General features: G+C 37.9%; 64 protein-coding genes and 3 riboswitches (2 of these 67 only partly in view). Of the genes, 22 read left to right on the top strand and 42 right to left on the bottom strand.

Annotated features, from left to right (window positions below; all coding sequences use genetic code 11):
* On the top strand, positions 1-18 hold the 3' portion of the coding sequence (locus POF52_RS24460; protein ID WP_176585706.1) for an NAD(P)-dependent oxidoreductase. Its footprint begins 603 nt before the window's first position; 18 of the gene's 621 nt are visible here — the last part of the coding sequence; its start codon lies beyond the left edge, outside the window; its stop codon occupies positions 16-18.
* A gap of 38 nt (positions 19-56) precedes the next feature.
* Here POF52_RS24460 and POF52_RS24465 read toward each other — a convergent pair whose 3' ends face one another.
* Positions 57-254, bottom strand: a complete 198-nt coding sequence (locus POF52_RS24465; protein WP_016762958.1) for a hypothetical protein — start codon at positions 252-254, stop codon at positions 57-59.
* A gap of 180 nt (positions 255-434) precedes the next feature.
* Here POF52_RS24465 and gpmA point away from each other — a divergent pair, with 180 nt between their 5' ends.
* Entirely contained in the window at positions 435-1,160 is a 726-nt protein-coding gene (gene gpmA / locus POF52_RS24470; RefSeq protein ID WP_013081653.1) for a 2,3-diphosphoglycerate-dependent phosphoglycerate mutase, read from the top strand.
* Between the two features lie 30 nt (positions 1,161-1,190).
* Here the strand turns inward: gpmA and thiD are convergent, their stop codons facing one another.
* The 9 genes from thiD to POF52_RS24515 all read right to left on the bottom strand — a co-directional run bounded on the left by thiD (position 1,191) and on the right by POF52_RS24515 (position 7,183).
* Positions 1,191-2,000 carry a bifunctional hydroxymethylpyrimidine kinase/phosphomethylpyrimidine kinase gene (gene thiD / locus POF52_RS24475; protein WP_176585703.1) on the bottom strand — a complete coding sequence of 270 codons (810 nt, stop codon included), beginning with the start codon at positions 1,998-2,000 and terminating at the stop codon, positions 1,191-1,193.
* Positions 2,001-2,022: 22 nt separating this feature from the next.
* Complete coding sequence (locus POF52_RS24480) at positions 2,023-3,042, bottom strand: thiazole biosynthesis adenylyltransferase ThiF (RefSeq protein WP_013055284.1); 1,020 nt, start codon at positions 3,040-3,042, stop codon at positions 2,023-2,025.
* Entirely contained in the window at positions 3,039-3,806 is a 768-nt protein-coding gene (locus tag POF52_RS24485; protein WP_013055283.1) for a thiazole synthase, read from the bottom strand. The genes POF52_RS24480 and POF52_RS24485 overlap by 4 nt, the downstream gene beginning before the upstream one ends.
* Before the next feature lie 5 nt (positions 3,807-3,811).
* Positions 3,812-4,015 carry a sulfur carrier protein ThiS gene (thiS, locus tag POF52_RS24490; RefSeq protein ID WP_013055282.1) on the bottom strand — a complete coding sequence of 68 codons (204 nt, stop codon included), beginning with the start codon at positions 4,013-4,015 and terminating at the stop codon, positions 3,812-3,814.
* Positions 4,012-5,139: a glycine oxidase ThiO gene (gene thiO / locus POF52_RS24495; RefSeq protein WP_176585701.1), complete on the bottom strand. Its 1,128-nt coding sequence runs from the start codon at positions 5,137-5,139 to the stop codon at positions 4,012-4,014. The genes thiS and thiO overlap by 4 nt, the downstream gene beginning before the upstream one ends.
* Positions 5,123-5,746, bottom strand: coding sequence for a thiamine phosphate synthase (locus POF52_RS24500; RefSeq protein WP_176585700.1), 624 nt, complete (start codon positions 5,744-5,746; stop codon positions 5,123-5,125). Before POF52_RS24500 ends, thiO begins: the two co-directional genes overlap by 17 nt.
* A gap of 121 nt (positions 5,747-5,867) precedes the next feature.
* Positions 5,868-5,969: riboswitch (TPP riboswitch) on the bottom strand.
* A gap of 162 nt (positions 5,970-6,131) precedes the next feature.
* On the bottom strand, positions 6,132-6,347 hold the full coding sequence (locus tag POF52_RS24505) for a hypothetical protein (RefSeq protein WP_013055279.1): 216 nt from the start codon (positions 6,345-6,347) through the stop codon (positions 6,132-6,134).
* Positions 6,348-6,394: 47 nt separating this feature from the next.
* On the bottom strand, positions 6,395-6,784 hold the full coding sequence (gene crcB, locus POF52_RS24510; RefSeq protein WP_271995709.1) for a fluoride efflux transporter CrcB: 390 nt from the start codon (positions 6,782-6,784) through the stop codon (positions 6,395-6,397).
* Positions 6,785-7,183 (bottom strand): fluoride efflux transporter FluC, encoded by a 399-nt coding sequence (locus tag POF52_RS24515; RefSeq protein WP_043981698.1) that lies wholly within the window; start codon positions 7,181-7,183, stop codon positions 6,785-6,787.
* 341 nt (positions 7,184-7,524) lie between these two features.
* Between POF52_RS24515 and POF52_RS24520 the strand changes: the two genes are divergently transcribed.
* The 3 genes from POF52_RS24520 to POF52_RS24530 are packed head-to-tail and all read left to right on the top strand — an operon-like array spanning position 7,525 to position 9,799.
* The gene (locus POF52_RS24520) at positions 7,525-8,346 is read left to right on the top strand and encodes an amino acid ABC transporter substrate-binding protein (protein ID WP_013081647.1); all 822 of its coding nucleotides are present in this window, start codon (positions 7,525-7,527) and stop codon (positions 8,344-8,346) included.
* Positions 8,330-9,034 carry an amino acid ABC transporter permease gene (locus tag POF52_RS24525; protein WP_016762949.1) on the top strand — a complete coding sequence of 235 codons (705 nt, stop codon included), beginning with the start codon at positions 8,330-8,332 and terminating at the stop codon, positions 9,032-9,034. The genes POF52_RS24520 and POF52_RS24525 overlap by 17 nt, the downstream gene beginning before the upstream one ends.
* A gap of 30 nt (positions 9,035-9,064) precedes the next feature.
* Positions 9,065-9,799, top strand: coding sequence for an amino acid ABC transporter ATP-binding protein (locus POF52_RS24530; protein ID WP_013081645.1), 735 nt, complete (start codon positions 9,065-9,067; stop codon positions 9,797-9,799).
* Between the two features lie 34 nt (positions 9,800-9,833).
* On the opposite strand, the gene POF52_RS24535 is transcribed toward POF52_RS24530, so the two are convergent.
* Positions 9,834-10,778 carry a nucleoside hydrolase gene (locus POF52_RS24535; protein WP_271995715.1) on the bottom strand — a complete coding sequence of 315 codons (945 nt, stop codon included), beginning with the start codon at positions 10,776-10,778 and terminating at the stop codon, positions 9,834-9,836.
* A gap of 179 nt (positions 10,779-10,957) precedes the next feature.
* On the opposite strand from POF52_RS24535, the gene POF52_RS24540 reads away from it, so the two are divergent.
* Positions 10,958-11,953: an NADPH:quinone oxidoreductase family protein gene (locus POF52_RS24540; protein ID WP_271995717.1), complete on the top strand. Its 996-nt coding sequence runs from the start codon at positions 10,958-10,960 to the stop codon at positions 11,951-11,953.
* Positions 11,954-12,005: 52 nt separating this feature from the next.
* On the opposite strand, the gene POF52_RS24545 is transcribed toward POF52_RS24540, so the two are convergent.
* The 3 genes from POF52_RS24545 to POF52_RS24555 all read right to left on the bottom strand — a co-directional run bounded on the left by POF52_RS24545 (position 12,006) and on the right by POF52_RS24555 (position 14,365).
* Positions 12,006-12,437: an Rrf2 family transcriptional regulator gene (locus POF52_RS24545; RefSeq protein WP_013081642.1), complete on the bottom strand. Its 432-nt coding sequence runs from the start codon at positions 12,435-12,437 to the stop codon at positions 12,006-12,008.
* Between the two features lie 66 nt (positions 12,438-12,503).
* A complete protein-coding gene (locus POF52_RS24550; protein WP_176585695.1) occupies positions 12,504-12,833 on the bottom strand; it encodes an antibiotic biosynthesis monooxygenase family protein in 330 nt (109 codons plus the stop codon).
* 122 nt (positions 12,834-12,955) lie between these two features.
* Positions 12,956-14,365 (bottom strand): SpoVR family protein, encoded by a 1,410-nt coding sequence (locus POF52_RS24555; protein WP_013081640.1) that lies wholly within the window; start codon positions 14,363-14,365, stop codon positions 12,956-12,958.
* 321 nt (positions 14,366-14,686) lie between these two features.
* Here POF52_RS24555 and POF52_RS24560 point away from each other — a divergent pair, with 321 nt between their 5' ends.
* Positions 14,687-14,938: a YhdB family protein gene (locus tag POF52_RS24560; RefSeq protein ID WP_013055267.1), complete on the top strand. Its 252-nt coding sequence runs from the start codon at positions 14,687-14,689 to the stop codon at positions 14,936-14,938.
* Between the two features lie 210 nt (positions 14,939-15,148).
* Positions 15,149-15,757, top strand: a complete 609-nt coding sequence (locus POF52_RS24565; protein ID WP_013055266.1) for a biotin transporter BioY — start codon at positions 15,149-15,151, stop codon at positions 15,755-15,757.
* Positions 15,758-15,791: 34 nt separating this feature from the next.
* Here POF52_RS24565 and POF52_RS24570 read toward each other — a convergent pair whose 3' ends face one another.
* The 10 genes from POF52_RS24570 to POF52_RS24615 all read right to left on the bottom strand — a co-directional run bounded on the left by POF52_RS24570 (position 15,792) and on the right by POF52_RS24615 (position 27,290).
* Complete coding sequence (locus tag POF52_RS24570; RefSeq protein ID WP_271995726.1) at positions 15,792-17,546, bottom strand: phospho-sugar mutase; 1,755 nt, start codon at positions 17,544-17,546, stop codon at positions 15,792-15,794.
* A 164-nt stretch (positions 17,547-17,710) separates the two neighbouring features.
* The gene (locus POF52_RS24575) at positions 17,711-19,390 is read right to left on the bottom strand and encodes a glycerol-3-phosphate dehydrogenase/oxidase (protein ID WP_271995729.1); all 1,680 of its coding nucleotides are present in this window, start codon (positions 19,388-19,390) and stop codon (positions 17,711-17,713) included.
* A gap of 187 nt (positions 19,391-19,577) precedes the next feature.
* Positions 19,578-21,068, bottom strand: a complete 1,491-nt coding sequence (gene glpK, locus POF52_RS24580) for a glycerol kinase GlpK (RefSeq protein ID WP_074682923.1) — start codon at positions 21,066-21,068, stop codon at positions 19,578-19,580.
* A gap of 67 nt (positions 21,069-21,135) precedes the next feature.
* Positions 21,136-21,963, bottom strand: a complete 828-nt coding sequence (locus POF52_RS24585; RefSeq protein ID WP_271995735.1) for an MIP/aquaporin family protein — start codon at positions 21,961-21,963, stop codon at positions 21,136-21,138.
* A gap of 178 nt (positions 21,964-22,141) precedes the next feature.
* Positions 22,142-22,696: a glycerol-3-phosphate responsive antiterminator gene (locus POF52_RS24590; protein WP_025752996.1), complete on the bottom strand. Its 555-nt coding sequence runs from the start codon at positions 22,694-22,696 to the stop codon at positions 22,142-22,144.
* A 112-nt stretch (positions 22,697-22,808) separates the two neighbouring features.
* Positions 22,809-24,347, bottom strand: coding sequence for a carbon-nitrogen hydrolase family protein (locus tag POF52_RS24595; protein WP_013055260.1), 1,539 nt, complete (start codon positions 24,345-24,347; stop codon positions 22,809-22,811).
* A gap of 79 nt (positions 24,348-24,426) precedes the next feature.
* Positions 24,427-24,609, bottom strand: coding sequence for a hypothetical protein (locus POF52_RS24600; protein ID WP_271995740.1), 183 nt, complete (start codon positions 24,607-24,609; stop codon positions 24,427-24,429).
* Positions 24,610-24,740: 131 nt separating this feature from the next.
* A complete protein-coding gene (locus tag POF52_RS24605) occupies positions 24,741-25,511 on the bottom strand; it encodes a L,D-transpeptidase (protein ID WP_176585693.1) in 771 nt (256 codons plus the stop codon).
* A gap of 189 nt (positions 25,512-25,700) precedes the next feature.
* Positions 25,701-26,495, bottom strand: a complete 795-nt coding sequence (locus tag POF52_RS24610; protein WP_034654560.1) for a SurA N-terminal domain-containing protein — start codon at positions 26,493-26,495, stop codon at positions 25,701-25,703.
* Positions 26,496-26,897: 402 nt separating this feature from the next.
* Positions 26,898-27,290 (bottom strand): YhcU family protein, encoded by a 393-nt coding sequence (locus tag POF52_RS24615; RefSeq protein WP_013081630.1) that lies wholly within the window; start codon positions 27,288-27,290, stop codon positions 26,898-26,900.
* Positions 27,291-27,444: 154 nt separating this feature from the next.
* Here POF52_RS24615 and POF52_RS24620 point away from each other — a divergent pair, with 154 nt between their 5' ends.
* A complete protein-coding gene (locus tag POF52_RS24620) occupies positions 27,445-28,356 on the top strand; it encodes an RluA family pseudouridine synthase (RefSeq protein WP_271995745.1) in 912 nt (303 codons plus the stop codon).
* Positions 28,357-28,558: 202 nt separating this feature from the next.
* On the opposite strand, the gene POF52_RS24625 is transcribed toward POF52_RS24620, so the two are convergent.
* Both POF52_RS24625 and POF52_RS24630 read right to left on the bottom strand, forming a co-directional pair.
* Entirely contained in the window at positions 28,559-30,577 is a 2,019-nt protein-coding gene (locus POF52_RS24625) for a methyl-accepting chemotaxis protein (protein WP_271995748.1), read from the bottom strand.
* 140 nt (positions 30,578-30,717) lie between these two features.
* Positions 30,718-31,593, bottom strand: a complete 876-nt coding sequence (locus POF52_RS24630) for a cation diffusion facilitator family transporter (RefSeq protein ID WP_016762935.1) — start codon at positions 31,591-31,593, stop codon at positions 30,718-30,720.
* Positions 31,594-31,925: 332 nt separating this feature from the next.
* On the opposite strand from POF52_RS24630, the gene POF52_RS24635 reads away from it, so the two are divergent.
* Positions 31,926-32,882, top strand: coding sequence for an L-lactate dehydrogenase (locus tag POF52_RS24635; protein WP_013081626.1), 957 nt, complete (start codon positions 31,926-31,928; stop codon positions 32,880-32,882).
* A 62-nt stretch (positions 32,883-32,944) separates the two neighbouring features.
* Positions 32,945-34,522, top strand: a complete 1,578-nt coding sequence (locus POF52_RS24640) for a lactate permease LctP family transporter (RefSeq protein WP_271995753.1) — start codon at positions 32,945-32,947, stop codon at positions 34,520-34,522.
* 99 nt (positions 34,523-34,621) lie between these two features.
* Here the strand turns inward: POF52_RS24640 and POF52_RS24645 are convergent, their stop codons facing one another.
* Positions 34,622-35,614, bottom strand: a complete 993-nt coding sequence (locus POF52_RS24645; protein ID WP_271995837.1) for a zinc-binding dehydrogenase — start codon at positions 35,612-35,614, stop codon at positions 34,622-34,624.
* A 415-nt stretch (positions 35,615-36,029) separates the two neighbouring features.
* On the opposite strand from POF52_RS24645, the gene POF52_RS24650 reads away from it, so the two are divergent.
* On the top strand, positions 36,030-36,560 hold the full coding sequence (locus POF52_RS24650) for an IseA DL-endopeptidase inhibitor family protein (protein WP_013055250.1): 531 nt from the start codon (positions 36,030-36,032) through the stop codon (positions 36,558-36,560).
* Between the two features lie 248 nt (positions 36,561-36,808).
* On the opposite strand, the gene POF52_RS24655 is transcribed toward POF52_RS24650, so the two are convergent.
* Positions 36,809-37,072 (bottom strand): hypothetical protein, encoded by a 264-nt coding sequence (locus POF52_RS24655; RefSeq protein WP_013055249.1) that lies wholly within the window; start codon positions 37,070-37,072, stop codon positions 36,809-36,811.
* Positions 37,073-37,199: 127 nt separating this feature from the next.
* Between POF52_RS24655 and POF52_RS24660 the strand changes: the two genes are divergently transcribed.
* Positions 37,200-38,342, top strand: coding sequence for an AI-2E family transporter (locus tag POF52_RS24660; protein WP_013055248.1), 1,143 nt, complete (start codon positions 37,200-37,202; stop codon positions 38,340-38,342).
* Between the two features lie 35 nt (positions 38,343-38,377).
* On the opposite strand, the gene POF52_RS24665 is transcribed toward POF52_RS24660, so the two are convergent.
* Positions 38,378-38,773 (bottom strand): SET domain-containing protein, encoded by a 396-nt coding sequence (locus tag POF52_RS24665; RefSeq protein WP_016762930.1) that lies wholly within the window; start codon positions 38,771-38,773, stop codon positions 38,378-38,380.
* A gap of 344 nt (positions 38,774-39,117) precedes the next feature.
* On the opposite strand from POF52_RS24665, the gene POF52_RS24670 reads away from it, so the two are divergent.
* Complete coding sequence (locus POF52_RS24670) at positions 39,118-39,888, top strand: TatD family hydrolase (RefSeq protein WP_271995759.1); 771 nt, start codon at positions 39,118-39,120, stop codon at positions 39,886-39,888.
* 32 nt (positions 39,889-39,920) lie between these two features.
* Here the strand turns inward: POF52_RS24670 and POF52_RS24675 are convergent, their stop codons facing one another.
* Positions 39,921-40,058: a lmo0937 family membrane protein gene (locus POF52_RS24675; RefSeq protein WP_013055244.1), complete on the bottom strand. Its 138-nt coding sequence runs from the start codon at positions 40,056-40,058 to the stop codon at positions 39,921-39,923.
* 193 nt (positions 40,059-40,251) lie between these two features.
* Between POF52_RS24675 and POF52_RS24680 the strand changes: the two genes are divergently transcribed.
* Together POF52_RS24680 and POF52_RS24685 are read left to right on the top strand one after the other, a co-directional pair.
* Positions 40,252-40,695 (top strand): YfmQ family protein, encoded by a 444-nt coding sequence (locus tag POF52_RS24680; protein WP_176585685.1) that lies wholly within the window; start codon positions 40,252-40,254, stop codon positions 40,693-40,695.
* Between the two features lie 141 nt (positions 40,696-40,836).
* Positions 40,837-42,138 (top strand): CitMHS family transporter, encoded by a 1,302-nt coding sequence (locus POF52_RS24685; protein WP_176585684.1) that lies wholly within the window; start codon positions 40,837-40,839, stop codon positions 42,136-42,138.
* 312 nt (positions 42,139-42,450) lie between these two features.
* On the opposite strand, the gene POF52_RS24690 is transcribed toward POF52_RS24685, so the two are convergent.
* The 5 genes from POF52_RS24690 to POF52_RS24710 all read right to left on the bottom strand — a co-directional run bounded on the left by POF52_RS24690 (position 42,451) and on the right by POF52_RS24710 (position 47,006).
* Positions 42,451-42,978, bottom strand: a complete 528-nt coding sequence (locus POF52_RS24690; RefSeq protein ID WP_271995764.1) for a GNAT family N-acetyltransferase — start codon at positions 42,976-42,978, stop codon at positions 42,451-42,453.
* Between the two features lie 71 nt (positions 42,979-43,049).
* Positions 43,050-44,591, bottom strand: coding sequence for a nickel ABC transporter substrate-binding protein (nikA, locus tag POF52_RS24695; protein ID WP_271995767.1), 1,542 nt, complete (start codon positions 44,589-44,591; stop codon positions 43,050-43,052).
* Positions 44,592-44,734: 143 nt separating this feature from the next.
* A riboswitch (cobalamin riboswitch) is annotated at positions 44,735-44,925 on the bottom strand.
* 2 nt (positions 44,926-44,927) lie between these two features.
* Positions 44,928-45,932: a cell division protein FtsZ gene (ftsZ, locus tag POF52_RS24700; protein ID WP_271995770.1), complete on the bottom strand. Its 1,005-nt coding sequence runs from the start codon at positions 45,930-45,932 to the stop codon at positions 44,928-44,930.
* 359 nt (positions 45,933-46,291) lie between these two features.
* Complete coding sequence (locus POF52_RS24705; protein WP_013081615.1) at positions 46,292-46,681, bottom strand: tautomerase family protein; 390 nt, start codon at positions 46,679-46,681, stop codon at positions 46,292-46,294.
* A 166-nt stretch (positions 46,682-46,847) separates the two neighbouring features.
* Positions 46,848-47,006 carry a hypothetical protein gene (locus tag POF52_RS24710; RefSeq protein WP_013081614.1) on the bottom strand — a complete coding sequence of 53 codons (159 nt, stop codon included), beginning with the start codon at positions 47,004-47,006 and terminating at the stop codon, positions 46,848-46,850.
* 260 nt (positions 47,007-47,266) lie between these two features.
* Here POF52_RS24710 and POF52_RS24715 point away from each other — a divergent pair, with 260 nt between their 5' ends.
* On the top strand, positions 47,267-48,220 hold the full coding sequence (locus tag POF52_RS24715) for a TRM11 family SAM-dependent methyltransferase (RefSeq protein WP_271995773.1): 954 nt from the start codon (positions 47,267-47,269) through the stop codon (positions 48,218-48,220).
* A gap of 37 nt (positions 48,221-48,257) precedes the next feature.
* Here the strand turns inward: POF52_RS24715 and rluF are convergent, their stop codons facing one another.
* Positions 48,258-48,974, bottom strand: coding sequence for a 23S rRNA pseudouridine(2604) synthase RluF (gene rluF, locus POF52_RS24720; protein ID WP_271995776.1), 717 nt, complete (start codon positions 48,972-48,974; stop codon positions 48,258-48,260).
* A 330-nt stretch (positions 48,975-49,304) separates the two neighbouring features.
* Between rluF and POF52_RS24725 the strand changes: the two genes are divergently transcribed.
* Positions 49,305-49,637, top strand: coding sequence for a hypothetical protein (locus POF52_RS24725; RefSeq protein ID WP_271995779.1), 333 nt, complete (start codon positions 49,305-49,307; stop codon positions 49,635-49,637).
* 56 nt (positions 49,638-49,693) lie between these two features.
* Here the strand turns inward: POF52_RS24725 and POF52_RS24730 are convergent, their stop codons facing one another.
* Entirely contained in the window at positions 49,694-50,041 is a 348-nt protein-coding gene (locus tag POF52_RS24730) for a hypothetical protein (protein ID WP_271995781.1), read from the bottom strand.
* A 64-nt stretch (positions 50,042-50,105) separates the two neighbouring features.
* The gene (locus POF52_RS24735) at positions 50,106-50,555 is read right to left on the bottom strand and encodes a hypothetical protein (protein WP_271995784.1); all 450 of its coding nucleotides are present in this window, start codon (positions 50,553-50,555) and stop codon (positions 50,106-50,108) included.
* A gap of 174 nt (positions 50,556-50,729) precedes the next feature.
* Between POF52_RS24735 and POF52_RS24740 the strand changes: the two genes are divergently transcribed.
* Positions 50,730-50,942 (top strand): hypothetical protein, encoded by a 213-nt coding sequence (locus tag POF52_RS24740; RefSeq protein WP_074897560.1) that lies wholly within the window; start codon positions 50,730-50,732, stop codon positions 50,940-50,942.
* Between the two features lie 48 nt (positions 50,943-50,990).
* Here the strand turns inward: POF52_RS24740 and POF52_RS24745 are convergent, their stop codons facing one another.
* A complete protein-coding gene (locus tag POF52_RS24745; RefSeq protein WP_013081607.1) occupies positions 50,991-51,479 on the bottom strand; it encodes a QueT transporter family protein in 489 nt (162 codons plus the stop codon).
* Positions 51,480-51,488: 9 nt separating this feature from the next.
* Positions 51,489-51,533: riboswitch (PreQ1 riboswitch) on the bottom strand.
* A 196-nt stretch (positions 51,534-51,729) separates the two neighbouring features.
* Here POF52_RS24745 and POF52_RS24750 point away from each other — a divergent pair.
* From POF52_RS24750 to POF52_RS24760, 3 genes are all read left to right on the top strand, one after another.
* Complete coding sequence (locus tag POF52_RS24750; RefSeq protein ID WP_016762919.1) at positions 51,730-52,140, top strand: Lrp/AsnC family transcriptional regulator; 411 nt, start codon at positions 51,730-51,732, stop codon at positions 52,138-52,140.
* Between the two features lie 383 nt (positions 52,141-52,523).
* On the top strand, positions 52,524-53,390 hold the full coding sequence (locus tag POF52_RS24755) for a YitT family protein (protein WP_013081605.1): 867 nt from the start codon (positions 52,524-52,526) through the stop codon (positions 53,388-53,390).
* Between the two features lie 348 nt (positions 53,391-53,738).
* A complete protein-coding gene (locus POF52_RS24760) occupies positions 53,739-53,957 on the top strand; it encodes a hypothetical protein (RefSeq protein WP_271995792.1) in 219 nt (72 codons plus the stop codon).
* Positions 53,958-54,213: 256 nt separating this feature from the next.
* On the opposite strand, the gene POF52_RS24765 is transcribed toward POF52_RS24760, so the two are convergent.
* From POF52_RS24765 to iolE, 3 genes are all read right to left on the bottom strand, one after another.
* Positions 54,214-55,002, bottom strand: coding sequence for a 5-deoxy-glucuronate isomerase (locus POF52_RS24765; RefSeq protein ID WP_016762917.1), 789 nt, complete (start codon positions 55,000-55,002; stop codon positions 54,214-54,216).
* A gap of 134 nt (positions 55,003-55,136) precedes the next feature.
* Positions 55,137-56,162, bottom strand: coding sequence for a LacI family DNA-binding transcriptional regulator (locus POF52_RS24770; protein ID WP_176585678.1), 1,026 nt, complete (start codon positions 56,160-56,162; stop codon positions 55,137-55,139).
* A 60-nt stretch (positions 56,163-56,222) separates the two neighbouring features.
* Positions 56,223-57,013 carry the 3' portion of a myo-inosose-2 dehydratase gene (gene iolE, locus POF52_RS24775; RefSeq protein ID WP_271995797.1) on the bottom strand. It continues 106 nt past the right edge of the window, so the window shows 791 of its 897 coding nt (coding positions 107-897); the start codon falls outside the window, past its right edge; its stop codon occupies positions 56,223-56,225.

A 57,013-nucleotide genomic window follows, 5' to 3' on the forward strand; every position in this document is an offset into this window, starting at 1 on the left:
GTTGGAATTGCTTATTAAAAAATCAGGAGAACTTTTCGTTTTCAAAACGAGAAGTTCTACATCCAGAAAATACCGATTATAGCTAATCCACCTAGAACAAAACCTCCTATTTGACCAACGAGAGCCGGTGTCAAAACAGGCTTTCCTTTTTCTTTCTCTAATGTGCTAATATCAAGCTTCATCTGATACATTTCTTCTTTTAAATCTTCAATTTGGCCGTGCAGCGCTTGAATCTGACGTTCTTGGTCACTCATCCACTATCTTCCCTTCCTTTTTTATTTTTATCATATGCGTAAAAAAGTTAAAGCTTTACTTTTCGGCATCACTTTTTCTAAATGATAAAAACTCCTTTCCCCGGCTTTAGGATAAAAAACTCTTTCCTTCTCATAATAAAAAAGAATAGAGTCCTTAGTCACTGTTGAAAGGAGAACACGATGATAAAACTTGTGTTGATTCGGCACGGACAAAGCGTGTGGAATCTTGAAAATAAATTTACAGGCTGGACGGATGTAGATCTTTCTAAAAATGGATTGCAAGAAGCGCGAGAAGCTGGAAAAGTACTAAAGAAAAACGAATATACTTTTGATATTGCCTATACTTCTGTTTTAAAACGATCCATTCGCACTCTATGGATTGTCTTACATCAAATGGACTTCATGTGGATTCCCGTGTATAAATCTTGGAGGCTGAATGAACGGCACTACGGGGCTCTTCAAGGTTTGAACAAAGAAGAAACCGCAAAAAAATTTGGAGAAGAGCAAGTGCATTTGTGGAGAAGGTCGATGAACGAACGCCCTCCTGCTTTAGAGACAACAGATATTCGCTATGAAGCTTCCAACCCTAAGTATAAGGAATTAGCTAAGGGACAATTTCCTGTAACGGAAAACTTAGCCGATACAGAAAAGCGGGTTCTAGAATACTGGGACGAAACTATTGCTCCTTCTATTAAAGCTGGCAAAAAGGTTATTATTTCCGCTCACGGTAATACGATTAGGGCTCTGATGCAGTACTTGGATAACATTTCGCCTGATGGCATTGCGAACTTGAATATTCCTACAAGCGTGCCGCTTGTTTATGAGCTTGATGATAATTTAAAGCCCCTTAGACATTATTATTTAGGCATCGATGGAGAGATTCCTACCCATATTCCTTCTTCATAAAAAACGTGCCTAGATTGTAGGCACGTTTTTTTATATGTTTGAACGAAAGTATTTTCCATACGCCCAGTGATTAGTAGGACCGTGTCCGGAACCAATTTCAAGCGTGTGCTTAATCGCATAGTGAACAAAATCTGAGGCAGTTTGAACTGCTTCAACCATGCTTTTGCCTTTCGCTAGTTCAGCTGTGACGCAAGCAGCAAACGTGCATCCCGTTCCATGTGTATGCTTTGTATTCATCTTTTCATGTGTGATTTCAACGTACTTATGACCATCATACACTATATCAATCATATCTTGATGAGATTGATCATGTCCGCCTTTAACTACCACGTGCTTTACACCTAGCTCATGAATCTGTTTTGCCGCTTCTTTTCGCTCTTCGATCGTGTGAATTTCTTTACCCGTGATGACTTCCGCCTCCGGTATGTTCGGCGTAATGACTTCACAAAGGGGCAATAATTCTTTTAGAGCCTGTACGGCTTCTCTTTGAAGAAGAGACTGGCCGCCTTTTGCAATCATAACGGGATCAACTACAACATTTTGCAGTCCGTACTGTTTGATTTTACGAGCCACTGCGTAAATAATATCAGCACTGAACAACATACCTGTCTTCACTGCATTAGGAAATAAGTCAGTGGCAATTGAATCTAACTGCGTTTCAACTGCTTCTACTTCTAAAGGATAAACTCCTTGAACGCCAACTGTATTTTGTGCGGTCACAGCTGTAATAACAGACATGCCAAAAACGTCACGCTCTTGAAATGTTTTTAAATCTGCTTGAATACCTGCTCCTCCACCGCTGTCTGATCCAGCAATGGTTAATGCTTTTGGTACTGTCATGCTTGAAACCTCCATCTCTTTCTTACCCAATATACCGATGATAAAGTGACTTTGCTTCTACTATATCGTTTGTTCCATGGACAAAGACGCGCCCATCTTGAAACATAACTAAACGGTAATCATCTACATAAAAAGAAAGCAGATACGGATTCTGTTCAATTTTATATCCTTTTTCTTTTAATCGTTCACCTAAAGACTGCAGCGGCTGCTTGGCTGATTTGCCCGGACGGATTTGTACCGTGTTTCTTCCGCATAGCACAGCTGTTTTCGTTTGATTTTCATATTGTAAAAAGGGATACGTTTGTTCACTGCCGCATGAGCGGCAAGCAGATTTGCGAAACACGTTCACATTGATGCTCGTATACTCATTTTTCCATACGTCAAACGAAACAAGTTCCCTCCTGAGCGCATTCCAGTCTCCGACTAATATTTTTAACACTTCTGTTACTTGATGAGCGACTACCATTTGGACAGCAGGACTAATAATCCCTACTGTATCACATGTTAACCCTCCAAGCGGTACAGATTCAAGCAGACAGGATAAACACGGTGTTTCACTTGGTATGATAGTATAACTAATTCCATAACTTCCTACACATGCTCCGTAAATCCAAGGAATATCATATTTCTGTGATAAATCATTCATTACAAGGCGTGTGTCAAAATTATCGGTTGCATCAATCATAACATCTACCCCCTCAACAAGCTGTTCTAAAACTTGAGGGGTACCGTCTGCTACGTGCGCTTCTACTTTTACATCGTGATTAATATCGTGAAGCCGTTTTTTAGCGGCAATTGCTTTTGGAATTCTTTTATCAGCATCTTTTTCACTATACAATTGCTGCCGCTGAAGGTTGCTCCACTCTACATAGTCCCGGTCAATGAGCGTTATTTTCTTTACCCCCGCTCGCGCAAGGGCCTCCGCGTTCCCTGTTCCAAGAGCACCTGCTCCTACAATCAGAACATGTTTTTCTTGAATTTGCTGCTGTCCGCCTTTTCCAATAGGTTGAAACAATTCTTGGCGGGAATAACGATTAATCAACCGATACTCATCCCTTCTGTTGGACTGCTTGCCGTTGCATATTGTTTCTTTTCAATACGTCCTGCTTCAAATGCTGCTCGCCCTGCCTCAATCGCTAGCTTCATAGCACGAGCCATTTTCACAGGATCTTTTGCTCCTGAAACAGCTGTATTTAATAACACACCATCTGCTCCTAGCTCCATAGCTTGAGCTGCGTCTGAAGCCGTTCCAATACCTGCATCTACAATTACTGGAACAGTTGATTGTTCAATGATAAAACGCATGTTCAACGGATTAATAATACCTTGACCTGAACCGATAGGCGAAGCTCCTGGCATAATGGCATGTACGCCTAACTCCTCTAAACGACGCGCAAGTAAAACATCATCTGATGTGTAAGGTAAAACGGTAAAGCCCTCTTTTAAAAGTTCTTCACTGGCTTTTAATGTTTCAACTGGATCAGGAAGCAGCGTTTTATCACATCCAATTACTTCTACTTTCACCATGTCACAAAGTCCAGAAGCCTTTGCTAATTTAGCAATACGTACGGCCTCTTCTGCATTTTTTGCTCCAGCAGTGTTAGGCAAAAGAGTGAAACGCTTCACATCAAGCGCTTCTAATAAATTAGGTTGATTTTGATCAAAAATATCCATTCGTCTCACAGCAAATGTTAAAATTTCTGTTTCTGACTCTTCTACCGCTTGACGCTGAGTCGTAAAGTCCGGAAATTTCCCTGTCCCTAATAATAAACGTGAATTAAATGTATATTGTCCAATTTTTAACATACTCTTCATCCTCCTCCGACAAATGAAACAACTTCTAATATATCGCCATCTTTTAAGCATGCATCGCTATGTTCTTCTTTTTGCAAAATGTTCTTGTTTAGCTCAACAATTACCACTCGTTCATGCAGGTTCTGAGCCTGCAACAAGTGCTCGACCGTTTCAATTTCATCTCCAAAAGTAACGGTCTTACCATTAATGATTAGATTCAATGAACTCCCTCCATTACTCTTGTTAGCTGAAATGATGTAAAAAATGAATGATTCGGCTTTTTCCCTAACAAAGCATCAGCCATAATTTTTCCAGTTGCAGCACTTAATAAAATACCGTTTCGGTAGTGGCCAAACGCCATGTGTAGATTCGCTATTTCAAGATGCTCTCCTAAATAAGGCCAGCCATCATTTGTTTGCGGACGAAGACCAGCCCATGCTTTTTCAAATGTGGCTTCTTTAATAGCTGGCAGAAGCGCCGAAGCTTTATTCAGCAAAAATTGAATACCTTGTGCAGAAACCGTCTTGGTAAAGTCATGCTGTAACTTAGTTGCCCCGATTACGATTCTTCCACCAGTCTTAGGCACTAAGTAAAAACCTTCATCTAAAAAAATCGTTTTAGAAAGCAGCGGCTTATGACTTCGAAGAGCAATACACTCCCCTTTTACGGGAAACACGTGACCTAAATGTTCAGAAGAAATAAAGCGTTTAGCCCATGAACCTGCTGCGATAACTACTTTTTCTCCATAAAAAGAGCCTTTGGACGTCTGTACACCTTTTACTGTTTCACTTTCCATAATAAGAGAATGAACGTCACAGTATTCGAATACATCTGCTCCGTGATACAAGGCTCCATGAGCAAGAGCTTGCGTTAACTTAGCCGGAGCTAGCTGGCCGTCTCCCGGTATTGTAATAGCTCCGTATATGTCTGGAGAGAGCCCGGGTTCTAACAAACGCGCTTCTTTTACATCGATCCATCTTACATGTTCATCCCACCGGTGGTGCTGAGCGGCTTTTTTCTTTAATACGTGTGCATCTTCTTCTGTTACAGCAACTTTTAATAAGCCTTTTTGAATGAGCTCTACGTCGATGGCCGTTTTTTCTTTTAGTTCCTTCACCAATTCAGGAAACATGCTTCTGCTCTTAATAGCAAGGTCTAAAAGAGGACCTTCTTCATCAATTTCAGCTTGAGCACCTAAAATACCAGCGGCTGCACTTGAAGCTTCACAACCAATTTGATTGCGTTCAAGAATAGCTACTGACGCTCCTTGTTTTGACAAATGATAAGCGATAGAAGAGCTGATTATACCTCCTCCGATTAACAGTACATCATAATGCTGCTTCATTTTCTCCACCTCCAGATGTCCATATATGAGAATATTGTTTAATCGCTTTGAGGGGATCTTGCGCAAGCATGACACCAGACATCACAGCTATACCGTGTGCTCCTGTTTGAAGCACCTCTTTGGCATTTACAGGTGTAATTCCTCCAATGGCAATAACCGGTATCTGCACAGCATCTACTACTTCTTTTAGTGCTGCTACCCCTCGACTTTTTAATCCTTTTTTTGAATGTGTTGAATAAATATGTCCGTATAGAATGTAGTGAGCACCATCTTTTTCAGCTTCTAAAGCCTCTTCTACAGAGTGAACTGATTTTCCGACAATAAGAGAAGGAAATGCGTCTATAACAACCGAAACGTCTAAACTATGATAGGCAAGCTGTACGCCTTTTGCTTTTAAAGCATGTGCTACATCAACTCGGTCATTCACAATAATTTTAGAGCGACAAAATGGAAAGCTTTCTAGTAAACATTGAATCTGCTTTGCCGTTTTCTCTTTTTCTCTAATATGAACGGCGCCCGCAAAAGGCGCGATAGCCGTTAAAACTTTTTGAAGCTCTTCGATTGGCTGCTTATCTGTTGTAATGACATGAAATTTAGGAATATCCACATGATCGAAACCTTTCTATTCAGAATAAAGAGAAATTTCAATCACCTCATCTTGTGTAGAGGGCTTTATTACATACAAAAAACCACTCTACAACGTAGAGTGGTTAGCATGCATCGTTATGTAAACATGATCGCCACTTCCCTACGCTGGTCCAAACCAGATCAGGTTCAAAGGGTCCGAAATACATTCGTCTCAGCTTCAAAAAGCTCCCCTAGTGATTGCTATTTATTGATTTTGTTTTCGCACTTAAAATTATAACACAACTAGATGTAAATACAATATCTCTTTATGCTCTTACGGCTCTCTTCCTTTTATAGATGTATCTTTTAAGCTTCTTTACTAAGTAAGAGGTCCGGCGCACCGCATCATTCTGCTTTTTATATGATTAGTAATCGGTATAGTCGTCAAATTCTTCCTTGTCTTTTTCCTTTTTCCGATCCCATATAAACAGCAGGAGTAACATAATAAAAGTTAGAATATAAAAACCGTAAAAAATAAATGCCGCCACAACATTTATAAATAAAAATAAAAAACCAATGATCTGACCTGCAACAGCTACAATCAACAAAATGTACTTCCAAACTTCTGCTTTTCTATCCATTCTCTACTTCTCCGTCTTTTTGTTTTTCCCTACTAGAAACGTTCTCTTTACTTAAATAAAAACGTTCCTGCCAGTAAACCGACTGTAAATAAACCAACTGTTCCAAATGCTGAAATCCCCACGTACACCAGCATTTTCCGATAAGATTTTTCTCGAATTAACTGTACGTTTTCCACACTGAACGTTGAAAAAGTGGTAAAGGCACCAAAAAACCCAATGCCAATCATTAAAAATATTGAATCATCATAAGCATGACTCGGAACCTTTCCATAATAACTACCGTAAAAAAGACCAAGCCCAAACGCACCGAGCAAGTTTACAAACAGCATTGATACTGGAAAAGGAGGGTTTGAAACTGTTTTTGTAACTTTTAACCCCAAAAGATAACGGCATATTCCTCCAGCTGCCCCGCCAAGTGCCAAGCTCACTATGCTCATTTACTTCACCTCATGTACTTTCACTAAATTTTTCCCTGCCGCTTCACCGCATAGATAGCCTGCTAAAGCAAGAAGGATTCCACCTACTAAAGAGACCATTACATAAATGGCTCCCCAAAATAAATGGTGCTGAGTGAGAGAAATGACGTCTCCTGCAAACGTTGAATACGTTGTAAAACCGCCGCATACGCCAACTCCTAGTCCAAGCTTTATCCATTCTTTTGGCTTTTTCCACACAAAAAATCCTGTTAATAGGCCTAGTATGAAGCTTCCTAATAGGTTTTCAATTACCGTTCCTATTGGATAGCCCGTATATAGTAAGGAAAGATTCAGCAAATAGCGTGCATATGTACCAGCGATAGCACCAAAGGCAATTGAGATTAAGTTTATGGCTTTCATCATATCGCTCCGTTTCATAAATTCTTCTTTAAGTGTACCATAAGGAATTTATTTCTACCTTAACATTTAACTATATGTTTATTGCACCAAAAGTCATGAAAAAATGAAAGAGAAAATCGTCGCATGAAACTTCCTTTTTACTCCTCGAATCTCCCTTAAAAATCCACTTAATCCAAATTTTAAAATCTTTCTGTATCCTTATGACAAACCGTGTATAGAAGGTATATTTCCCTCATTTTAAGTCACATTAATCGTATAAGTTTTTTTTGTTGACTTTTGCTGTGTTCTTGTTTAGTATCACAGAGTATCATTTCCTATCAGAATACTAGGGGGTTTAGAAAATGAAGAAATTTGCTGCACTTTTGTCGCTACTCTTAGCTTTCACAGTTGTGCTTGCCGCATGCGGTTCTAGCTCAAAAAATGAAGCAAACAATGGAGACAATAAATCTTCACAAGAGGATTTATATAATAAAGTGAAAAAAGATGGCGTATTAACAATTGGAACTGAAGGTACATACCCTCCGTTCACTTTTCATGATGACAAACAAAAGCTAACTGGGTTTGATGTAGAATTGGCTCAAGAAGTAGCTAAACGTCTTGGCGTAAAAGCTGAGTTCAAAGAAACACAGTGGGATGGCATGTTTGCCGGATTAGATGCTAAACGCTTTGACATGATTGCTAACGAAGTGGGTATTCGTGAAGATCGTCAAAAGAAATACGATTTCTCTGATCCATACATCCAGTCAGGCGCTGTATTAATTGTTCGTAAAGACGAAAAAGATATCAAATCATTTAAAGATTTAAAAGGAAAAAAATCAGCGCAGTCATTAACAAGTAACTACAAAGACATGGCTCAATCTTATGGTGCAAACATTACGAGTGCTGAAGGTTTTGCTCAAGCAGTAGAACTAATGAGCGCAAACCGTGTTGATGCTACAATCAACGATAAATTATCGTTCCTTGACTATAAGAAAAAGCACCCTAACGCACCTATCAAAATCGCGGATGAAAAATCCGATGGTGCTGCAAGCGGCTTTATGTTTAGAAAAGACAGCGGTAAGTTAGTGGATGAAGTAAACAAAGCATTGAAAGATATGAAAAAAGACGGAACATACGCAAAGATTTCTAAGAAATGGTTTGGCGAAGATGTTTCTCCTAAATAATATTTTTCCTGATGGAGAGCGATTGAATCAATTGATTTCAATCGCTCAATCATCTCTCTTGCCAATGCTAAAGGGAGCTATTCAATATTCTATTCCACTAACATTAATCACGTTTGTACTCGGTATCATTTTAGCTGTCTTAACAGCCTTGGCTCGTTTATCATCTATAAAAGTTTTAAATATAATTGCGCGCATCTATGTATCGATTATTCGAGGTACACCGCTGCTTGTGCAATTATTTATTATTTTCTACGGCTTACCCAATTTAGATATAACAATTGACCCATTTATCTCTGCTGTTATTGGATTTTCATTAAGTGTAGGTGCGTATGCATCTGAAATTATCCGAGCAGCGATTCAATCTATTCCTAAAGGACAGTGGGAAGCTGGTTACTCACTTGGTATGACCTATTCCCAAGCGTTAAGACGGATTATTTTACCGCAAGCAGCACGTGTATCGATTCCGCCATTATCTAACTCTTTTATTAGCCTTATTAAAGATACGTCACTTGCATCGCTTATTCTTGTTTCTGAGATGTTCCGTAAAGCTCAAGAAATTGCTTCGACTAACTATGAATTTTTACTTCTTTATAGTGAAGCAGCGCTCTTGTACTGGATTATGTGTACAATCTTATCCATTATTCAAGGACGCATTGAAATAAGACTAGATCGTTACGTATCTAAATAACCGTTTCGAGTAGCTAAAGGAGTTTTTTATATGATTAATATCAAAAATTTGCATAAATCATTCGGTGATTTGCAAGTATTAAAAGGGATTGATTTAGAAGTTGAACAGGGCAAGGTAATTGTATTAATCGGTCCTTCTGGATCGGGTAAAACTACTTTTTTACGTTGCTTAAACCTTTTAGAAATCCCAACAGACGGCACGATTGAACTTGATAAAAAAAGCATGAATTTCACCAAGCCTGTTCGTAAAAAAGACATTACTTCATTTCGAAGTCTAACAGGTATGGTCTTTCAAAACTATAACTTGTTTCCTCATAAAAGTGCGCTTGAAAATGTTATGGAAGGGCCTGTAATTGTAAAAGGTGTTTCCACTCAAGAAGCAGAAAAAAGAGGGAAAGAATTATTAACACGAGTTGGCTTAGGAGATAAGCTCGACTTTTATCCTTTCCAGCTGTCTGGCGGACAACAACAGCGTGTTGGCATCGCCAGAGCAATGGCGATGGACCCAAAAGTTATGCTGTTTGATGAGCCTACTTCAGCTCTTGATCCTGAGCTTGTAGGAGACGTTCTTCAAGCGATGAAAGACTTGGCAAAAGAAGGAATGACGATGGTGGTGGTAACTCATGAAATGCGCTTTGCCCGTGAAGTAGCAGATGAAGTTATCTTTATGGACCAAGGCGTCATTATGGAAAGAGGTACACCGGATCAAATATTTTCAAATCCTCAACAAGAGCGTACACGTCAATTTTTAAATATGATTCATTAAAAAGGTTGCACATTTTCACGTGCAACCTTTTTCTTTATTTGGCTACTGCTTTTTTCATTAAATCTGTAATGTACGTAAAGAATGATTCAGCTGTGACATCATATACGACATCTACAGGTCGCCCTTCTTCAGAAATTTCTGTTCTTCCTTGGCTTGGTGTTTCTGTATGCACAATACTCGAAACGGTTTTCACCTTCACAAGCGTTGAATTCCCTGTAAATGCTGTTGTGAGCACATCCCACAAATAATATGTTGAATTGGTTTCAACGTGCACAAGCGGCGGACAAGCCGCGTAGCACTGCCCTACAAAGTCTACTCCTTCATATCTTCGAAGTGAAGCCCACATTTGACGAATAGCCGGCGTTAATGGAACTTGATTTGTGCTTTCTAAAGCAACCATCTCAATTTTAATGCTGCTTTCCCATACTTTTGCTACTGCTTCTGGATCCCAAAAAGCATTCCATTCTGCCGTTCCATCATGTTCAGGCTCCTGCACATTTCCTACTTCTTGAAATGTACCTCCCATCCACACTAACTTGTCAATTTTCTCTTCTATTTCCGGCGCTTTTTCAAGCGCTCTTGCTAAATCTGTTAACGGTCCTGTAAATAATAAAGTCGTTTTTCCGGCTGTGTGCTGCAATGTTTCAATTAAATGATCATGAGCAGGCAGCTGACTTATTTTTGTTTGTACTTCCCCTTTTTCATTTAAAATCGGCAGTGCATCTACATAGAACGTATGCATGCGCCATTCTTTTGGAAATGGGTTCATACCGCGTGAAGTAGATTTAGCGACCTCGATATCATAACTTCCAAAACGATCAATAATTTTTTGGCTTGCGCTGATACCTGGCTCTAGATATCCGTCAGCGGGAATGACAGATACTCCCGTTATTTTTACATCATCCATTTGCAGCAGTAAAAAAAGCGATACTAAATCATCGATGCCTGCATCATGGTTAAAATATATGTTTGTGCTCATTTCCCTTCTCCCCTTTTCTATGTATTGCTACCTAATAGCTATACCGCTATTTTATAATGAAATGACCTCTTTCGTAATCAAAGTATTAGGAACTTCTTTTACTATTTTCTATAATGGGTATAGAAATAAGGTAATCTATGTATAGATATATACATCTCAGTATAGAAAGGAGAAATAAAATGGAGCAATCATTTTCAGCATTAGTGGTAGATAAAACAGGTGAAGAACAAGTGGAGGCCTCTGTCCAAGAACTGACACTAAACGATTTGCCAGAAGGCGATGTACTTATTCGCGTTCATTATTCAGGAGTGAATTATAAAGATAGCTTAGCCAGCATCGCAAACGGCAATATTGTGACAAGCTACCCATTTGTCCCAGGAATCGACCTAGCAGGCGTCGTTGTATCTTCTGACAGCCCTGATTTTAAAGAAGGTGATCATGTCATCGCAACAAGCTATGACATTGGCGTATCGCACTTTGGAGGCTACAGTGAGTATGCGCGCGTACGCAGCGAATGGGTTGTTCCTCTTCCTGAAAATTTAACGTTAAAAGAAGCAATGATTATCGGAACAGCTGGCTTTACAGCTGCTTTATCTGTGCATCGCTTAGAGGAAAACCATACTAGTCCAGCTAATGGCTCCGTGCTTGTAACAGGCGCTACGGGAGGTGTAGGAAGCTTTGCGATTGCCATTCTTTCAAAATTAGGCTACACAGTGGAAGCAAGTACGGGGAAAAGCTCGGAAGCAGCTTATTTGAAAAAGCTTGGCGCTTCCTCTATTGTAGCGCGTGAAGACGTTTTTAACGGCAAATTAAAAGCATTAGGCAAGCAAAAATGGGCCGCTGCGGTGGATCCTGTGGGCGGAGAGCCTCTAGCTTCTGTTCTCAGTCAAATTCAGTACGGAGGCTCTGTAGCTGTCAGCGGGCTAACAGCTGGAGGCAAACTGCCAACAACCGTCTTTCCCTTCATTTTAAGAGGGATTAATTTATTAGGTATCGATTCTGTTTACTGTCCAATGCCTACTCGAAAAGAGATTTGGAATAGACTCGCTAATGACTTTAAGCCTGAAAGCTTCGAACCTTTCATTCAGCAGGAAATTTCACTACAACAGCTCCCTAAGGTACTTCCGACTTTATTAAAAGGACAAGCTCGGGGACGAACAATTGTGAAGCTATAAAAAAACGGAGAAACCTAGGTTTCTCCGTTTTTTTACGAACAGAAGCATGTTATTATGCATCTATTTTTGCTATTAAATCCGTCACTAATTCTTTCATGGTCACATCAGCTAAGACTTGTTCCATGGCATCTTGAGAACGTTTTAAAATCAATTCAAGGACACTTTGAATATTGGCTCCTACAGGACACTCCACATTCGGATTTTCATGCATTTGAAACAATTCTCCTTCTTCCACTGCCGCCACCGCTCGATAAACGTCTAACAACGTTATCTCCTCTAGATCTTTCAATAGATAAGCTCCGCCAGCTCCGGCTTTTACACCCACGAGTCCAGCTTTCTTTAACATCCCAATTACTCGTCTTATAACAACAGGATTTGTATTTACACTGCTAGCAATCCACTCTGAAGTACTAGGATGACTGCTATCTACTTTAATTAAAGATAGTATGTGAACGGCCACGGTGAATCGACTGCTAATTTTCATTGCTCTCACTCCTATTTTGTTGTAATCATTATAGTTACAACATTTATGAAAGTCAAGCATGCTTTTTTAGGAAAGAATGTCCTCTTCTACCGCCTCATAAAAGCGCAGCGTTTTCTTGATTTCCATAGCTTCAGCACATGCTTTCGTTTTCTTTTTATTCGCTTCTTTATGTTCGTTCACATGTTCTTCTCTTGAGATCCACGCTTGAAAGAAATGCTTGTCTTCCCACTTGGATACAAAGACATATTCAACTTTATCTGCGGAATCTTTTTTCCAGCATTCGAACGATAAATTTCCTTTGGCTGCCTCAATTTCTATTTTGTTTTTCTTAGCTTTTTGCTTGAGCTGTTCTTCAAATTTCTTTTCTGTTTCAAAAGTTGCGTTTACAACAAACATCTTATCTTCCTTTCTAAATGAAAGTAATTCTCATTCGATTATTGCATAGTAATTTTATTTTTTCAATTTATATGGATAAGTTACAGAAGCCCAAAAAGACCGCTGTTTAAGCGGTCTTCTTTTTACAAATGTTTTCTATGCACTGTTTTTCCATCATACGTAAAGGCGATTGGCTTGCCTTCCATTATCGTTTCTAAATGAACGGGGCGGCCCCAAAGCTGATGAACGTACGGTACCACTTTTTCTAAGTATTTGACATCTAATTCAATTCCTTCATACCAGTGTTTTAAATAGAGCTCTCCATTTTTTAAATAGTCTCCATTGGTTACTGTGATATAAGGAAATCCGCCGTTTACGCGCATATTAACAAGCTGATCTCTAACTTCTGTCCACTCTTTGTCGACGATTTTATAGTCTTTTCCTTGTTTTTGGAATAAGTACATATCCTCCCGCATGACTAAATCTTTTGTTAAGTAATTGCGAATAAAGGAAATATCTGATTCAACCTCACGTACCTCAAACATCTTCTCTCTTCCTGATCCCGGCTCCACGCCCCGGCGAATCATATCTTCTGTTGGATTATTGTAGCGTTCTTCAATGTCTTCAAAGATTTTTAAACCTAAATAATATGGATTGATTCCCGTCTTAGACGGCTGCACAACCCCTGCATTTAGCTTGGCGAATTCTATCGCTTCATCACTCGTTAAGTCCATTTCTCGAATAATGCGCTGATGCCAGAAAGAAGCCCAGCCTTCATTCATAATTTTTGTTTCAAGCTGCGGCCAGAAATAAAGCATTTCTTCTCGCATCATCGTTAAAATATCTCGCTGCCAATCCTCTAAATAAGGGCTGTATTCTTCGATAAATAATAAGATGTCTTTTTCAGGCTGAGGCGGAAATTTTTTAAAAGACTTTGGAGGTTTTGGTTTTTTCTTTTCTTTATAATCCAAATTCCATAAATCATCGTAAGGAGAAATGATTTCTTCTTCCGATGATTCTACATCATCTATGCTCCAAGAAAGCTTGGCACGCATAAGGGACGGATCAATATGTTCCTGAATCGATAGAACAGCATCCAAAAATTTTTCTACTTCACGCTTACCGTGCTTTACTTCGTATTCTTTAATTCGATCAGCGGTCGCTGCCATACTTTCTACCATATCCCGTTTAGTGTTGGCAAAACGGCTGTTATTTTTAAAGAAGTCACAGTGGGCTAACACGTGAGCTACAATTAATTTATTCTGAATAAGCGCATTGGAATCCAATAAAAATGCATAACAAGGATCTGAATTGATAACTAATTCATAAATTTTACTCAATCCAAGATCGTAGTGTAATTTCATTTTGTAAAATTGTTTTCCAAAGCTCCAATGTGAAAAACGAGTTGGCATCCCATATGCACCAAACGTATAAATAATATCTGCCGGGCAAATTTCATAGCGCATCGGATAAAAATCTAAGCCGAAACCGCTAGCTATTTCCGTAATTTCATCAATCGCACGGTATAATTGCTTATAATCTGCTTCTTTCACGACAGCTCCCCCTTTCACTCCTTACTTCAATCTATGTACAAACATGTCAATTCATGTGTTTTCATCAAAAAGAAGCTTTATTTTTTCAAGAAAAGGGGATTTTTATTTAGTTGTCTTAAATAATGGATGTAATATAACTGTTATACTGCTTCATTATTTGCCTTTCTTATCATTTATCCGGTCCTGTACGTTTATTCTTCTTGCATAATGACTACAACCTCTTTTAATTATGCACTGGTCTTTTGCCCAACATTTACAGCGTAAGAATTCCCGCAAATATCATACACTAATTTCAACTCCTCAAAAGGAGGAACGTTATTAATGGATGTAATTGATTATGATCGAGCTTTATATTACACACACCGTTCACAATGGGATAACTTATTAATTTTAATGGTTCGAACAGACGACGATTTTCTTTCAAAAAAGATTGAACATTTTTTGCACGCCTACAATTTTGAACGAAACTACCGCATCATTCAAGAAGAGCTCTATTCTTTACTACGCTACATTGATCATGCAACGGAATATTCGGAGCACAACCCGGAGCTTCTGGAAGAATCATTGTACTAGTATTTTTGATACACACACTTGGACAAAGAAGGGATGAATTCCCTTCTTTATTTTTTTATCTTGCACTAAAAATATGCATACTTTATTTCAAAAAACGTCGAAAAATATATGTAAACATATTTATTTTTATCGTTGACATAAAAGCGGATTCGACGTACAATCTTCAGTACATACGCTAAGATATTTCAGTACATACTGGGAGGAACATATATGAGTACTAAAAGGTTTCGCACATTAGATTTAACATTAGCCGGTATGTTTGCAGCTCTTATGGCTATTGGTGCAAACATTACTTCTTGGGCACCTTTTTTACAAGTAGGCGGCGTGCCTCTTTCACTTCAGCCTTTTTTTGTTATATTAGCAGGACTTTTACTGGGGAGCCGAATGGGTTCTATTTCGATGATTGTATATGTACTAATTGGCATTGCCGGCGCTCCGGTATTTGCTCAATTTAAAGCAGGAATTGGTATTTTATTTGGAAGCACCGGCGGCTTTTTGCTTTCTTATATTGTCGCTGCATTTATCACAGGAAAAATTATGGAAATGCGCGGCAAGCCAACTTTTTCTATCTTTTTAATTTCATCTTTAGTTGGTATTGCCGTTATTTATTTAATTGGTACTACGTATATGTATGTAGCGGTTAATTATTGGCTTGAAGCTCCTGCAATGACATATGCAGCCGCTTGGAAGATTATGTCGTGGTTTGCGGTAAAGGATCTTATTTTTACTGTTCTTGGCGCTATGCTTGCTCCGAGAATTTATAAAGCCCTACGATCTTCTTCGTATTTGTCAAATACGCAATCAAATAAAGTATCATAAAAGAAGCCTGCTCAAGTTTGAGCAGGCTTTACTTTTATACCGTTTTCACTTTGTCTAATACACGTTCTACTTCACCCATTACAGCTGTTTGTACAGCTTCTAAATGGGCAATGCTCGTCGCTTCATCTTCTGACACGACGCCAAAATAGAACTTCACCTTTGGCTCTGTACCAGACGGACGAAGGCAGAACCAAGAACCGTCTTCTAAGATATATTTTAATACATTTGATTTTGGTAATGTAATCTCTTCTACTTTTCCTGCTTTAATATGCTGGCGCTCACTTAATGTATAATCCTCTACAACCGAAACATTTAATCCTGCAATGTCAGTAGGAGGCTCATTTCTAAATGTAGCTAAAATATGCTGAATTTGCTCAGACCCTTCTTTTCCTTTAAGCGTTAAAGATTTCAGACCTTCACGATAGAAACCATATTTAGTAAACACTTGCTGAAGCGCTTCATACATCGTCATGCCCTGCTTTTTATAATAAGCACAAGCTTCTACTGCTAGAATAGCTGCTTGTACAGCGTCTTTGTCACGAGCAAAGTCACCAATTAAATAGCCGTAGCTTTCTTCATAACCAAATTGGAATGTATACTCGCCCGTTTGCTCATATTGCTTAATTTTTTCACCGATAAATTTAAAACCTGTTAGAGTGTCAACAACTTGCAGTCCAAATGAACGAGCAATTTGTGCGCCGATTTCTGACGTTACAATCGTTTTTAACACAACGCCATTAGCAGGCAGTACGCCTTTTTCTTTCTTTTGAGAAAGCAAATAGTGAAGCAATAAAGCACCCGTTTGGTTTCCTGTTAATAACGCATATTCGCCGCTTGGGTCTTTGACAGCAATTCCTAAACGATCTGCATCTGGATCCGTTGCGATTAAGATATCTGCATCAATTTCTTTTCCTTTACGAACAGCATATTCAAATGCAGCCGGCTCTTCAGGATTCGGAGATTTAACCGTCGAGAAATTCGGATCAGGAAGTTCTTGTTCTTCAATAACCGTGACATTTTCGTAACCGATGGATTGAAGCGCGTTGCGCACTGGCTTATTAGCTGTACCATGTAGAGGTGTAAAAACTACCTTTAAGTCTTTACCTGTTTCAGAAGCTAGCTCTGGATTAATTAAAATCGTTTTTAGTTTCTCATTGTATGCTTCGTCAATCGCTGAACCAATCATTTCAATAAGACCTTTTTCTTTTAACTCCGCTTCAGATTGAACAGCTAATGTAAGTTCATTTTCCACAGCATTTACAAAGCCAACTAGTTCATCAGCTTCTTTTGGCGGCAGCTGACCACCGTCTGGACCATATACTTTGTATCCGTTATATTCAGGAGGATTGTGGCTCGCTGTAATAACAATACCTCCAAATGCGTTTAACTCACGTACTGCAAATGAAAGTTCAGGTGTTGGTCTTAGCTCTTCAAATACATACGTTTTAATTCCGTGACTTGCTAATGTTTTTGCTGCTTCCATCGCAAATTCAGGCGATTTGTGGCGAGAATCATACGCAATGACTACGCCTTGCTTGATCGCTTCTTCGCCAGCTTGTTTAATGTACTCAGCAAAGCCTTCGGAAGCTTTTCGGATTGTATACGTATTCATACGGTTTGTACCCGCTCCAATTTCCCCGCGCATTCCGCCTGTTCCGAATTCCAACGTTTTGTAAAAACTATCTTCTAATTGTTTTTCATCACCTTTGATTGCATCCAAATTTTGACGTAATTCAGGATCTAAATTTGGATAATTAATCCAAGATGTATACGTTTCTTCCCAACTCATAAAAAAAAGCCTCCTTATATAAATGTAAATATGTATGAAAAGAGAAAAACGAGTAATCGTCTTTCTCTTTTTTAACAGTCATATTATATTTCTTCGTCAAAATTTGACTTCCTGCTATTATATTATGGCTGCATTGACAAATTTTGAGGTGCTTTTTTATTTTATCATGAAATACCTGTCATACGGTTAACTTTTTCATCTACTGGTACAACTGCATCATGAAGGTGCTGTTCTAATTCATCCGTATAAGCTTTTGTTTGCTCAGGCGTCCACTTTAAATCTTCGGCCATATGAGCAATCACTTGTTTTTTCCAGCTTCTTACCCAGTTGATATCAAAGAATAAAGCGCCCGTACGTCGAATGAAGAAGTCCACTGGTTTTGAAACCATTTCTTCTTCTATGCCATATTGAATTTGCAAAAATACACTAGCTGGAAGGTCGCTGTTTTTTAGCTGATCCGGACGTTCAATCATGTAGCGGTATACTTTATCTACGTTTGAGCCATAGCGTTTCACAAGCTTTTCAGCAGCGTCACGTGATAACCCGAGTTTGATGCCTTCTTTAACTTTTTGCTCTACAAACGTCGGGAACCCGCCTGAACCTCCTACATTACCTCCAGAAATCGGTAAATGTTTAGTTTGACAGCTTTCAAATTCGCGTCCTTCTGCTTTAAAATCTTCGGCTACGCGATTTACAACAATTTCAGCCATTTTACGGTACCCAGTTAATTTCCCTCCAGCGATTGTAATTAAACCTGATTCTGATGTCCAGATTTCATCTTTACGCGAAATTTCAGAAGGATCTTTTCCTTGTTCGTGAATAAGTGGACGAACACCCGCCCAGCTTGATTCTACGTCGTCTACTGTAATATCAACCGTTGGGAACATATAGTTAACCGCATCAATAACATATTGACGGTCTTTTACAGTCATACGCGGATGTCTAGCGTCTTCTTTATAGACCGTGTCTGTTGTGCCTACGTATGTTTTTCCATCACGCGGAATCGCAAATACCATACGTCCATCAGGTGTATCAAAGTAAATAGCTTGTTTTAACGGAAAGCGCTCTTGATCAATAACTAAGTGAATTCCTTTTGTTAATTGAAGCTGCTTGCCTTTTTTTGAATTATCTTTTTCACGCAGCGTGTCCACCCATGGACCTGCAGCGTTGACGATTTTTTTTGCATAGATATTATATTCTTTATTCGTAAGCTGATCACGAACAACAGCCCCTACTACTTTTCCTTTATCGTAGATGAAGTTTTCCACTTTTGTGTAATTGACTAAGTCTGCTCCTCTTGCGGCAGCTTCTTTAGCTACTTCAATCGTTAAACGTGCATCATCTGTTTTATATTCAACGTAGTAACCGCCGCCTTTTAAATCTTTAGATTTCACTAATGGCTCGCGGCTAAGCGTTTCTTCTGCGCTAAACATTTTGCGGCGTTCTGAGCGTTTTACACCAGCTAAGAAATCATAAACGCGCAGTCCAATTGAAGTTGAGAATTTACCGAATGTTCCACCTGTATGGAAAGGTAACAGCATCCACTCGGGAGTCGTTACATGAGGGCCATTTTCATATACGATGGCACGTTCTTTACCAACTTCGGCTACCATTTTAACTTCAAACTGTTTTAAATATCGTAGACCGCCGTGAACAAGCTTCGTTGAACGACTAGATGTTCCTGCTGCGAAATCCTGCATTTCAACTAATGCCGTTTTCATGCCTCGATGAGTCGCATCAAGTGCAATACCTGACCCAGTAATTCCCCCACCAATTACTAGTAAATCATATTGATTTTGTGTCATGTCTATTAATTTATTCGAACGTGTTTGACTTGAAAACATACGTCATTCCCCTTTCAATTTTTAAAGATATCAAAATTTTCCAATATACAAAAAAGAGAGACCACAAATCACATATATAGTATGTCTACATATGGATCTGTGGTCTCTCCGATTCTCCAACCAATTTATTAACTTGATTAAATTATATCATACATACGCTTTTAATTAAAGGGTTTTCATCAAATAATTACTTAAAAGCCATTGTTGCATGTACAGCTTTTTTCCAGCCGCTATATAATTCTTCACGCTTTTCTTCTTCCATATTTGGTTCGAAAGATTTTTCCATATTCCACTGCTTCGCAATTTCATCGCAATCTTTCCAGTAGCCAACCGCCAGACCCGCTAAATATGCTGCCCCAAGAGCTGTTGTTTCATTCACTTGAGGACGCTCAACCGGAACGTCTAACACATCACTTTGGAACTGCATTAAGAAATTATTCTTAACTGCTCCTCCGTCTACACGCAATGTTTTTAATGTAATTCCAGAGTCCGCTTCCATTGCGCTTAATACATCTCTTGTTTGATAAGCTAGTGATTCAAGCGTTGCACGGATAAAGTGTTCTTTTTTTGTACCGCGAGTCAATCCAAACATCGCCCCTCGTACATCGCTATCCCAATAAGGTGTTCCAAGTCCTACAAAAGCTGGCACAATATATACGCCGTCTGTAGACTCTACTCGCGTTGCATAGTTTTCAGTTTCAGCCGCATTTTTAAACATTCTTAAACCGTCGCGAAGCCACTGAATAGCAGATCCTGCTACAAAAATACTGCCTTCAAGCGCATATTCTACTTTGCCGTTAATCCCCCATGCTAATGTAGTTAACAAACCGTGATCGGACTTAACTGCTTTTTCACCCGTATTCATGAGCATGAAGCAACCTGTTCCATACGTGTTCTTCGCCATTCCTTTTTCATAGCACGCCTGTCCAAATAAAGCGGCTTGCTGATCTCCTGCTGCTCCCGCAATTGGAATACTCTGACCGAAGAAGTGATAATCTACTGTATGAGCGTATACTTCAGAAGAAGGCTTTACTTCTGGAAGCATGGATTTCGGTACTCCTAAAATATCTAGCAGTTCATCATCCCATTTTAAATCGTAGATATTGAACATAAGCGTGCGGGATGCGTTTGAGTAATCCGTTACATGCGCCTTTCCGCCTGACAGCTTCCAAATTAACCATGTATCAATTGTTCCGAATAACAATTCACCGTTTTCTGCTTTTTCACGTGCACCTTCTACGTTATCTAAAATCCACTTCACTTTTGTTCCAGAGAAGTATGCATCAATTAATAATCCCGTTTTGTCGCGGAACGTATCATTTAATCCTTTTGCTTTTAATTCTTCACAAATACCAGACGTTTGTCGAGACTGCCATACAATTGCGTTGTACACCGGCTTTCCTGTTGCTTTTTCCCATACTACTGCTGTTTCACGCTGATTGGTAATTCCAATCCCTTCGATTTGATCAGCATGAACACCTGACTCAGATAGACAAGATGCGATAACTGCTAGGATAGAACCCCAAATTTCACTAGCATTATGCTCTACCCAACCTGGTTTTGGGAAGTACTGCGTAAACTCTTTTTGAGCTACATGTACAACTTCACCTTTTTTATTAAATAACATTGCTCGTGAGCTTGTTGTTCCTTGGTCTAAAGATAAAATAAACTTTTCCATATCAATATCCCCTATTCTCTGTATAGTGTCGTTTCTTTATTGTACATAGTTAGATGGTAAAGCGCATTCATTTTTTCGGTACTACTGCTGATTGAATCTGTGCTGCCTTTTGTTTAGAAACAGCGTAGATAACTGCTAAAACCATCAGGGCTAGACTTAAAACAACCCATAAGCTGCTTGACATTTTATTTAAAAATGCCGCTTGGTAAAATACTGCCCCGATTGATCCGCCTACTAAAGGACCCACTACTGGCACCCAAGCATATTTCCAGTTCGAGCTGCCTTTGCCAGGTATCGGCAAGATAGCATGAGCAATACGAGGTCCTAAATCACGAGCCGGGTTGATGGCATAGCCTGTTGTTCCTCCTAATGATAAACCAATACTTACAATTAAAAATCCTACTACTAAAGGATTTAATCCATCTGTAAATTTATTTGCTCCAATTGCTAGGATTCCTACTACTAATACAAACGTTCCAATTGCCTCACTTAAAACGTTTGCAAATGGGTTAGCAATTGCTGGCCCCGTTGCGAATACACCTAATTTTGTACCCGCATCTTTTGTTTCTTTCCAGTGTGGAAGATAGTGTAAATATACAACTGTTGCACCAAGAATGGCTCCAATAAACTGAGCTAAAATGTACATTGGTACTTGTGACCACGGAAAATCCCCTGTAATAGCAAGCGCTACGGTTAACGCTGGATTTAAGTGTGCCCCACTCATATTACCAACCGCATATGCTGCCATTGCTACTGCCATTCCCCATCCCATTGTGATAACGATCCATCCTGAATTAGCAGCAAACGATTTTTTTAAATTGACGCCCGCACATACACCAGCGCCAAGGATAATTAAAATCATTGTTCCAATTATTTCTCCTAAGAATGCTTGCATATAAATAACCTCCCCTTTGTATGAAAACGATTAAAATAACAAGAAAATAAGAAAATCCACAATACATCCCCCTAATAAAATCATTAAAAGGCTATACCGTGGATCTCCTATTCTCCCTCACATCTATTAACTTATCTAGAAGTTTACTAGATGATGAAAGCGTTGTCAAACAGTTTTTTTAAGTTGAAATACTCCACAGTTCTCTATTTGATGTTGTAACAGCAGAAGCCCCGGCTCCTAAAGCATTTCGAACTTCTTTTTCGGTTCGTATTAAACCTCCAGCTAATACTGGAATGCCTGTTTCAGCTTTGACTTCTTGGATTAAAGTGGGCACTATTCCAGGAAGAAGCTCAATATAATCGGGTTTTACTTTCTTCATTAACTCGTAGCTTTTCTTCAAAGCCGTGCTATCTAATAAAAAGACCCGTTGAATGGCATAGATCCCTCTTTGTTTAGCTTTTAAAATGACGTTTGTTCTTGTCGAAATAATCCCCGCAGGCTTAAACTCCTGACACAAAAAATCAACCGCATACTCATCGTGCTTTAACCCATGAATTAAATCTAAATGAATAATTAGCTTCTTTTCATGCTTATGGACCTCTTTCATAATTCCTTTTAGCATGCCCACTTGATTGTCTAAAAGAACTCCGTACTCATAATTACTTGCTAAAAATTTTTCCAATTGCTTCATATCTCGAACAGCGGGTAATACCGATTGTCCATGAAAACTCATTTTTCCCCCTCTTTTCCATGGTTAGTCCACAAAATTCATTGTAATAGTTTTATTATGGCAAAAGTTGAAATAAAAAACACCATGCATTTGCATGATGTTTTTAGAAACTGCTTTATTTTTTATATTTAATATTGTAAACATCGTGGCGTCGGTCTTTTAATTGACGAACCGTTCCTGATTGACGCTGGCGGCGAAGAATTTCTAAATCTACGTCTCCAATAACTACCATTTCAATATTAGGATTACATTCTCCTACAATGCCGTCTCGTGCAAATTCAAAGTCAGAAGGTGCAAAAATAGCAGACTGAGCGTACTGAATGTCCATGTTTTCTGTTTCAGGCAGGTTTCCAACTGTACCTGCGATAACCGTATAAATTTGGTTTTCGATTGCGCGCGCCTGAGAGCAGTATCTTACGCGCAGATAGCCTTGACGGTCTTCCGTACAGAATGGTGTAAAAATAATATTTGCACCTTTATCGGTAGCAATACGGGCAAGCTCCGGAAATTCGATGTCATAGCAAATTTGGATCGCAATTTTACCGCAATCTGTATCAAATACTTCAACTTTGTCTCCTGGGCTAATTCCCCACCATTTTCTTTCATTAGGTGTAATATGCACTTTATACTGCTTTTCAATTGTTCCATCTCGGCGGAATAGATAGGCAATATTAAAAATATCTCCATTATCTTCTTCAACGAAGTGGGATCCTCCAATAATATTTACGTTATATTTAACCGCTAAGTTAGTGAATAGCTCAATGTACTCTTCCGTATATTCTGCTACGCGCTGAACCGCTTTGCTTGGAATCTTTTCATTCAAGAAAGACATTAGCTGAGTTGTGAAAATTTCCGGGAATACGCAGAAGTCGGCTTTTGCATCATAAGCAACATCTGTATAATATTCTACCTGTGTTGCAAACTCTTCAAATGAATTGATCTGTTTCATCATATACTGAACAACACAAATACGCACTGGGAATGACGTTTTAAAATGGCGTTTTGAACGGCGAACGTAATCTACGTTGTTCCATTCCATCAGCGTTGCATACTTATTAGAAGCTAGATCATCAGGAAGATAACCAGGGTTTATACGCATAAGCGTAAATCCGTTCATTAGCTGAAAAGATAGGACTGGATCATAAATTTTATGATGAATAACTTGCTCTACATATTCTCTAGGCGACATTTCAGCTGAATGCTTATGGTAATTAGGAATTCTTCCTCCGATAATGATACTTTTCAGGTTCAATTCACGTGCTAAATCTTTACGCGCTTCATACAAGCGGCGTCCTATTTTCATGCCGCGATACTTTGGATGAACCATTACTTCAATTCCATACAGATTGTAGCCTTCCGGGTTATGATTTGTAATGTATCCTTCGTCTGTAATATCGTCCCACGTATGCTGATCATCGTACTCATCAAAGTTCACAATCAAGCTTGAACAAGATCCGATAATTTCCCCGTCGTACTCTGCACATATTTGTCCTTCTGGAAAAATGGCCAGATGACTTTCAAGCTGTTCTTTTTTCCACGGATCCATTCCGGGGAATGATAGCTTTTGAAGTGCTAAAATTTCATCTATATCGTCCGGTTTGATGTTACGAATAATCATTTTTTTCTCGAATTTTGATAAATCTATTGTAGACATACGTTAAAACAACCCTTTCTCTCTCTTCATTAGGCAATTAGTTTCCCTGTTTTTTATTATAATAAACATTATTAAAAATTCAAAAAATGAGGTTGAGATATAACGAAATAAATCCAGTCGAAAGACGAACAAATGGATGCATTAGCTTGTGACACTGCAGTTGATTTCCGCAGGCGGCCGATGAGCCTCCTCGTCGCGTACGCTCCTGCGGGGTTTCATCCCTTCCGCTTTTCCCGCAGGAGCCTTCGCCTTGCCCTCCCATCAACTGCTAGAAGGAACAAAACAGATGAAACCCGCGTTCACCACAATAAAAAAACGAACCACAAATCAAACATGTTGATCAGCGGTTCGTTTTTCACTTGGGCTAAAATACTTTTGTCCCAGCCTCATTTTCTATTTGCAAATATCTAATTTTATGGATGTTTTTTTATTGGGATAATTTTCAATAAACCCTGGCCCTAAAGAGACTTTAATGCCATTTATTTTATATACATTATAGCGTTCACCGCGATTTAACGTACGAATCTTTACCCATTTTCCTTTTTCTTCTTTTAACAAAACCATCGGTGATTGAATCGTTACAAAACCAATTTGGCCTTTTGAGAGCTTTTTCGTTTTACAAAGATTCTGGGCGACTGGAGCACTGCTTACTTTGTATTTGTTTTTAACAGCGATTGAATCAAAACTTTGAGAATGAAATTGACCAATAACCACTTTTGTACCGGTTTGAACGCGGTCAAACAGCCAGCGTACCTCTTCATCATACATACGAATGCACCCTGAACTTGCGTAAGTCCCGATAGAACTTGGATTATTATTTCCGTGAATAGCATACGTCGTTCCATATGTTCCGCGTGCATTTAACCCTAGCCAGCGATCACCTAGCGGATTCCTAGGATCTCCTCCCCGAATGTTGTCTTTATAATAAGGGCGGTTTTTAATTTTATTCACAATGCTGAAAGTACCCTCTGGTGTATAACCCATCTGCCTCCCTGTCGCAACTTTGAACGTCCTTACTAATTTTCCTCCATCATAAAAAGCAAGGGTGTTAGTAGATTTATTAATAATAATAAGTTGATTGGACGCCGCAGACGCATTGCCTGTCAGACCCATCCCCGCGAGTAAAAAAATAAGCCCAACAAAAAAAACAGCCACCTTTTTCATTTATTGACTCCCCCAATTTCTCTTGTATCTATATAAGAAAAGTATAGGATGAAAGGCAAACCATCAGAACACTTTTTATCTTATAAGTCAAAATACAATAAAATCTTTCACGCACCCCTTTTTACTGACAAAAAGCAATAAATGTACATAACAAAAAAACGGCCCTTTAAAGGGCCGTTTCATTTGTATTTAAAGCTTCACTTCAACTTTTGCATTTTTCTTAAGTTCTTCAACTTTTTTCTCTAATGCTTCTTGTTTCTTTTGTTGTTCAAGCTGCTGCTTAATTTGTGGCTTTACGTCTTCAAGCTTTGGCATTTGAGATTGTTCTTTACCGCCGCTTGCTTGACTTTGGCTTTGTTTTGCAAATTGATCGTAATAATCTTGAATTTCTTTATCCGTTACTTCTGGTGTTTGGATGTCTTTATCTACGTACTGCTGATATTTAATGCTGTCAGCCAGCTCAGACTTTAATTGTGATTGAGTTAGTCCTGCATCTTTTAAAGCCGCTTTAAACTGTTTATCTGTTTTGAACTGCTTTTTCGTTTCTTTTAACTTTTTATTTACTTCTTCATCAGTTGCTTTATAGCCTTTGTTTTCAGCTTCTTGCAGTAGCAGCGTTTGCCCTACTAAATTGTCAATTGTTTGCTGCTTTACTTGTTTAGCTGCTTCTTTAGATGTTGGGTCTTGTCCCATTTGTTGATATTGGGCTTGTGATGAAGATAATGCCGCATTATATTCTTCACCAGAAACTTTTTTACCGTTTACAACCGCTACGGTTTTCTTCTCATCTACTTTTTGTTTATCTAATTTCTTCTGCATTTCTTTTGCTTGCTTTTCCTGCTTTTCCTGAGCCTCTTTTTGCTTCTCAGTTTGTGCAGTTTTCTGATCATCACTTTTTGATTGCTTTGCATCATCGTTTGAACCGCATGCTGTTAAAGCTGCAGCAATTACCCCAATGAGCAATGTATACATCAGTTTTTTCATGATTAATCTCCTTTCATAATCCCAAACGATTATTAGCTATTCGAAAAAATCATCTAGGGGGCATTGTATATGATATAGGCGTAAAAAGAAACCATTTAGGCTAATTTTAAACATATGTAATAAGATTGAAACGTTCTGTAATCTTATGAAAGGTAAATGCTCTTCTTTATACGGCCTGTCTAATCATAACATTATTTAGTATGATTTACATAATTTACAGTACGTTATACATCTGTATTATTTCAATTTATTTGTTATATGAAAAGCAATAGTATTTGATTTCATGTTTCTATAAGAACTTTATACGAATTTAACGATATCACAAGTTCTTTTTTTATCCAATCGAAAGCCAAAATTCATTAAAAAAAGAAAAAAGCATGGGATAATCATGCTTTTTTCTTTTCAATTTATGTATGAATTATAAAACGATTCATACGAATACGTAATCAAATTGTTTTCTTTTGCAAAACACTCAATGGAAACAGGAAATAAGAACCCGTATTTTTTTAAAATTGCAATATTTTTTTCAAATTGCTCGCAGTCGCTTTCTTCAATCGGCCGGTGTTGAATCGCTTCAATCACGGCAATTATTGTCTGAAGGCTACTAATGACTTGCAATGCTTCATCGAGTAAGCCATTATATAAATGGTCTGTACAATAATCTGGGTTCAATAATTCATCAGGATTAAGCTTATCTACAGATACATACCGAGGTAACAAGTCATAGCGAAGCTGTTCAGTCAACTCTTCTATGTAATTCTCCATTTCTGGCGGAGCTGCTTGGGCAATTTTCATGGTTACCCCCCCTTTTTCTCTTAGCTTATGTCTCTTTATTTAGCATAACATAAACATAAAACGAGAACTTCAGGTAGTTATTTCCTCCTAATTATTTACAAGTTCTTTTTAAAGATTAAAGGATATTTACTAGTATGTAAGGAAGGGATTAAATATGAGTATACACGGCCAATGGCTAGAAGATAAAATCGCAAAAGATGATGCAGGGCAAACAATTGAAGATTATTTAAAAACGAAATGGCATATTCCTAAAAAAACGCTGCATCAGTTTCGGATGAATAAAAATGTGCTTCTAAACGGTGAGCCTTTACCATGGAGGAACACCCTTAAGGAAGATGATAGAGTGTCACTCCCTTTTTTTGAAGCAGAGCCTAATGAAGTAACACCTTACAATGTTAATATAGAGATTTTGTTTGAAGATGAGCACGTACTAATCGTAAACAAACCAATAAACCTAGATACTCATCCTTCATCAGAACAGGACCAAAAAACTCTTTTAAATGCTGTAGCTGCTTATTTTCAAAAAATAGGCCTCAAAACAAAGCCTAGACACGTTCACCGTTTGGACAGCGATACATCAGGTGCTATCTTATTCACGAAGCATTTTGTAGCAAGCTCTGTGTTTGATCAGCTGCTGGCTGAACGTAAAATTAATCGGACTTATATTGCCATCGTCCAAGGAATCATAAAAAAAGAGTACGGAATCATCAATGAACCCATTGGACGCGATCGTCATCACGCTACAAGAAGAAGAGTATCTAGAACGGGACAAGCTGCCAAAACACGTTATCGGGTGTTAAAACGCAATACGGCGAAAAACGAAACGCTTATTGAACTTTCGCTAGAGACCGGACGCACTCACCAAATTCGTGTTCATATGAGTCACATTGGCCATCCATTAGTTGGCGATACGCTTTATGGAGGAAAGAGATTAAAAGAGCAGCAGCAAGCTTTACATGCCATTAAGCTTTCTTTTATACATCCGTTTACACATCAGCGCGTGTCAGCTGTTGCACCTCTAACTCAGCAAGTCTTTTTGCCTTACAGCAAGTTGTTTTCCTATTAAACATAAAAGAGAGGTTAAGACACAACCAGCTAAGGGCAAACAAATAGAAGAAGTGCGCTGAACCGCTTGAGATACCTACATGAAACCTGCGTTCACCATATCAATAAAAAAATCCGAACGAGTTGAATTCTTTATCAAGAATCTCAATTCATCGTTCGGATTTTCCTTTAACTAAAATACTTTTGTCCTAGCCTCTTTTTTTCTATTGAATTTTAAATTGACGAATCAAGTTCGCCAATTCTTCACTAATCTCTTGCAGATGTTCCGCTGATTGAGAAACAGTAGAAATAGCTCTAATTTGTTCTTCTGTGGAAGCGGTAATCTCTTCAGTTCCTGCTGCTGATTGCTGTGCAATGGCTGCTATGCTTTGAATTGCCGCTACCACGTCTTCCTTATGCTCATCGATACTGTCCATGCTGCTTGTCACATGTTCGACAGCCGCCGCCACTTGTTCAATCGTGGTTGTAATTTCATGAAAAGCTTGTTCTGTATCTCCTACCACAAAGTCTTGAGACTTTGAAAGCTCTTCTGTACGGTTGCATTCTTCACGCGCAGCTGCGACTTCCCCTTGGATCGCTGCAATCGTGTGGCGAACTTGTTCAGTGGCCTGCGAGGACTGTTCAGCAAGTTTTCGCACCTCTTCAGCTACTACCGCAAATCCTTTGCCATGTTCTCCTGCACGAGCTGCTTCAATACTAGCATTTAGTGCAAGTAAATTTGTCTGATCTGAAATACTATTAATCGTGAAAATAATAGACTCAATTTCTTTCATCTTACTTGTTAACTCTTCCATTACAGTTTGAACAGCGTGAATCGTTTGAGACGATTCAGTGGTTTGGTTGCGAAGCAGCTGCATTTGTTTTAAACCTTTTTCATTGATGGTTACAGCTTCAATCGTCATTTTATTAATCTGGGCGTTTTGTTCAATGACTTCTTCAATTTGCGAAGATAAACTCATCGTTTTGTGATTAGTGGAGTCCGCATCAGAAGCCTGCTGCGTGGCGCCGCTGGCAATCTCATGGATAGCCCGGCCAATTTCTTCACTGGATGCAGTTGCTTCTTCAGATACAGCACCCAAGTCTTCAACAGACGTTTTTACTGTCTCAACAGACGTCTGAACCGTGCCAATCAATGTTTTCATTTTAGCTACCATATCGTTAAATAAATGAGTAAGCTCACCAATTTCATCTTTTGACTTCGTCTTAACCTGAACTGTTAAATCGCCATCTGTTACTTTGGCTACTTCGTTTTTCAAGCGGCGAATTGGATTAGTAATGATTCTTGAGAAAAAGATGGTTAACACCACTGATAATAAGATGCCAATTAACGCAATCCAGACAATAACAGTCAGTAAATGATGAGCGCTTGAGAGCATTTCATTATAAATAAAGGCATTTCCTATCTTCCAATTCGTCCCTTCGAGAGTATCATATGCCATCACTCTCTCTTCACCTTGAAAGGTATACTTCATGAAATCTCTATTCCGGTCTGCTTCGTACATTTTTTTCATAAATGGCTGATTCATCAAATTTTTCCCAGCTTCTGTTGGATGAACGAGCGCTGTGCCATTTTGATCAAATAAAAATGCATACCCACCGTGATTTACTTCTGCTTTACCTACAATGTTTTTTAATGCATCTAAGTCTAAATCAGTAGCTATAACACCCAGCACCTTTTTAGTATCTGGATCTAAAATAGCCTTTGCAATCGTCACAACCGTCTTTTTTGTTGCTGCATCTTCATATGGATCCGTATAAACAACCTCATCAGGTGATTCTACTGCTTGTTTGTACCACACTCTGGAAGTCGGATCGTAGTTTGAACCAAACTCTTGTTTAGGAACAGAATACATTCCCTTATTTTTGGTGCCTATGTATTCAAGTGCCAGGTTCGGATATTTTTCTTTAAACTGCGTAAACTCTTTTTGAACCGTATTCCATGTAAAATAAGGATTTTTCTCTTGATTTGTTCCATTTCCTTCTTGCTTAACAAAATTAACAATTACATCGTTTTCACTATACGTTAGCAAAGAACGACTATACATGTCTAAGTACGTATGAATGGTTTCTTTTAACTCTTTCACTTGACTTTGAGACTGAATTTCTACATCTTTTTCTATTTGCGTTTTGGTAAATTGATAAACAGCCCCTGAAACAACTAATAATAAAATAGCTATAAAAATACTAAAAAATACTACGAGCTTTGCACTTAACCTCTTCATTCCCTCACCCTTCTACAAAAATCTTTATATTACTAATAACGGCTTTTCATTTTCATTTTTGAAGAAGTTTTTGTGATTTATTTCAAATTCCCGCAAAATAAAACCAGCGCATCCTTTCATAACGAAAGAACGTGCTGGTTTTATTTTTGTTTTTCGTATGCATCAGGTTCAATATGAACAAGCGTATCTTTAATTTGATGCTCATCGTTCATCATATGTTCAATTTGATCAGCAATTTCATGGCTTTTGATAACATTTAAATGGGGATCTACTTTAACAGTTACATCAATCACGACTTGATTACCAAGCTTGCGCGCTTTCACATCTTCTACTTCTTTTACACCTTCTACAAGCTCGATGCTTTCTTTGTAGTGCCCTAACTTTTCTTCATCAAATCCGTCCGTTAAGGAATGAGCCGCTTCTTTAAAAATCTCAATGGCTGTTTTACAAATAATAATTCCCACAGCAAAAGCAGCTACCACGTCCAGCCAGGGCAGGCCGAATTGTGAGCCGAAAATTCCCACGACAGCCCCTATGCTCACAAGTGCATCAGACAAATTATCTTTAGCAACCGCATATAAAGACTGGCTATCAAGTTTTTTAGCAAGCTTAATATTATATCGGTAGACACCACCCATAACAGCAGCCGCTCCAAGACCTACCCAAGCAGCCAGTAAATTAGGCGCTTCAGATTTGTCCATAAATAATGACTGACCCGCATCGACCAATACTTCTAGTCCGATGACCATCATGATAAAAGAAGCAATAAGTGAAGAGATATGTTCCGCTCTGGAATGTCCATAGGGATGATCATTATCGCGAGGTTTTTTAGAGATTTTTAAGCCGACCAAGACGGCAATTGATGCAATAATATCTGTAACATTATTAAGACCGTCGGCTTTTAATGCAGAGGAAGCGGTGACACCCGCAATGATAAGTTTACATGTCGATAAAAAGATATATGATAAGATACTAACCCAAGCGCCTTTTTGGGCTTGCTCATAGTAGTTCTCCATCCCTTCCACTCCTTTATTCAAAATAAGCAAACTTAGTGTAACAAATGGATTTCGTGTGGGTCTATAGAAACATTATTGGCTGCTAACATACAAATAGAGAATGTTAAACTCTTTAGCTTTCTGCAAAACAAGTTGCCTTTACTCAACACTTTAAACGTTTAAGATCTTTCTAAATGTGGCACTTCATGTAGAAGGACATTTTTTTAAATCGCCCTGTAAAATTGTTTACTATTTTTTAAAGGGTGTGATTTTTATCACAGCTGAAGCAATTTATTCTTGTTACACTAACATTGTGAAAAACATCACAAAATAAAATTCAAAGGATGATACAAATGAAAACACAATTTACACCAAAAACACGAAAAGTTGCCGTTATCGGAACTGGTTTTGTGGGCTCAAGCTACGCTTTTTCAATGGTGAATCAAGGTATTGCCAATGAATTAGTGTTAATCGATATGAACAAAGAAAAAGCAGAAGGTGAAGCACGTGATATCAATCATGGAATGCCATTTGCCACACCGATGAAAATCTGGGCTGGAGATTATAAAGACTGTGCTGACGCTGATTTAGTAGTTATTACAGCGGGCGCTAATCAAGCTCCAGGGGAAACACGCTTAGATCTAGTTGAAAAAAACGTTAAAATTTTTGAATGCATTGTAAAAGATATTATGAACAGCGGATTTGACGGCATCATTTTAGTGGCAACAAATCCAGTTGATATTCTCGCACACGTTACACAAAAAGTATCAGGATTACCAAACGAACGGGTAATTGGTTCAGGAACGATTCTTGACACAGCTCGCTTCCGCTACTTGTTAAGCGACTATTTCGAAGTAGATTCTCGCAACGTCCACGCTTATATTATGGGGGAACATGGAGATACGGAATTTCCTGTTTGGAGCCACGCGCAAATTGGCGGTGTGAAGCTCGAACATTTTATCAATACTGCCGCTATTGAAAAAGAACCCGATATGCAGCATCTATTCGAACAAACCCGCGATGCGGCTTACCATATTATTAATCGAAAAGGAGCGACTTATTACGGAATTGCAATGGGGCTTGTACGCATTACCAAGGCTATTTTAGATGATGAAAATTCTATTTTAACAGTATCTGCTTTATTAGAAGGACAATACGGTATTTCTGATGTGTATATCGGCGTACCAGCTATCATTAATAAAAACGGCGTGCGTCAAATTATTGAATTGAATTTAACCCCTCACGAACAGCAGCAGCTCGAGCACTCTGCTAGCATTCTCAAGCAAACTCGCGACAGAGCTTTTGTGTAACATCTAAAGATTTTTGCGGGGGACTCCCCCGCTCCCTTGTTTTAAATATGTAGTAGAGGTGTATGAATATGACGTGGACTCAGGTATATAATCCGTTAGATAATATTTGGCTTTCTGCACTAATTGCACTCATCCCCATTATCTTTTTCTTTATTGCTTTAACTCTTTTGAAATTAAAAGGACACATTGCTGCCGGTATTACGGTGCTTCTTTCTATGATTATTGCTATTTATTTTTATGATATGCCTGCCTCAATGGTTTTAGGAGCCACAGGCTATGGGTTTCTGTATGCACTTTGGCCCATCAGCTATATTATTATCGGAGCGGTGTTCTTATATAAGCTAACTGTCAAAAGCGGACAGTTTACTACCATCAGACAATCTATTATTTCAATAACCGATGACCCCCGCTTGCAAATGCTGCTTGTTGCTTTTTCCTTTAATGCTTTTTTAGAAGGGGCAGCGGGATTTGGAGCTCCAATTGCCATTACAGCAGCGCTTCTAGTTGGACTTGGGTTCAAACCGTTAAAAGCAGCGGCGCTATGTTTAATTGCTAATACAGCTTCAGGAGCGTTTGGCGCCATGGGGATTCCTGTCATTGTCGCAGGACAAGTATCTGGCATAGATCCAAAAGAAATTGCTCATTTTCTTGGCACGCAGCTTCCGATTATTTCTTTTCTTATCCCTTTTTTACTTGTCTTTATTATGGATGGGATAAAAGGATTAAAAGACGTATGGAAAGCAACGAGCATCACAGCCGTTTCCTATGCACTGACACAGTATTTAACTGTTACATACATCGGCCCTGAACTTCCAAATATCACATCTTCTATTGTGAGTTTGCTTGCTCTTGCTTTTTATATTAAACGAACAAGCCCGGCAGCGGCTAAAAGCTTCAGCCTGTCACCAAAACAGATTTTAAAGGCTTGGTCTCCTTTTATTCTATTAACGATACTCGTTACGGCTTGGAGCATTTCTTTTGTCAAAACGATGCTTGAACATATGAACCTGCTTATTAACGTCCCATTTTTACACAATCACGTAATTAAAGCAGCGCCTTTAGTAAAAGATCCTACGCCTTACGCTGCTGTCTTAAAAATAGACCTATTTGCAGCAACAGGTACAGCAATTCTTATTGCTTGTATCCTTTCAGTTTTCTTGCTTAACGTGTCGCCAAAAGTGGCATGGACCACTCTTTTAGAAACCGTAAAAGAATTATCAAGGCCTATTATTACTATTATGATGGTCATTGCTTTTGCTTTTATTTCAAATTATTCAGGACAGTCTTCTACACTTGGATTGGCGCTCGCTACATCAGCTGCTTATTTTCCATTTTTATCTCCATTTCTTGGCTGGATCGGCGTATTTCTAACGGGGTCTGTCGTATCAAATAATGCACTGTTCGGCAACTTGCAGCTAACTACAGCTCAGCAAATTAATGTCTTGCCAATTATTCTTGTAGCGGCCAATACTGCCGGCGGAGTGATGGCTAAAATGCTTTCTCCTCAATCAATTGCCGTCGCTGCCGGAGCAGTGGGACTGGCTGGAAAAGAAAGTGAACTGTTCAAATACACGCTCAAATACAGCATGGGATTTTTGATACTAGGAGGATTTGTTACCTTTTTATTGGCTTGGTGGTGATGATAAAAAATCGCTAAAAAACCGTTATTACCGTGTTTCTTTCATTTAAACAAACGTTTGATTATATAAAAAGGTCCCCTGTTAGCGCTGGGGATTTTTTTATTCTGAAATAAGTAAACCTATATTGCCGAATTGTTTTCCTTTATCTAATCGTTCGCAAGCTGCAGCTGCCTCTGACAGCGGATAGAATCGATCGACGATTGGTTTAATTTGATGTTTCTCTATAAAATCCATCATGTCCACAAATTCTTCCTGACTTCCCATAGACGTACCAAGTATATTGAATTGAGGATAAAAAATAGTTCTTAGAGGCAATTCAACTTCATTTCCAGAACTCGCCCCAAAATTAACAATTCTTCCATTTGGCTTTAGTATTTCAAAATACGTCGGAAATAAAGCTGCCCCCACACTATCAAGTATGATATCTACTTTTCTATCGTTAATTTCTTCTTTTAGGTTGCTTCCACTGTCTAATGCATAATCAGCTCTATACTTTAGGGCTTGCTTTCTTTTTTCATCACTTCTAGAAGTGACTGTTACGTTAGCTCCGATAGCTTTTGCGAATAACAATCCATAGGTCGCGACTCCGCTTCCTATACCGGGAATAAGGAGGTGCTCTCCTTTTTTTAACTGCCCTTTTGTAAATAGAGCTCTATAGGCAGTTAAAGCGGATAATGAAAGAACCCCCGCCTGTTTCCAAGATAGATAAGATGGCTTTTGCACAACATTATCCGCTTGTATGATTACATACTCTGCAAATGTTCCATGTGATGGACCGCCTAAAATTTTAGGTGTAAACGGAATGTCCTCTACACGATCCCACTCCAGACTTGGATTAATGATCACTTCTATTCCAGTTTTTAAACCTTTTACGCCTTCTCCCACTTCTTCTATAATACCTGCACCGTCTGAACCGGGAATAAACGGCTTATCTCCTTTACCTCGATTTTTCATAACGAACAAGTCTCTCCGGTTTAAACCTGCTGTTTTTAACCTTATTTTTATTTCTCCTCTTTGAGGTTGCATCTCCTGAAAATCTCTGTAATTCATGCCTGCTATTCCACTTTTTTCACTATGTATAATGCCTTTCATCATTTCGTCTCCTCTTAATCTACCCTACTAAAAAGCTGAAAATGGCAAAAGAAATATGCCTAAAAAAGGAAAAAACAGTTTTCACATTCACTTTTTCACCGTTTTATCTTTATTTTTCTGTATCGTAAAGGTATTAAGCTTCTTTTATTACAGTTTTGTTACAAATAATATTTTTGTAACAAGAAGATTAAAAAGTAGAAAGAAACGCCTGAAAACGTTGATAAATAAACATTTAACTGGTAATTCCCTTACTATATCTATTTTAGAAACTAGTAAAAAACTAAAAAAATTTAAGAAAAAAAAGACAAAACACTTTCTTTTGTTAAAGATTTATTGTAATATAAATGTAACAAAAGAAATATAAAACACATAATTGTTACATAAATAAGGTTAATCAATTAGGAGTGAGTTAGAAATGAAAAAAATTGGACTAGTTTTATCATCAATCGCTATTTTCTTTACACTAAGCACTGGAGTTACAGCACAAACAACATCTACAACACTAACGGATGCAAATGCTGTCAAAATTGCAGCTAGTGCCAGCAATCATTTCTGGAGTGCTCTGCACGGTTATAAAAACAAACCATGTACAGAACGTACATTTGAATATAAAGGAACTGAGTACGTGTATCTTTGCCCTGAATTTGATACAAAAGCTGAGCTATCAAGCTACTTATCTGAGACATTTACAAATAGTGCAGTAGAAAAAGGATTAACAAATTACGGCTATATCACATATAACGGCAAACTTGCACATCCAATCGGCGACGGATTCAGCATGTTAGAGTGGTCAAAAGCAAAAACAAAGCTTGTGTATCAAACAGCAACAGTTCGCTCTTATGAATTCACAGTTCCAACTGTAGATGGCGGCAGCGTAAAACGCACTGTCACATTCTATAAATCTAATTCTCAGTGGAAAGTAAATAAATTTGACGCTGTTCAATAATAAAAAAAGCAGGCCTGCTTGAGCAGACCTGCTTTTTTCTTTTTTATCGATAACATAAATAAAACTTCTACTTACAGCGCTCTAATAGCTGTAAATAGAAGTTGAGATCACAAGTTTAAGTAAATCAAATTTTGTCGAATCCTGTAGAAACAGTGATAAGTTACGTTTTATATTACAGGCTAAATTGCTTATTGTCAACATAATTCAGCAAAAAGATAGGGCAATATATTCAGAGCATAATAAAGACATTAACTTGGATTTTGTTCATGTTCCTCTGGGTTATCATGTACAGGATGCGCGCCTGGAAATAATCTTTGCGCTTTTTCATGAAGATTTTTGTTTTCATAATTAAATGCGCTATACGTTCGCTGCCCTTCTTCCCATGAAGTAGATTTCCCAAGTTTTTGATTAACAGGAGAGCCGAAAGGACCGTCTGGAAATTCTTCAGCGGTTATATACTCGTGGCTTTTTTCTACTGTAGAGAAATCATCATACGGTTTGTGTTCTTTCAATGATTTCATCCCTTCTTTCTAGAAGATTTTCTACTAGTATGCACACTTCTTTGTAAAAAACCCTCTTAAATTAGTCTAAATCAGGGTATGATAACTATACATTTATTTTTAAAAGGAGTTGAACAGCTTGGAACCTAGACCTCAGAAAGGAACTTTTTTCCGAGAAAAAATCTTAAATAATAAATTTGTTGTATATACAATTATTATTTTTATTCTCAGCATGACTATTTTTTCGTTATCAAAAATCGGATTTATTTTAATTCCTATCTCTATTTTTATTAAAACAATCGCACTGCCGATTATCTTAGCAGGAATTTGCTTTTATTTATTTAATCCGCTTGTTGACTTTTTAGAACGAAAAGGTGTAAAACGAATTATTTCCATTCTTGTTTTATACATAGTGATTATCGGCGCATTAGCCATTATTATTTCATCGGTTATTCCGCCTCTAAAAAATCAAGTTGACCGTCTTATTGATAATATCCCAGAGCTGACGCATGACGTTCAGCATGCGGTGACGAATCTTTCAAATAACCGATATGTCGAGCAGGGTCTTCAGTCGGCCAACACGGACCTAGACAAGCTTTCAAAAGATGCATCAAAACACTTGAGTAAATATGTTTCTGGATTTTCAAGCGGTATCGTTAATTTTGTCGGAACCATCACAGAAATAATATTATCGGTTGCCGTTTTACCCTTTATTCTTTTTTACTTGTTGAAAGATGGAAAAAATCTTCCTAATTACATTGTGAAGCTGCTTCCAAATCGTTCTCGTTCTGAGGCTAAGTTTATTTTAGCCGATATGAACCACGCATTAAGCGCATATATTCGCGGGCAAATTTTCGTTGCAATTTGTATAGGTGTACTGCTTTTCATTGGCTATCTGATTATTGGATTAGACTATGCATTACTTTTAGCGATTATCGCCATGGTAACCAATGTTGTGCCTTACCTTGGTCCTATTATCGCCATCATACCAGCAATTATTATTGCGTTTATTACCTCTCCTTTCATGCTTGTAAAACTAGCCATTGTCTGGGCAGTTGTTCAATTGCTTGAAGGTAAAGTAATATCTCCGCAAATTATGGGAAGAAGCCTAGACATTCACCCGATTACGGTCATTTTTGTCATTCTAACCGCCGGAAACTTATTCGGAATCATCGGTATTATTTTAGCCGTTCCTGGATATGCCGTTTTAAAAGTTATTATTACGCATATTTATCAATTCATCCGTTTGAATTCTACTATGTATCCAGATAAAAAAGCATAATAAAAAGCCCATCGATTTTCGATGGGCTTAACTTTTTACTTTTGTTCTTCTTCGTCTTCACGATCAAACCAAAGGAGCTCTTGATCATCTTCATCTCCATTATAGTTGATGAGAATTTCTTCTCCTGCTTGGATATCCGTATATGCATAAAAATCAAAGGTATGATTGTCAAAATTAATTTCATACGTAGCATTTGGTGTATACGAGTGATTAAACAGCATACCGTATCCCAAAAGAATAGCCGTATGATTCACTCCATATTCAAAAGCATAATCCGCTAGTGTTGTTTTCTCAATAAAATCATGCTCTTTATTAGGATAAGCGATAACAGGAGCTTCGTGAATAAGCGTTCCTTTTTTAATATCTTGCTTAGCAAATACACCTCTGTTAAATTCTCCGTCGCTTATCGTAGACTTTTTTATTTCGATCATATTCGTCACCTATATATTCTTTCCTCTAAGATTTTCTTCTTCCCTAAGCTTGACAGTTTCTAATGGGGAAATCAACTGTTTTTCATAACCACTTGAATATAAACTGAAGGAACGCATATCATGCGCGCTTGTGTGAGCACTTACCTTAATAGGAACATGCGATGTGGTTTTATTTTAGACATGGAGTCGCAATGATTTGGTTAGCTCTTGTTATTTATACGTTTTCATCTATTACTAAATGGGGGAACAAAAAAACAAATAAGAAATAAAGTGGAGGTCTAACAGAATCATACGTTTTCTTACCTATTATTTTTAAACAAAATGGGCTGGGAGGAGCAGTATTTATGAAACGAATCATTGACTCGCATATTCACCTCGATCAATATGAACCGAAAAGATGGAAAGACATAATAGAGAAGGATCGTTCGTTACAAGCGCTTATTTCTGTATCTTCTACATTACACTCTTGCCAACTTAATCAAAAAATCAGCAAGTTATATTCCTGCGTGAAACCCGCCTACGGATTTCACCCTGAACAAATGCTGCCTTCTTCAAATGAATTAGCGGAGCTGTTTGCTTGGATCGATCAAAACAATGAAGAAATGATCGCTGTTGGTGAGGTTGGTCTACCTTATTACTTAAGGCAGACATACCCTCTTTCTCTAGAGCCCTATTTGGAGCTGCTTGAAGCTTTTATTATTCATTCAAAAAAGTGGAGAAAGCCGTTAATTCTGCATGCTGTATATGAAGATGCTGAGATCGTGTGCGACTTACTAGAAAAACATTCTGTGTCTAAAGCTCACTTCCACTGGTTCAAAGGAGCTAAAAAGACCGTTGAGCGAATGAAAAACAACGGCTACTATATTTCCGTTACACCGGATATTGTATATAAGCCTAAAACCCAAGCGCTTGCCACGGAATACCCTCTTGACTATTTGATGATTGAAACAGATGGTCCGTGGCCATTTGAAGGACCTTTTCAAAACCAGACAACCGTTCCATCAATGATGCATCAGTCCATTCAGCAAATAGCACGTCTCAAAAGGGTTTCTGTAACGGAAACATATGATTTTTTATATCGAAATACAGCTTATTTTTATAATCTCTCCATATAAAAAGCCTTTCCCTAGGGAAAGGCTTTTTATATCTAAATTCGTTTCACAAGTTTTACGATCAGCACAATCACTGCAATGACAAGAAGAATGTGAATGATGCCGCCGCCAATATGAAAAACTAATCCTAATAACCAAAAAATAAATAAAAGTCCAATAATCGTCCACAACATAATTTTTTCTCCTTTTTTATATGTAGTATTTGTTATAATTTTATATTTCCCTAAATGTGCATAAATAAACGCATTTCATATACATCTTTTCACTAAAGAAGGTTCACATAATGTACAAAAAGCAATCATGTTCTCTGTGGTAAAATAAGTATGTAATCTTATTTCATTTAAACTATAGCGGAGATGATTAACTATGACGTGGATTGTATTACTTTCCATCATTCTTGTAAGTGCACTCAAAATATTAATAACGTGTCTTCCAACTCCAGTGGTCAAATGGCTTATGACTAAATTCCAATTACATCCAACACTTGATGACCAAAGCGTTACTGTCACAGTTGATGGGAAACATTTAGAAGGCAAAAACAAAATGCAAGTGATTGATTATTTTAATAAAGCAACATTTTTAAAACAATATTATGTCCATGAAGGAAATAAGGACTATTATAAGCATCTAGAAGACAGTGAAACTCCACTGGTTATCGATACGAAAAAAGGAAAAAAAGATGTTCGGTTATGCGTATACAGTTATGATGATCATATCGATGTCGTAAAACAGTATAAAAACAAAATTATTGCTTACAGCCTGCTGTCTGATCACCTTCAAAAGCAGTCCATAACGGCTGACCTAGCTTAAACCAGTCGCCTATAAGGCGGCTTTTTTAGTTTTAGTTTTAGTTTGAAGCTATCTTATTTAAAAATACCAAACTTTAACATTAATTCTAATGCTATAATATAAATTAATAGAATTTTCTAACTTTTTGAGAGGTGATGGATAATGCTTTCTTTGTTAGGGTTTGGAATGATTGCTACTTTTCTATTTCTTGTCATTAGTAAACGCTTGTCCGTGGTTGTTGCTTTTATTTTTGTCGCTATCCTCTTTGGTATAATTGGAGGTTTTAGTGCTGATATGGGCGATATGATGATGAAGGGTATTTTAAAAGTAGCTCCTACGGCCATTATGATCGTTTTTGCTATTTTATATTTTGGACTAATGATTGACGTCGGTTTATTTGATCCTATGATTTCTCGTATCCTAAACATTGTGAAAGGCGATCCTTTAAAAGTCGTAATGGCAACTTCCGTTATTACAATGCTTGTTGGCTTGGACGGAGACGGCTCTTCTACATTTTTAATTACAGTTTCCGCCTTGCTTCCTTTGTACACAAAACTGGGAATGAACCGACTAATACTGGCTTGTGTTATTAGTTTAAGCGCAGGTGTTATGAATATGATTCCTTGGGGAGGTCCTCTCGTAAGAGCCGCAGCAAGTTTGCAATTAGAAGTATCAGATCTATTTAACCCTCTTATTCCAGCTATGGCAGCGGGATTGATGTGGACTTTATTTTCAGCATATCTACTCGGAAAGAGAGAGAAAGCGCGCTTAGGAACCATTCATTTAAAAGGTTCATCAATGGCTTTTGCTGAACAGCTTTCAGTTCATGAGACCCCTGGGAAGCCACCTAGACTCTTTTGGTTTAATGCCTTATTGACACTGTGCTTAATGACTCTCTTGGTCGTAGACATACTCCCTATTCCTATTTTATTTGCTATTGCTTTTGCCATTGCTTTATTTGTTAATTTTCCTCATCCAAAAGAACAGCAGGAAAGAATCTTAAGTCATGCAAACAGCTTTGTAATGGTTAGTACGTTGGTTTTTGCAGCCGGAATCTTTACAGGCGTTTTTACAGAAACAAAAATGATGGATGCCATGGCTAATACCATTGTCAGCCTCACTCCTGAATGGCTGGGCTCTCACCTTCCCTTAATTGTAGCAATAACGAGCCTTCCTCTTAGCTTTGTATTTTCACCTGATGCTTATTATTTTGGCATTTTACCTGTTATTAGCCATACAGCAGCTAATTTTGGTGTAGACCCTGTAGAAATAGGACGAGCAGCTTTATTGGGACATTCCACAACTGGGTTTCCCCTATCTCCTTTAGTACCCGCTACTTTCATTCTGATTGGGCTGGTTGAAGTAGATTTCGGGGAGCATCAAAAGTTTCTTTTCAAGTGGGCCTTTGGGACAACTATTGTGATGACAATTACAGCCATTTTAACGAATGCTATTTCCCTTTAGACTCCTATCATAAAAAAGGAAGCCGACTACCATAAGGCAATCGGCTCACACATGTAGGATATTGATTTAACACTAACAAAGTACAACACAACACTAGTAATTATATAATATATTTCATTATTTTGAAAGCGATTTCATAGATATTTTTAAAAATATTTTGTTATTTGTTTTTCATAGAAAAAAACCACGTTTCAGCCAATTCGAAACGTGGTTCTTTTCTGTAAGGACTTGCCCTACAGGCTATAAATGTAAGTACACTCATTATAGCATGAGCTCTTATCTAGATTCTATGGTAATTACTGTATAATATCGTTACATTACGACCGGTTGTATTTTTCTGTCCATGTGCAGCGTATTCCATGGCTCATCCTGTTCAGCAAGCCTTTCGATAAAATCTTGTGAAGTCCAGAATGGAATAGCCCCCGGTAAAAAAGGATGAGTATGCAGATACAACGTGTCATAAAAATGACTTTGAGCAAATTGTTCCACTGCCTTTAACAGCTGCTGTCCAATGCCTAGACGCCGGTATGCTGGATCGACATAGCATTTTACAATCTCGGCTGCAGTTTTATGTTCATATCGCTTTTTTAATGCATGAAACCTTCCATCGTAAGCGTATAAACCAATTGTTCCAATTACTTGTTGATTTTCCGTGACAGCTGCAAAAAAAGCAGCGCCTTTCGCTTGAACATAATATTCATTAAAATGAAGCAAATCCACAGGAAGCTGATTTTTTTTCATCATAGGAAATAGCTCATTCCGCATATTCATGACAAACTGAATCACTTCAGCATCCTTTTCTGTTACTTCTTTAATTTGATACATTTGTACTTCTTGCACGTTTACTGTCACATCCTTTTATCTATCATTGTATACTTTCTCTTTTTCCTATAGGAACAACACAATATTGACTATGGCGTTACGTCTAAATGCTGAGTCAGCATATAATACTCGCTTGGATTTGTGGTCCAGTTTTTCACTTTTTGATTATAAGCAACAACAATGTTTGGATGCACAATCGATGACGTCAGCATTTCCTCATTAATCAAAGCGGTTGCTTGCTTAGCTAACTGATCTCGCTTTGCGTCATCTACGGTTAAATTTAACTGCTGAATCATTTTTGTTAGCTTATCATCATCAATCCGGCTGGCATTTAAACCACCGCCCGGCAAATAGTTCGTACTTAAATAATAGCTTGCATCTCCTCTAGGTGCAGTGATAAGACTGTACAGTGCTAAATCCCAATCGTCTTTTGCCATTACATATTCATCGCTGTCCTCAACGAGATGAATCTTAATAGTAATTCCTAACTCTTTCGCATTAGACTGTATAAGCTGAGCAATCAAAGGAAGTTCCGGCAGAGAGCTGTATGTGACAAGAGAGAGCGATAATGGCTTTCCATTTTTGATTGTTTTGCCATTTTTAATTTGATAGCCTGCTTTCTCTAAATATTTTTTAGCAGATGGCATACCTCTTTGCTCATTAGCATTATTATCAGCAAAAGGAAATTGGGGTAAAAATGGACCTCGAGCTGCTGCCGCTTGATTGTTCATGATGCTGCTGACAATTTCTTTTCGGTTCAGTAAGGTATCGATAGCTTTTCTTACATTTTCGTCTTTTAATGCGTCATTGGTTTGATTATAAAGTAATAAATGTGTACGCACACTGGGTACTCCACTTACCTTAAAAGACGGATCTGTTTGTAAAGTGCCCAAACTTTCTAAAGGCGGGCGATAAATAATATCGGCTGTTCCGGACTGAAGAGCCGCAACTCGCGCATTAGCATCTTCGTTAAATGCAAAGATCGCATTTTTCAATTTTACTTTCCCATTCCAATAATGTTCATATCTTTCTAACTTCACTTGATTTCCTTGATCGAAAGTCAAAACTTGAAATGGACCTGTGCCAATAGGCTTCTTAGCTATATTAGAAACATCAACATCTATAATAGCTGTGTTTGGATGCACTAACTCAGAAGGAAATTTAGGCATTGGTTCTTTTAATGTAATTGTCAGCGCATCACCGTTCGCTTTCATTTCTTTAATATTTAAAGCGTTTTTCATCGCATAACTTTGATCTATCGTTCTTTGAAGAGAAGACTTAACAGCATTTGCATCTAGCGCTTTACCATTTTGAAACGTAATATTCTTTCTTATCGTAAATGTCCACGTAAGACCGTTATCTTCCGTTTTCCACTTTTCAGCAAGCCAGGGCTGTATTTTTAAATCATTGCTGATTTTAACAAGCGTCTCCCCTACTCCCGCACGAACTGCTGTATAATTATCATCCGTATGAGGATCAAGCGTTGCAGATGTAAAATTAAATAAAAACGTCACACTTTTATCCGTTTTCTTTCTTTCTTTTATACTTATGCTCTCTTCATTAGGAGCGCAAGCAGTGAGGCAAAGTAACACAAGAAATATCATAGATACGAGTTTTTTATTATTTATCATTGATCTTTCCACCTTCTATTTTAATACACAAAAAAAGCACTTCTAAAAAGAAGTGCTTGTCTTCAAAACAAATTCAGATAAACGTATCCCTTGTTTATCTTATTTTTGATTCTGCCAAAACACCTCCCTATCCTCGTAGGTTATTGTGTGCTGCGATTTATGGCAGGTCTCCTGACTTCAAGTCATTGCCTTATACCGCCTTCCCGTCTCTAAATAGACAGTGGCTTTTTGACATAAGGCTCCTTGTTACAGTGGCGGGACCGCTCCGGATTTGCACCGGATTCCCTTTTAAGGCAATTGAAAAACAATTGCCACCATAAAAGCTGGTTATTTAATTTAGTAGCGTGCTCTTGAAACTCTAGAAGTAGAAGCTGATGGTGAAACATCTTCATCATCAAATCCAGTGGCAATAACGGTTACCATCATTTCGTCCTTTAAATCTTCATTAATCACGGACCCAAAAATCATATTTAAGTCCTGATCAGAAGCAGACGTGACAATATCTGCTGCTTCCTGTACTTCGTAAAGACTCAGGCTGCTGCCGCTCGTAATGTTCAACAGCACGCCTCTTGCTCCATCAATCGATGCGTCTAGCAGCGGACTAGAAATCGCTTTTTTCGCTGCTTCAATTGCCCGGTCTGATCCGGAAGCTCGTCCGATACCCATAAGCGCAAATCCTTGATTAGACATGATTGTTTTTACATCAGCAAAGTCAAGGTTAATCAGCCCCGGAACAGCGATTAAATCTGAAATACCTTGAATACCTTGGCGAAGAACATTATCTGCTTCACGGAATGCTTCAAGCATAGGCGTCTTTTTATCGACAATTTCAAGCAAGCGGTCGTTTGGAATCACAATAAGGGTATCTACCGATTCATTCATCGCAGTAATACCGCCTACTGCTTGCTTCGTACGTTTATTTCCTTCAAACTTGAACGGGCGAGTGACTACTCCAATTGTTAAAGCATTTAGTTCACGGGCAATTTGGGCAATAACCGGAGCTGCTCCAGTACCAGTTCCTCCGCCCATGCCAGCTGTTACGAATACCATATCTGCGCCTTGCAGTACTTCTTGAATTTGTTCTCTGCTTTCTTCGGCTGCTTCTCTTCCCACTTCTGGATTAGCTCCTGCACCTAATCCTCGCGTTAAGGCCGCACCAATCTGCATTTTCACATCTGCTTTAGATAAGTTAAGCGCCTGGGCATCCGTATTAACGGCGATAAATTCTACCCCTTGTACACCATGTTCAATCATACGGTTAACGGTGTTATTTCCTCCACCGCCGACTCCAATTACTTTAATTCGCACTAGTGGCGATACATCTGTATCAAATCCAAACATTCTAAGTTCCTCCTCAATGATCAAAATTACTTTCTCTTATTATCCGAAAAAACACGTGAAGAACCTTTTACTACTATATTTAACGCGTAACTGTTCTTTTGTTTTACAGATTTTATACATTTCTCTTTTAACCTTTAAATCTTTACATCTTTATGTAAAATTATTGTTGTTCTGAAGTTAGTACGCCGAACTCTTTTTTGGTTTTTCCACTCAAAACGGCATATAAGCTTATTGTATCATTCATTTGACAGATGTCTGTATTTAATTTTGAGTAAGATGTGACTAAGAGAATAATATTTTTATAGACAAAATGAGAAAAAGCCCTTAGAAATAAGGGCTTCTCTAGATAATAAACCGTTTTATAATTTCCCAGTTAAGAATTGAGCTTCTCCCATGCCAAAGCTCCAGTCAGCATTACCGTTCTCAACAATTGAAATCATAATGTCGTTTGGCTGAATACCGCAGCTTTCTCCCAGCTCTTTTACAATTAATTTGTAAAGAGCTTGTTTTTGCTCTTCTGTTCGCTGTTTGCTCGTCACACTTATAATAACCAAATCCTTGCTTCTCTCAAAGCCAAGACCTGTATCTTCAATAATCATTTCATGAGCAGGATGCTGATGTACAATTTGATAACGATCGCGTTCTGGGACGCCAAAGGCTTCTAGCATCGCTCGGTGAGTAGCGTCTAGTAATGCTTTTAACTCTTTTTCGTCTCTTCCTTCTATTACATCAAATCTAAGTAATGGCATACTAAGTAACCTCCAGCTTTTTGTCTAATGTATTATTGCTTTATCATATCACAACTATCATTTGTAAAAAAAGATATGCTATTCCCAATGTGCTCTCTAGTGAAAGAGCGCTCAAACTCTTCAATAAAAGCTGAACCTAATAAAAAGAAATGAGCAGCATAACGGCTCATTTCATTAGTACAAAAATATTTATAATAAGAGCTAAAATACATACAGATACAATGGCAATGAGTACGTTCATCACAAGGTTTTGCGAGGATGTTTTAGCTTGTTTTTTCATATCAGCCCGACTCATCTGTTGCTTTTCATGATCACTTTTAGACATCACGTAGCCTCTCCTATTCATCAAAATGTCAGCAGTGTGTAAATGATTTTTGAGAAACCTTGATCCAGTTTTTTTGTATAAACAGCAGCACATACAGGTTATCACCAGTTATTTTAGCATGTTTTGTCAAATAAGTGGACTATGTAGCGCTTCAATTTAGTATTCACGGCCAAATATATTTAAATTCGTTGCTTTTCTCTTCTTTTCTCGCTATTGTTTGAGAAGAAGGATAATTAGATACGATAAAGGATGATACGATATTGAATAACCATACGCAGCTGCCTCAGTATATCTACACATACGCATGCAGCGAAGAGGAACTCTCACTATGTCAATTAGAGAAACGCTCTCTTTTTGAAATTGAAACTGAGAAACCTATCATAAAAAGTGCCGTTAAACTTGATCCAAGCAGAAGCCCTTTTATCAAAGAGCGATTAGATATTATGTATGAATCAGATGACCTTGCGGATATTTGCAAACAAGTAGAAGATATTGACCTTGGAGATCAAACATTCAAACTCATTTTTATGAAAATTAATGACTTGGAAAAAGATCAAAAAATAAGTTATAAAGGTCAGCGTGCTGTTGAACGTGATGTGGGTTGGCATTTTGTAGCAGAAGCAGACTTGCATAACCCTGACCATTTGTTTGGCATTGTTCCATTTGAAGGACGCTGGTATTTTGGAAAATATCAAAAAAGCGAAGCGGTATGGCTGCATCATTTGAAGAAACCGCGTGAATACTCTACAGCACTCAGTACCCGCCTTGCAAGAGCTGTAGCTAACATTGCCGTTCCAAATCCTGAAGGAATCAAAGCGATTGATCCATGCTGTGGTATTGGTACAGTTCTGGTAGAAGCTCTTTCAATGGGCATTGATATTGTAGGACGGGATATCAATCCACTTGTGACCGACGGATCTCGTGAAAATATTGCGTATTTCGGCTTAAGCTGTGATGTCAAAACGGGACCGATTTCGGATGTTACAACTCACTATGATGTAGCTATCATCGACATGCCTTACAATCTCTACACCCACGCGACGCCTGAAGATCAGCTTTCTATTTTGAAACACGCTCGCCGCTTTGCGGATAAAGTAGTCGTGATTACAGTAGATACGATTGACCATATGATTCATGAAGCTGGCTTTTCTATTTCAGATCGCTGCGTAGCGCGCAAAAGCGTATTTTCTAGACAAGTAGTTGTATGCGAATAAAAAAAGACACCAGTCTAACAGGCTGGTGTCTTTTGATTTACCACTCTTTAGGTTCATAGTCTAATTCTTTGAATAGCTGCGTACGCTCTTTTTTCGTTAAATCTCTCCATTGCCCAACAGGTAAGTTGTTTAAATGGATATTCATAATACGCGTGCGCTGAAGGCGGTATACTTCATATCCAAGCACTTCACACATACGGCGAATTTGACGATTTAAACCCTGTGTTAAAATAATTTGAAACTCGTACTTAGACAGCTGTGTCACTTTACAAGGAAGCGTTTTTGTACTCAGAATCTTTACTCCCTCAGACATGTTTTTGATAAACTCCGGTGTAATTGGCTTATCTACTGCAACAATATATTCTTTTTCATGTTTGTTTTCTGCACGTAAAATTTCGTTAATAATATCGCCGTCATTTGTAAGTAAAATTAAGCCGTCTGAATCCTTATCTAGTCGTCCGACATGGTGAATACGCAAAGGGTGATTGACTAAGTCAATGATGTTTCCCTTTACTTTTTTTTCACTCGTACTTGTAATGCCGACTGGTTTATTAAGCGCAATATATACATTATTTCGAGCAATCCGAAGCTGTTGGCCGCTTACTCGAATATCATCGCCAGGCTTAACTTGATCTCCAACTTTTGCAACCTTCCCATTAACGGTTACTCTTCCTTCACTAATTAACTTATCTGCCCCTCGTCTTGACGCTTTGCCAGATTCGCTAATAAATTTATTCAGTCTCAGGTGAATCACAACCTTACATTTAAAAATTTTAAAATTTGTCTCTTCTATTAGAAACAGATATGTGTCAATTTCTATACCGTCCCTATCGTAACATGCTATACGCTTCTCGTCTTCTTTTAATTTCATTACTGGATCATATTTTTTTAACAGTAATAGAAGTATAGATCCAAAATACTTTGTAATCTTATTCTTAACATTTCAAGCAATGCTTACACCTGTCAAACTAACGTCAATCTCCACTCCTATACAAGACCTAAACGTCTAGATTGACTGATCCGTATAGGGTTGCTACCATTATACTGACCGATCAATTAGTAATTATATCAGGGAGCTGTTTTCATGGAATCAACCAATGGCGTAGGTTTAAGCATCGGTCCCGTGATGACGCTTGCTTTAAATCAAGTACCTAAACCTCTTCACGCTCACGGTTCAGCTATTTCAAATACAATTAACCAAGTTTCAGGCGCGATTGGACCCGCTTTGTATACAAGTATTATGACCATGGCTTCTCAGCACTTTATTCAACAATCAAACGAAACGAATAAAACGCTGTTACAAATAAAAAGTATGACAAGCGGGGTCCATACCGTCTATTATGTAGCCATCGCTTTCGTTTCGTTCCTGCTCGCTCTTACGTTAAAGAAAAAAGACCAGCAGCTCGAAACGCAATAAATAAGAAACTGATAAGAGCTGCTCATAATTTGAGCAGCTCTTGTTACATGCATAATTTATATTACAAATGTAAAAGCAATCATAGATACTATTAAAACAAGGATAACAATACTTTTCTTTCTTTCCGTTTTCCATGTTTCAACAGCGCCCACGATACCACCAATAGCTAAAATAAAAGTACCTATAACGTGGAGAGGCAGCAGAGATAACAACCTGCCTAAACTCGCTATCACTCCTCCGGTCAATATAAAACCTGTTGTTGCAATAGATTTTAAAGATATTAAGTCTCGTATCGCTTCTTTTTTTTCAGTTTTACTCAGTTTAAAGTACTCTACTATACTAAAAACAGCGGGTGTTCCCCATAAAATAAAGAAGCTAATCAATCTATCTGTGTCTACACTCACTGTTCATTCACCGCCTTTATTAATCCCTTACGCTCAGTTCCACCATTTAACAAATAGTTATATATTATTCTTGCTTCAAGGATCCTCCAAAAGAAAATTGATAGTAATCATCAAGCTTATTCCAATACCCTATGCACTTTACGTCAGGCTCATCAATAGCTAACGCTTCTTTATTAGTTCCTTTGTAAGGAAGAAATGCCGTTAACTTCACCTTTTGTTTTGGCTTGATATTTAATTTATTTCCTTCTGCTAACACCTTAAATTTATTATCAGAATAACCGTTTTTCATTTTTAAAGGATAGGATAAAAATACATTATTTTGTTTGATGGTCAAATCGCTCTTGTTTACTAATTCCATTTCATATGAAATTCCTTGCTTCATTTTTTGTTCTTTGATTACGTTAATACTTATCTTTTCTAGTTCTCTTAAAGGAGCATTGTCTTCTTCTTTTGAACACCCGGCAAATAAGATGGCTAAAGCTAATAAAACAAGAATTCCTAACTTTCTATTCAAAAAACAATCCCCTCTCTAGTAACAAAGGTTATTTTACAATTATAACTCAAAAAAGTTATTTAATGGTAAAATGCAATTAAAAAAGCAAACCGTCATCGGGCTGCTTTTTAATTGCTACGCATAGGTAATGTGTTGTTGTGCGAAAAACTTTTCGATAAGGAGTTTGCCAACTATATGTATATCGTAACAAAAGAAAAAAGAATGCGCTGTGAGATTTGTCACTCCTTCTTTCAAAATAATCTAACCGAATACTTCCTATTGCCTTACGCAAAAAGAGCAGATCGCAAACGCGACCTGCTCTTTTCACATGCTAGAGATATGGGTAATTTGTCCATGCGTGAAAAGCTCTTCAATAATAAGGGGTTTATCACTACACTTATAGAATAACAAAGAAAAAAAGATGGGGCTGTGAGATTTATCACAGCCCCATCTTTTTTATCCAACTAGCTTATTAAATTGTACACGTTTATTAATTGCAGCCATAATTGGTGCTCCAACAAGCATAACAATGAACTCACCAACAGCCGTTGTTAACCATGTAAAGAAAAATGGTAAATCAAATGCTAAGTGCAGTTCAAACGCAATAATAAACATCGTGAACGTAAATACAAGTGTATTAACAAGCATACGAGCCCACATATTTTTAATGTAGCGCATAGAAAAAATGGTAATGAGTAATGATAGCACGGATTGTCCTACCCCAAACACCAGATCATAAGCGACCATTGGTGAAAAAAACAAATTCGTCAGAAATACTCCTAGCACAATGCCATACACGTACTTTTTATTAAACACAATTAAGTGATTGAACATTTCCGATATACGAAATTGGATATTGGTGAAGCCAAACGGCTGGATTAACATGCTGACAGCAATATACATAGCAGCTAAAAGACCGTTGACGCAAAGTGTTCTTATATTCATCTTACTATTCTCTCCTTAGTTTTTTAACGTGGGATGGTTACGAACCACGTAAACACTCAAAGAATCATACAGCAAGCTTAAGCTTTCGTCAATCTAGCTGTTTACAAACTACTGCCGGTTTCTATATCTTACATATTGACGGCTCTTTTTTCTTACTTTTCTTTAGTATAAAATAGAAGACGTATCAGTATACATAGGTGACATCAAGTAGTTAACCCTTTTGATTTGAAATACGAAAGGATTTGTAGCGATGTTAGATAATACAGATAAACGCATACTAGAAGAGCTATCAAAAAATGGACGTATAAAGATGAAAGAATTAGGAGAAAAAGTGCATTTAACCGGACAAGCCGCTTCTGCTAGAGTATTAAAGTTAGAAGATGAAGGCATTATCAAAGGCTATACAATTAACATTGATGAACGAAAACTCGGCTACATCATTCATGCATTTTTAAATATCTATACGCAGAGCATTCATCACCACCCCTACCTTACATTTTTAGAAAGTCAGCAGGAGCACGTTATCAACAACTTTAAGATCAGCGGCGATGGCTGCTACTTATTAGAATGCAAATTTCATTCAAATGAAGAACTAAATGATTTTTTGACAGAGCTAAATCAGCATGTGAATTACAAACTTTCAATCGTCATTAACAAATAAATTTTTTTGAAAAATTAAGGTATATTAATTTATGAAAATGGTAATCCTAATAACGTATTCCCCCTATTCCAATAAATTTGAAAATCCTTTGCACCATCGCAAAGGATTCTTTTTTTTATGTAGGAAACAGCCTTCTATTTTTTGAAAAGTTGAACATCTCTCACAGCGTTGACATAGCGGTCAGAGGTTTATATAATCGGTGACATCGAAGCATAGAAAAGCCGGATTAAGACCTATACACGTATCGTAATTCTTCGTCTTAGAAGTTGATCAGTTTTATAACTAGACAATTTCTAAGACGTTTTTTATTTTATCATTTATGAAACACTAGTAAAAACAAGATTCCACATGAAAATATCCTAATAATCAAGGAGGTTTGCATATTGAAAACAATCTATAAAGACATTATCTTAATTATTGTTGGCGCACTTTTAGTTGCTGCATCCATTGATTTTTTCGTTATTCCAAATAAATTAGGTGACGGAAGTACGGTTGGTATTGCCCTTGTTTTATATTATTTATTTCATATCCCTACAAGTATCAGCACATTTCTTGTAAACCTTATATTTATTGCCTTAGCCTATAAATTTCTAACCAAAAAAACGATTCTTTATACGATTCTAGGAGCCGTCATGACATCCGTTTTCCTCGGTCTAGTCAGCTATATTCCTTTTCACGTTCATGACATGATTTTAGGAATTGTATTTGGCGCCTTACTAATGGGAACAGGACTGGCTCTCATTTTTATAGCGGATGGATCGACTGGTGGAACAACTCTTTTGGCTTATTTATTAAACTACACAAAAGGCTATAATATCTCTAAAAGCATGTTCTACATGGACAGTGTAATTATTTTAGCATCGGTTTTCGCTATTGGCGTCAATAACATGCTCTATACTTTTATATTCGTCTATCTTTGTGCCAAAATTGTAGATGTCGTTATCGAAGGTTTCCACAACAAAAAAGCAATGACGATTATGTCCGATCAATACAAAGACATAGCGCAAGTCATCACCAGTGAATTTGGAAATGCAGCCACCATCTTTTACGGATACGGCTACTACGCCAACAAAGATAAACGTATTATTTACGTTGTTATTAAAAAGAACGAGCTATTAAAAATTAAAAAGAAAATCCAGCAAATTGACCCGAATTCTTTTATTGTCATCCACGAAGTAAAAGAAGTTGTCGGCGGGAAATTTGGATTTATCGGCAATTCGCCTCATGAAACAAAAGCCGCTGCTAAATAAAAAATCCACCTCTTGGTGGATTTTTTTATGAAAAAACCGTTAAGAAAAATGAAAAGATACCTGCTAAAAAGTAAACCGACCCTAACGCAATTGCTCCTGTAACGACCGTAAATACACTTAATCCGATAGCCACCTTCATTTTCATCCACATCCCTTTTTAGATTAGTAGTATAAGTATGTCCAAGAATAGAAGATTTATAACTATGCCGTCCTATTTATTTCATATATCGATGCAACAATTGTCTATTCAATGTGTTCTAAAACCACCCCTGGCGACATAATGTATAGGAAGGATTTCATATACACATCTTTGTATCACACATATCATATGAAATTAGGTGAGATAAAATGGTGGCTGTCCACTTTTTTGAAAACAGAAAGCTTCTATTAAGCCAGCTGAGGGAAAACATTCCTTCTAAAGGTGATGATTTAAAGATTAAAGGACGAAAAGGAACCGTCGTCCTTGTGAATGACATCGATGAAAAAAATGTTCACGTGGAAGTTGCTTTAGAAAGAGTAGTGAAAAAGAACTTAGCATTAGATAACGCTAAAAAGAAAAGGAGATAAGCGGCTTACGCTTATCTCCTTTTCTTTTTAATTTATATACGAATCGTCTGTATCTTTTGCTTCAGTTTCCCCAAAAAAAGAGACTCCTAAAAAGGAATCTGCAGCAAAGAGCGATATCATCGCCTGAATATTAATACAAACTATATTTTAACATATAAAAACATATTTTACAAAAATAAACTATTATTTTACGCATAATTATTTTTTATTCGAGGTTTTTCAACATCAGCAACCCATTTCGTATAGAGATCTTTATTTATTTTTCAGGCCAAATTTTTGCATCTGGCTCTAATAACCACTTATGCTCTTCTTCCATAATACGGTCTGTCCACGGATTATTGTCGAGATGGCGAATCATCCAGCAGAAGTACATCGCATAGCCGGGAGCCGTTGCTTGAGGATGATCCAATTCACCAGGAATTGTAATAAAACTATTATCAACTACACGATACGCATCTTCTCCAACCATTGCGCAGCCAAATCCTTGTGGCTTGTCAAAACGATAGTAATACACTTCGGGCTGGTCATGATGATGAGGCGGATAACTCGACCATCTTCCTGGATAAGAAATAACTTCTCCAATAACAAGGTTAGAGTAAGGAGCGCTATTGTAGTCAAAAATTGTTCGGATTACACGCTGAGCAGTACCTTCCCATACTCCTTCACCAGCCACTGTGTTTTGACAATCTTCGGGGGTATATAATTTTGATGAAAACTTTTTTTCATTATCCGTTTTTTGAACTAGTACTTCACTATCGGCAAGCCCGGTAATTTTGACCTCCACATTTTTTGAAACGTGCAAACACCAAGGCTCTTCTTCAAATAGGGACTGGCGCTGAATTTCTTTCGAATGGCCTTCCCACTCTAGCTTTACCTTTCCTTCTAGTAAAAGAATAGCCGTTTCACTACTGCTGTCTAGTAAAGTTTCCTCTTTTCCTTGAAACATTTTATAAATCCCAATATCCATCAGCATATCTTTGTGCTGACCGGTCATTTCTGTAAGTACGTTGTATCCTTTATTTAATTCACCTAATTTACCTAACATGCTTGAATTCCTCCTTTATGTAGTAGCGCAATAAGAATTTACTAATTGCTCATTTTTTCTTCATAGACTCTCTAAATTCTTTTGAATATGTGACTATGAGGATTTTTTATTAACGGCAATATTCTTGATTGTGTTCAATTATTTGTAGACGCTGTGGCGCCCCTTTTTAACGGAGCCGTTGATTTACGAATAATCAATTTTGGCTCAAGAAGCAAATGTTCTTTATGAATCGCTGGATATTTCATTTCTCTAACCAGCAAATCCACTACGTTTACAGCCATTTCTTTTGTCGGCTGTGCTACCGTTGTCAACATGGGCGTGATGGTAGTAGAAAGAACCGTATTATCAAAGCCAATCACTGATAAGTCTTGCGGCACATCAATTTTGAATTCTTTTGCAGCTTGCATAACGCCGATAGCCAATAAATCGTTACAAGCAAAAATAGCCGTCACTTTCTCCTTCATTGAAAAAATTTGCTTAGCACTTTCATATCCTTTTTGAATACTTGCTTCGGTCGTAATGACGTGCTGAGGCGGCACGATGATTCCATTTTCTTGCATAGCGTCTCGAAAAGCATCTAAACGGGCGTGGTTACTTTTTGCATTTTCTGTAATAATCGCAATTTTTTTATGATGCAAAGACAATAAATAATCAGCCGCTAAATAGCTCCCTTTGTAGTCATCCACTGTCACTGTATTAACGGATATGTGAGGAATTTCTGAAGCAATAACGCTAATCGGTATATCTTGCTTAAGCATATTTTTTAAAAGATTAGCATTGCGAAAAGCAGAAGCTACAATTAAACCGTCGATTCTCTGACGTATTAACAGCGACAGATACTTTTTCTCTTTTTCCGCATCGTTATCGGTATTGCACATTACAACATGGAAACCTCGCTCATGACTTCGGTCTTCTATGCTTCTTGCCAAATCGGCAAAAAAAGGGTTGGAGATGTCAGGTACGAGAAGCCCAATCGTTTTAGTGGGTTTTCCTGTTAAAGCAGATGCTACGACGCTTGGATGGTAATTCAACTGCGTCATAACCTCAATTACTTTTTGTCTTGTTCTTTCACTAATATGGCCGGTTTGATTGATGACTTTTGATACGGTAGAAATTGATACACCTGCTTCTTCAGCCACACTATAAATGGTTGGCTTCATTTCCTCTCCTCCTTTCCTTTCATAAACACATAAAAGGCGTAAAATCTTTTACAATGGAAATTAAAGACCGCTTTTTTCTTTAATAAAGTTTCTTGCTTTTAACGCATATTCAAAAGGATTAGCAAGGGCTGGATCCTGTTCTGCTTCTACGACAAACCATCCGTTATAATCCGAAGTGGCAAGCGTAGTAAATACTTCATCAAATTCAATAGCTCCGTCACCTGGAACAGTAAAGGCTCCTTCTTTTACCGCTTGCAAGAAGCTTAGGTCTTGTTCTTTGACTCGATCAACTACTTCTTGACGAATATCCTTTAAATGAACATGCTTAATACGGTGCAGATATTTTTTTAGGATATAAAGAGGTTCTTCTCCTGAAAAGACAAGATGACCGGTATCAAATAGCAGCGAAACAAGCTCCGGATTGGTAAGCTCCATTAGCTGCTCAATTTCTTCTGTTGTTTGTACACCTGTTCCCATATGGTGATGATAGACAATATGCATATCTTTTTCTTGTGCCAGTTTCCCAAGATGGTGCAGGCCTTCTGCAAGTCTGCTCCACTCTGTTGGCGTGAACACAGGCTTTTCTTTAAATAAAGGAACATCCATCGACCCTTGAATGCTGTGCCCTTGTTCAGACACAACAATTACTTTTGCTCCCATTTCGTATAAAAAATCGCGATGTTCAATAAATGGCGTTACCGTTTCTTCCAGCGGCTTTGTTATTAAAAATGTACTAAACCAGGCACTTGCAATTTCCAAATTCCGAAGCGATAATGCCTTTTTTAAGATTGAAACATTTCGCGGATATTTGTTTCCAACCTCACTTCCTCTAAAACCGGTTAAAGCCATCT

The sequence above is a fragment of the Priestia sp. AB genome (genome assembly GCF_028369225.1).
Classification (GTDB): domain Bacteria; phylum Bacillota; class Bacilli; order Bacillales; family Bacillaceae_H; genus Priestia; species Priestia megaterium.

Excerpts from the sequence above, each read along its gene's own strand:
- POF52_RS24465 (WP_016762958.1), bottom strand. The coding sequence starts at position 254 with ATGAGTGACCAAGAACGTCAGATTCAAGCGCTGCACGGCCAAATTGAA.
- gpmA (WP_013081653.1), top strand. The coding sequence starts at position 435 with ATGATAAAACTTGTGTTGATTCGGCACGGACAAAGCGTGTGGAATCTT.
- thiD (WP_176585703.1), bottom strand. The coding sequence starts at position 2,000 with ATGACAGTACCAAAAGCATTAACCATTGCTGGATCAGACAGCGGTGGA.
- POF52_RS24485 (WP_013055283.1), bottom strand. The coding sequence starts at position 3,806 with ATGTTAAAAATTGGACAATATACATTTAATTCACGTTTATTATTAGGG.
- thiO (WP_176585701.1), bottom strand. The coding sequence starts at position 5,139 with ATGAAGCAGCATTATGATGTACTGTTAATCGGAGGAGGTATAATCAGC.
- POF52_RS24505 (WP_013055279.1), bottom strand. The coding sequence starts at position 6,347 with ATGGATAGAAAAGCAGAAGTTTGGAAGTACATTTTGTTGATTGTAGCT.
- crcB (WP_271995709.1), bottom strand. The coding sequence starts at position 6,784 with ATGAGCATAGTGAGCTTGGCACTTGGCGGGGCAGCTGGAGGAATATGC.
- POF52_RS24515 (WP_043981698.1), bottom strand. The coding sequence starts at position 7,183 with ATGAAAGCCATAAACTTAATCTCAATTGCCTTTGGTGCTATCGCTGGT.
- POF52_RS24520 (WP_013081647.1), top strand. The coding sequence starts at position 7,525 with ATGAAGAAATTTGCTGCACTTTTGTCGCTACTCTTAGCTTTCACAGTT.
- POF52_RS24525 (WP_016762949.1), top strand. The coding sequence starts at position 8,330 with ATGTTTCTCCTAAATAATATTTTTCCTGATGGAGAGCGATTGAATCAA.
- POF52_RS24530 (WP_013081645.1), top strand. The coding sequence starts at position 9,065 with ATGATTAATATCAAAAATTTGCATAAATCATTCGGTGATTTGCAAGTA.
- POF52_RS24535 (WP_271995715.1), bottom strand. The coding sequence starts at position 10,778 with ATGAGCACAAACATATATTTTAACCATGATGCAGGCATCGATGATTTA.
- POF52_RS24540 (WP_271995717.1), top strand. The coding sequence starts at position 10,958 with ATGGAGCAATCATTTTCAGCATTAGTGGTAGATAAAACAGGTGAAGAA.
- POF52_RS24545 (WP_013081642.1), bottom strand. The coding sequence starts at position 12,437 with ATGAAAATTAGCAGTCGATTCACCGTGGCCGTTCACATACTATCTTTA.
- POF52_RS24550 (WP_176585695.1), bottom strand. The coding sequence starts at position 12,833 with ATGTTTGTTGTAAACGCAACTTTTGAAACAGAAAAGAAATTTGAAGAA.
- POF52_RS24560 (WP_013055267.1), top strand. The coding sequence starts at position 14,687 with ATGGATGTAATTGATTATGATCGAGCTTTATATTACACACACCGTTCA.
- POF52_RS24565 (WP_013055266.1), top strand. The coding sequence starts at position 15,149 with ATGAGTACTAAAAGGTTTCGCACATTAGATTTAACATTAGCCGGTATG.
- POF52_RS24570 (WP_271995726.1), bottom strand. The coding sequence starts at position 17,546 with ATGAGTTGGGAAGAAACGTATACATCTTGGATTAATTATCCAAATTTA.
- POF52_RS24575 (WP_271995729.1), bottom strand. The coding sequence starts at position 19,390 with ATGTTTTCAAGTCAAACACGTTCGAATAAATTAATAGACATGACACAA.
- glpK (WP_074682923.1), bottom strand. The coding sequence starts at position 21,068 with ATGGAAAAGTTTATTTTATCTTTAGACCAAGGAACAACAAGCTCACGA.
- POF52_RS24585 (WP_271995735.1), bottom strand. The coding sequence starts at position 21,963 with ATGCAAGCATTCTTAGGAGAAATAATTGGAACAATGATTTTAATTATC.
- POF52_RS24590 (WP_025752996.1), bottom strand. The coding sequence starts at position 22,696 with ATGAGTTTTCATGGACAATCGGTATTACCCGCTGTTCGAGATATGAAG.
- POF52_RS24595 (WP_013055260.1), bottom strand. The coding sequence starts at position 24,347 with ATGTCTACAATAGATTTATCAAAATTCGAGAAAAAAATGATTATTCGT.
- POF52_RS24600 (WP_271995740.1), bottom strand. The coding sequence starts at position 24,609 with ATGGGAGGGCAAGGCGAAGGCTCCTGCGGGAAAAGCGGAAGGGATGAA.
- POF52_RS24605 (WP_176585693.1), bottom strand. The coding sequence starts at position 25,511 with ATGAAAAAGGTGGCTGTTTTTTTTGTTGGGCTTATTTTTTTACTCGCG.
- POF52_RS24610 (WP_034654560.1), bottom strand. The coding sequence starts at position 26,495 with ATGAAAAAACTGATGTATACATTGCTCATTGGGGTAATTGCTGCAGCT.
- POF52_RS24615 (WP_013081630.1), bottom strand. The coding sequence starts at position 27,290 with ATGAAAATTGCCCAAGCAGCTCCGCCAGAAATGGAGAATTACATAGAA.
- POF52_RS24620 (WP_271995745.1), top strand. The coding sequence starts at position 27,445 with ATGAGTATACACGGCCAATGGCTAGAAGATAAAATCGCAAAAGATGAT.
- POF52_RS24625 (WP_271995748.1), bottom strand. The coding sequence starts at position 30,577 with ATGAAGAGGTTAAGTGCAAAGCTCGTAGTATTTTTTAGTATTTTTATA.
- POF52_RS24630 (WP_016762935.1), bottom strand. The coding sequence starts at position 31,593 with ATGGAGAACTACTATGAGCAAGCCCAAAAAGGCGCTTGGGTTAGTATC.
- POF52_RS24635 (WP_013081626.1), top strand. The coding sequence starts at position 31,926 with ATGAAAACACAATTTACACCAAAAACACGAAAAGTTGCCGTTATCGGA.
- POF52_RS24640 (WP_271995753.1), top strand. The coding sequence starts at position 32,945 with ATGAATATGACGTGGACTCAGGTATATAATCCGTTAGATAATATTTGG.
- POF52_RS24645 (WP_271995837.1), bottom strand. The coding sequence starts at position 35,614 with ATGAAAGGCATTATACATAGTGAAAAAAGTGGAATAGCAGGCATGAAT.
- POF52_RS24650 (WP_013055250.1), top strand. The coding sequence starts at position 36,030 with ATGAAAAAAATTGGACTAGTTTTATCATCAATCGCTATTTTCTTTACA.
- POF52_RS24665 (WP_016762930.1), bottom strand. The coding sequence starts at position 38,773 with ATGATCGAAATAAAAAAGTCTACGATAAGCGACGGAGAATTTAACAGA.
- POF52_RS24670 (WP_271995759.1), top strand. The coding sequence starts at position 39,118 with ATGAAACGAATCATTGACTCGCATATTCACCTCGATCAATATGAACCG.
- POF52_RS24675 (WP_013055244.1), bottom strand. The coding sequence starts at position 40,058 with ATGTTGTGGACGATTATTGGACTTTTATTTATTTTTTGGTTATTAGGA.
- POF52_RS24680 (WP_176585685.1), top strand. The coding sequence starts at position 40,252 with ATGACGTGGATTGTATTACTTTCCATCATTCTTGTAAGTGCACTCAAA.
- POF52_RS24685 (WP_176585684.1), top strand. The coding sequence starts at position 40,837 with ATGCTTTCTTTGTTAGGGTTTGGAATGATTGCTACTTTTCTATTTCTT.
- nikA (WP_271995767.1), bottom strand. The coding sequence starts at position 44,591 with ATGATAAATAATAAAAAACTCGTATCTATGATATTTCTTGTGTTACTT.
- ftsZ (WP_271995770.1), bottom strand. The coding sequence starts at position 45,932 with ATGTTTGGATTTGATACAGATGTATCGCCACTAGTGCGAATTAAAGTA.
- POF52_RS24705 (WP_013081615.1), bottom strand. The coding sequence starts at position 46,681 with ATGCCATTACTTAGATTTGATGTAATAGAAGGAAGAGACGAAAAAGAG.
- POF52_RS24710 (WP_013081614.1), bottom strand. The coding sequence starts at position 47,006 with ATGTCTAAAAGTGATCATGAAAAGCAACAGATGAGTCGGGCTGATATG.
- POF52_RS24725 (WP_271995779.1), top strand. The coding sequence starts at position 49,305 with ATGGAATCAACCAATGGCGTAGGTTTAAGCATCGGTCCCGTGATGACG.
- POF52_RS24740 (WP_074897560.1), top strand. The coding sequence starts at position 50,730 with ATGTATATCGTAACAAAAGAAAAAAGAATGCGCTGTGAGATTTGTCAC.
- POF52_RS24745 (WP_013081607.1), bottom strand. The coding sequence starts at position 51,479 with ATGAATATAAGAACACTTTGCGTCAACGGTCTTTTAGCTGCTATGTAT.
- POF52_RS24750 (WP_016762919.1), top strand. The coding sequence starts at position 51,730 with ATGTTAGATAATACAGATAAACGCATACTAGAAGAGCTATCAAAAAAT.
- POF52_RS24760 (WP_271995792.1), top strand. The coding sequence starts at position 53,739 with ATGGTGGCTGTCCACTTTTTTGAAAACAGAAAGCTTCTATTAAGCCAG.
- POF52_RS24765 (WP_016762917.1), bottom strand. The coding sequence starts at position 55,002 with ATGTTAGGTAAATTAGGTGAATTAAATAAAGGATACAACGTACTTACA.
- POF52_RS24770 (WP_176585678.1), bottom strand. The coding sequence starts at position 56,162 with ATGAAGCCAACCATTTATAGTGTGGCTGAAGAAGCAGGTGTATCAATT.